The 53,793-nt window shown below is 70.9% G+C and carries 55 protein-coding genes and 1 tRNA gene (1 of these 56 running past the window's edge); 33 read left to right on the top strand and 23 right to left on the bottom strand.

All coding sequences use genetic code 11. The features are described from left to right. Both J4557_RS23225 and J4557_RS23230 read left to right on the top strand, forming a co-directional pair. Positions 1-747, top strand: the 3' portion of a protein-coding gene (locus J4557_RS23225) for an FAD-binding oxidoreductase (protein WP_208268828.1). 594 nt of this gene lie to the left of the window's left edge; only the last 747 of its 1,341 coding nucleotides appear in the window; its start codon lies beyond the left edge, outside the window; the stop codon is at positions 745-747. Between the two features lie 426 nt (positions 748-1,173). Beyond that, the gene (locus J4557_RS23230; protein WP_208268829.1) at positions 1,174-1,362 is read left to right on the top strand and encodes a hypothetical protein; all 189 of its coding nucleotides are present in this window, start codon (positions 1,174-1,176) and stop codon (positions 1,360-1,362) included. 41 nt (positions 1,363-1,403) lie between these two features. Here J4557_RS23230 and J4557_RS23235 read toward each other — a convergent pair whose 3' ends face one another. From J4557_RS23235 to J4557_RS23245, 3 genes are all read right to left on the bottom strand, one after another. Next, a complete protein-coding gene (locus J4557_RS23235) occupies positions 1,404-3,008 on the bottom strand; it encodes a hypothetical protein (protein WP_208268830.1) in 1,605 nt (534 codons plus the stop codon). A gap of 299 nt (positions 3,009-3,307) precedes the next feature. Then, positions 3,308-4,330, bottom strand: a complete 1,023-nt coding sequence (locus tag J4557_RS23240; RefSeq protein WP_208268831.1) for a CU044_5270 family protein — start codon at positions 4,328-4,330, stop codon at positions 3,308-3,310. After that, positions 4,327-4,929: an RNA polymerase sigma factor gene (locus J4557_RS23245; RefSeq protein ID WP_208268832.1), complete on the bottom strand. Its 603-nt coding sequence runs from the start codon at positions 4,927-4,929 to the stop codon at positions 4,327-4,329. The genes J4557_RS23240 and J4557_RS23245 overlap by 4 nt, the downstream gene beginning before the upstream one ends. Before the next feature lie 224 nt (positions 4,930-5,153). Here J4557_RS23245 and J4557_RS23250 point away from each other — a divergent pair, with 224 nt between their 5' ends. The 4 genes from J4557_RS23250 (at position 5,154) to J4557_RS23265 (ending at position 9,128) form a co-directional block, all read left to right on the top strand. Further along, positions 5,154-6,050 (top strand): SDR family oxidoreductase, encoded by an 897-nt coding sequence (locus J4557_RS23250; RefSeq protein ID WP_208268833.1) that lies wholly within the window; start codon positions 5,154-5,156, stop codon positions 6,048-6,050. A gap of 19 nt (positions 6,051-6,069) precedes the next feature. Further along, on the top strand, positions 6,070-6,954 hold the full coding sequence (locus tag J4557_RS23255; RefSeq protein WP_208268834.1) for an alpha/beta fold hydrolase: 885 nt from the start codon (positions 6,070-6,072) through the stop codon (positions 6,952-6,954). A gap of 100 nt (positions 6,955-7,054) precedes the next feature. Beyond that, positions 7,055-7,753 (top strand): SDR family oxidoreductase, encoded by a 699-nt coding sequence (locus J4557_RS23260; protein ID WP_208268835.1) that lies wholly within the window; start codon positions 7,055-7,057, stop codon positions 7,751-7,753. 154 nt (positions 7,754-7,907) lie between these two features. Next, entirely contained in the window at positions 7,908-9,128 is a 1,221-nt protein-coding gene (locus J4557_RS23265; protein WP_208268836.1) for an MFS transporter, read from the top strand. 177 nt (positions 9,129-9,305) lie between these two features. On the opposite strand, the gene J4557_RS23270 is transcribed toward J4557_RS23265, so the two are convergent. Then, on the bottom strand, positions 9,306-9,923 hold the full coding sequence (locus J4557_RS23270) for a winged helix-turn-helix transcriptional regulator (RefSeq protein ID WP_208268837.1): 618 nt from the start codon (positions 9,921-9,923) through the stop codon (positions 9,306-9,308). Positions 9,924-9,982: 59 nt separating this feature from the next. Between J4557_RS23270 and J4557_RS23275 the strand changes: the two genes are divergently transcribed. After that, a complete protein-coding gene (locus J4557_RS23275; RefSeq protein ID WP_208268838.1) occupies positions 9,983-11,527 on the top strand; it encodes a DHA2 family efflux MFS transporter permease subunit in 1,545 nt (514 codons plus the stop codon). Between the two features lie 30 nt (positions 11,528-11,557). On the opposite strand, the gene J4557_RS23280 is transcribed toward J4557_RS23275, so the two are convergent. Beyond that, complete coding sequence (locus J4557_RS23280; protein ID WP_208268839.1) at positions 11,558-12,223, bottom strand: winged helix-turn-helix transcriptional regulator; 666 nt, start codon at positions 12,221-12,223, stop codon at positions 11,558-11,560. Positions 12,224-12,557: 334 nt separating this feature from the next. Next, positions 12,558-12,710, bottom strand: coding sequence for a hypothetical protein (locus J4557_RS23285; RefSeq protein WP_208268840.1), 153 nt, complete (start codon positions 12,708-12,710; stop codon positions 12,558-12,560). Positions 12,711-13,279: 569 nt separating this feature from the next. Between J4557_RS23285 and J4557_RS23290 the strand changes: the two genes are divergently transcribed. After that, positions 13,280-14,067, top strand: a protein-coding gene (locus J4557_RS23290; RefSeq protein ID WP_307800152.1) for an IS5 family transposase whose coding sequence is annotated in 2 segments (ribosomal slippage) — positions 13,280-13,610 and positions 13,610-14,067 — 789 coding nt in all. Because the reading frame shifts where the segments join, the coding sequence is not laid out codon by codon here. Between the two features lie 47 nt (positions 14,068-14,114). On the opposite strand, the gene J4557_RS23295 is transcribed toward J4557_RS23290, so the two are convergent. Both J4557_RS23295 and J4557_RS23300 read right to left on the bottom strand, forming a co-directional pair. Continuing rightward, on the bottom strand, positions 14,115-14,576 hold the full coding sequence (locus J4557_RS23295; RefSeq protein WP_208268841.1) for a hypothetical protein: 462 nt from the start codon (positions 14,574-14,576) through the stop codon (positions 14,115-14,117). A 364-nt stretch (positions 14,577-14,940) separates the two neighbouring features. Further along, complete coding sequence (locus J4557_RS23300) at positions 14,941-15,387, bottom strand: hypothetical protein (RefSeq protein ID WP_208268842.1); 447 nt, start codon at positions 15,385-15,387, stop codon at positions 14,941-14,943. A gap of 199 nt (positions 15,388-15,586) precedes the next feature. On the opposite strand from J4557_RS23300, the gene J4557_RS23305 reads away from it, so the two are divergent. Continuing rightward, positions 15,587-15,811, top strand: coding sequence for a hypothetical protein (locus J4557_RS23305; protein WP_208268843.1), 225 nt, complete (start codon positions 15,587-15,589; stop codon positions 15,809-15,811). Between the two features lie 119 nt (positions 15,812-15,930). On the opposite strand, the gene J4557_RS23310 is transcribed toward J4557_RS23305, so the two are convergent. After that, positions 15,931-16,665, bottom strand: coding sequence for a hypothetical protein (locus tag J4557_RS23310; RefSeq protein WP_208268844.1), 735 nt, complete (start codon positions 16,663-16,665; stop codon positions 15,931-15,933). Positions 16,666-17,243: 578 nt separating this feature from the next. Between J4557_RS23310 and J4557_RS23315 the strand changes: the two genes are divergently transcribed. Continuing rightward, positions 17,244-17,465 (top strand): ATP-dependent DNA ligase, encoded by a 222-nt coding sequence (locus tag J4557_RS23315; RefSeq protein ID WP_208268845.1) that lies wholly within the window; start codon positions 17,244-17,246, stop codon positions 17,463-17,465. A gap of 300 nt (positions 17,466-17,765) precedes the next feature. Here J4557_RS23315 and J4557_RS23320 read toward each other — a convergent pair whose 3' ends face one another. Both J4557_RS23320 and J4557_RS23325 read right to left on the bottom strand, forming a co-directional pair. Continuing rightward, the gene (locus J4557_RS23320) at positions 17,766-19,283 is read right to left on the bottom strand and encodes a sensor histidine kinase (RefSeq protein WP_208268846.1); all 1,518 of its coding nucleotides are present in this window, start codon (positions 19,281-19,283) and stop codon (positions 17,766-17,768) included. Further along, on the bottom strand, positions 19,280-19,999 hold the full coding sequence (locus J4557_RS23325) for a response regulator transcription factor (protein ID WP_372442515.1): 720 nt from the start codon (positions 19,997-19,999) through the stop codon (positions 19,280-19,282). The genes J4557_RS23320 and J4557_RS23325 overlap by 4 nt, the downstream gene beginning before the upstream one ends. Before the next feature lie 400 nt (positions 20,000-20,399). Here J4557_RS23325 and J4557_RS23330 point away from each other — a divergent pair, with 400 nt between their 5' ends. Genes J4557_RS23330 through J4557_RS23345 form a run of 4 tightly spaced genes read left to right on the top strand, consistent with a single transcriptional unit; the run spans position 20,400 to position 24,116 of the window. Beyond that, positions 20,400-20,996, top strand: a complete 597-nt coding sequence (locus tag J4557_RS23330) for a hypothetical protein (RefSeq protein WP_208268847.1) — start codon at positions 20,400-20,402, stop codon at positions 20,994-20,996. Continuing rightward, positions 20,993-22,219: a peptidoglycan-binding protein gene (locus J4557_RS23335; RefSeq protein ID WP_208268848.1), complete on the top strand. Its 1,227-nt coding sequence runs from the start codon at positions 20,993-20,995 to the stop codon at positions 22,217-22,219. The genes J4557_RS23330 and J4557_RS23335 overlap by 4 nt, the downstream gene beginning before the upstream one ends. Further along, positions 22,216-22,908 carry an ABC transporter ATP-binding protein gene (locus J4557_RS23340; protein ID WP_208268849.1) on the top strand — a complete coding sequence of 231 codons (693 nt, stop codon included), beginning with the start codon at positions 22,216-22,218 and terminating at the stop codon, positions 22,906-22,908. Before J4557_RS23335 ends, J4557_RS23340 begins: the two co-directional genes overlap by 4 nt. Further along, on the top strand, positions 22,905-24,116 hold the full coding sequence (locus J4557_RS23345; protein ID WP_208268850.1) for an ABC transporter permease: 1,212 nt from the start codon (positions 22,905-22,907) through the stop codon (positions 24,114-24,116). The genes J4557_RS23340 and J4557_RS23345 overlap by 4 nt, the downstream gene beginning before the upstream one ends. A 170-nt stretch (positions 24,117-24,286) precedes the next feature. Here the strand turns inward: J4557_RS23345 and J4557_RS23350 are convergent. Then, positions 24,287-24,369: transfer RNA gene (locus J4557_RS23350), tRNA-Leu, on the bottom strand. 127 nt (positions 24,370-24,496) lie between these two features. Between J4557_RS23350 and J4557_RS23355 the strand changes: the two genes are divergently transcribed. From J4557_RS23355 to pknB, 7 genes are read left to right on the top strand one after another with little or no spacing between them, the layout of a single operon-like run. Beyond that, entirely contained in the window at positions 24,497-25,252 is a 756-nt protein-coding gene (locus J4557_RS23355; RefSeq protein ID WP_208268851.1) for an FHA domain-containing protein, read from the top strand. Positions 25,253-25,263: 11 nt separating this feature from the next. After that, entirely contained in the window at positions 25,264-25,770 is a 507-nt protein-coding gene (locus J4557_RS23360) for an FHA domain-containing protein FhaB/FipA (protein ID WP_208268852.1), read from the top strand. Beyond that, positions 25,767-27,353 (top strand): Stp1/IreP family PP2C-type Ser/Thr phosphatase, encoded by a 1,587-nt coding sequence (locus J4557_RS51040; protein WP_208268853.1) that lies wholly within the window; start codon positions 25,767-25,769, stop codon positions 27,351-27,353. The genes J4557_RS23360 and J4557_RS51040 overlap by 4 nt, the downstream gene beginning before the upstream one ends. Continuing rightward, positions 27,350-28,936: an FtsW/RodA/SpoVE family cell cycle protein gene (locus tag J4557_RS23370; RefSeq protein ID WP_208268854.1), complete on the top strand. Its 1,587-nt coding sequence runs from the start codon at positions 27,350-27,352 to the stop codon at positions 28,934-28,936. Before J4557_RS51040 ends, J4557_RS23370 begins: the two co-directional genes overlap by 4 nt. A 10-nt stretch (positions 28,937-28,946) precedes the next feature. After that, positions 28,947-30,428 (top strand): penicillin-binding transpeptidase domain-containing protein, encoded by a 1,482-nt coding sequence (locus J4557_RS23375; RefSeq protein WP_208268855.1) that lies wholly within the window; start codon positions 28,947-28,949, stop codon positions 30,426-30,428. Then, positions 30,425-31,861 carry a serine/threonine-protein kinase gene (locus J4557_RS51045; protein WP_208268856.1) on the top strand — a complete coding sequence of 479 codons (1,437 nt, stop codon included), beginning with the start codon at positions 30,425-30,427 and terminating at the stop codon, positions 31,859-31,861. The genes J4557_RS23375 and J4557_RS51045 overlap by 4 nt, the downstream gene beginning before the upstream one ends. Before the next feature lie 22 nt (positions 31,862-31,883). Beyond that, positions 31,884-33,695 carry a Stk1 family PASTA domain-containing Ser/Thr kinase gene (pknB, locus tag J4557_RS23385; RefSeq protein WP_208268857.1) on the top strand — a complete coding sequence of 604 codons (1,812 nt, stop codon included), beginning with the start codon at positions 31,884-31,886 and terminating at the stop codon, positions 33,693-33,695. 435 nt (positions 33,696-34,130) lie between these two features. Here the strand turns inward: pknB and J4557_RS23390 are convergent, their stop codons facing one another. The 3 genes from J4557_RS23390 to J4557_RS23400 are packed head-to-tail and all read right to left on the bottom strand — an operon-like array spanning position 34,131 to position 35,764. Beyond that, on the bottom strand, positions 34,131-34,328 hold the full coding sequence (locus tag J4557_RS23390; protein ID WP_208268858.1) for a hypothetical protein: 198 nt from the start codon (positions 34,326-34,328) through the stop codon (positions 34,131-34,133). Positions 34,329-34,336: 8 nt separating this feature from the next. Next, entirely contained in the window at positions 34,337-34,978 is a 642-nt protein-coding gene (locus tag J4557_RS23395; RefSeq protein WP_307800148.1) for a class E sortase, read from the bottom strand. A 30-nt stretch (positions 34,979-35,008) separates the two neighbouring features. Then, complete coding sequence (locus J4557_RS23400) at positions 35,009-35,764, bottom strand: DUF881 domain-containing protein (RefSeq protein WP_208268859.1); 756 nt, start codon at positions 35,762-35,764, stop codon at positions 35,009-35,011. Positions 35,765-35,873: 109 nt separating this feature from the next. Here J4557_RS23400 and J4557_RS23405 point away from each other — a divergent pair, with 109 nt between their 5' ends. Next, positions 35,874-36,131, top strand: a complete 258-nt coding sequence (locus J4557_RS23405) for a cell division protein CrgA (RefSeq protein WP_151541695.1) — start codon at positions 35,874-35,876, stop codon at positions 36,129-36,131. Between the two features lie 205 nt (positions 36,132-36,336). Here the strand turns inward: J4557_RS23405 and J4557_RS23410 are convergent, their stop codons facing one another. After that, positions 36,337-37,224, bottom strand: a complete 888-nt coding sequence (locus J4557_RS23410; protein ID WP_208268860.1) for a rhomboid family intramembrane serine protease — start codon at positions 37,222-37,224, stop codon at positions 36,337-36,339. Positions 37,225-37,285: 61 nt separating this feature from the next. Next, entirely contained in the window at positions 37,286-37,813 is a 528-nt protein-coding gene (locus J4557_RS23415) for a peptidylprolyl isomerase (RefSeq protein ID WP_208268861.1), read from the bottom strand. A gap of 170 nt (positions 37,814-37,983) precedes the next feature. On the opposite strand from J4557_RS23415, the gene J4557_RS23420 reads away from it, so the two are divergent. The 3 genes from J4557_RS23420 (at position 37,984) to J4557_RS23430 (ending at position 40,070) form a co-directional block, all read left to right on the top strand. Then, entirely contained in the window at positions 37,984-38,451 is a 468-nt protein-coding gene (locus tag J4557_RS23420) for a hypothetical protein (protein ID WP_208268862.1), read from the top strand. Between the two features lie 125 nt (positions 38,452-38,576). After that, the gene (locus J4557_RS23425) at positions 38,577-39,353 is read left to right on the top strand and encodes an acyltransferase (protein ID WP_208268863.1); all 777 of its coding nucleotides are present in this window, start codon (positions 38,577-38,579) and stop codon (positions 39,351-39,353) included. A 117-nt stretch (positions 39,354-39,470) separates the two neighbouring features. Then, positions 39,471-40,070: a DUF3558 domain-containing protein gene (locus tag J4557_RS23430; RefSeq protein WP_208268864.1), complete on the top strand. Its 600-nt coding sequence runs from the start codon at positions 39,471-39,473 to the stop codon at positions 40,068-40,070. 60 nt (positions 40,071-40,130) lie between these two features. On the opposite strand, the gene J4557_RS23435 is transcribed toward J4557_RS23430, so the two are convergent. Continuing rightward, on the bottom strand, positions 40,131-41,672 hold the full coding sequence (locus J4557_RS23435) for a DEAD/DEAH box helicase (RefSeq protein WP_208268895.1): 1,542 nt from the start codon (positions 41,670-41,672) through the stop codon (positions 40,131-40,133). Between the two features lie 223 nt (positions 41,673-41,895). Beyond that, a complete protein-coding gene (locus J4557_RS23440) occupies positions 41,896-42,357 on the bottom strand; it encodes a rhodanese-like domain-containing protein (protein ID WP_208268865.1) in 462 nt (153 codons plus the stop codon). Between the two features lie 115 nt (positions 42,358-42,472). On the opposite strand from J4557_RS23440, the gene J4557_RS23445 reads away from it, so the two are divergent. After that, positions 42,473-43,456, top strand: coding sequence for a helix-turn-helix domain-containing protein (locus J4557_RS23445; protein ID WP_208268866.1), 984 nt, complete (start codon positions 42,473-42,475; stop codon positions 43,454-43,456). A gap of 99 nt (positions 43,457-43,555) precedes the next feature. Here J4557_RS23445 and J4557_RS23450 read toward each other — a convergent pair whose 3' ends face one another. After that, the gene (locus J4557_RS23450; protein ID WP_208268867.1) at positions 43,556-43,819 is read right to left on the bottom strand and encodes a hypothetical protein; all 264 of its coding nucleotides are present in this window, start codon (positions 43,817-43,819) and stop codon (positions 43,556-43,558) included. Between the two features lie 136 nt (positions 43,820-43,955). Between J4557_RS23450 and J4557_RS23455 the strand changes: the two genes are divergently transcribed. Genes J4557_RS23455 through cydC form a run of 4 tightly spaced genes read left to right on the top strand, consistent with a single transcriptional unit; the run spans position 43,956 to position 49,820 of the window. Further along, positions 43,956-45,371, top strand: a complete 1,416-nt coding sequence (locus J4557_RS23455; protein ID WP_208268868.1) for a cytochrome ubiquinol oxidase subunit I — start codon at positions 43,956-43,958, stop codon at positions 45,369-45,371. An 11-nt stretch (positions 45,372-45,382) separates the two neighbouring features. Beyond that, complete coding sequence (gene cydB, locus J4557_RS23460; RefSeq protein ID WP_208268869.1) at positions 45,383-46,402, top strand: cytochrome d ubiquinol oxidase subunit II; 1,020 nt, start codon at positions 45,383-45,385, stop codon at positions 46,400-46,402. Beyond that, the gene (cydD, locus tag J4557_RS23465) at positions 46,399-48,054 is read left to right on the top strand and encodes a thiol reductant ABC exporter subunit CydD (protein ID WP_208268870.1); all 1,656 of its coding nucleotides are present in this window, start codon (positions 46,399-46,401) and stop codon (positions 48,052-48,054) included. Before cydB ends, cydD begins: the two co-directional genes overlap by 4 nt. Further along, the gene (gene cydC, locus J4557_RS23470) at positions 48,051-49,820 is read left to right on the top strand and encodes a thiol reductant ABC exporter subunit CydC (protein WP_208268871.1); all 1,770 of its coding nucleotides are present in this window, start codon (positions 48,051-48,053) and stop codon (positions 49,818-49,820) included. The genes cydD and cydC overlap by 4 nt, the downstream gene beginning before the upstream one ends. On the opposite strand, the gene J4557_RS23475 is transcribed toward cydC, so the two are convergent. Beyond that, a complete protein-coding gene (locus tag J4557_RS23475; RefSeq protein ID WP_307800151.1) occupies positions 49,774-51,018 on the bottom strand; it encodes an MFS transporter in 1,245 nt (414 codons plus the stop codon). The genes cydC and J4557_RS23475 overlap by 47 nt on opposite strands. Before the next feature lie 129 nt (positions 51,019-51,147). Here J4557_RS23475 and J4557_RS23480 point away from each other — a divergent pair, with 129 nt between their 5' ends. After that, positions 51,148-51,405, top strand: coding sequence for a cell division protein SepF (locus tag J4557_RS23480; RefSeq protein ID WP_243776246.1), 258 nt, complete (start codon positions 51,148-51,150; stop codon positions 51,403-51,405). Here J4557_RS23480 and J4557_RS23485 read toward each other — a convergent pair. Beyond that, positions 51,391-51,684, bottom strand: a complete 294-nt coding sequence (locus tag J4557_RS23485; protein ID WP_208268873.1) for a hypothetical protein — start codon at positions 51,682-51,684, stop codon at positions 51,391-51,393. The genes J4557_RS23480 and J4557_RS23485 overlap by 15 nt on opposite strands. Before the next feature lie 193 nt (positions 51,685-51,877). Between J4557_RS23485 and J4557_RS23490 the strand changes: the two genes are divergently transcribed. Both J4557_RS23490 and J4557_RS23495 read left to right on the top strand, forming a co-directional pair. Beyond that, complete coding sequence (locus J4557_RS23490) at positions 51,878-52,378, top strand: anthrone oxygenase family protein (protein WP_208268874.1); 501 nt, start codon at positions 51,878-51,880, stop codon at positions 52,376-52,378. Positions 52,379-52,691: 313 nt separating this feature from the next. After that, positions 52,692-53,255, top strand: coding sequence for a dihydrofolate reductase family protein (locus J4557_RS23495; protein ID WP_208268875.1), 564 nt, complete (start codon positions 52,692-52,694; stop codon positions 53,253-53,255). Between the two features lie 153 nt (positions 53,256-53,408). On the opposite strand, the gene J4557_RS23500 is transcribed toward J4557_RS23495, so the two are convergent. After that, positions 53,409-53,609: a hypothetical protein gene (locus J4557_RS23500; protein ID WP_208268876.1), complete on the bottom strand. Its 201-nt coding sequence runs from the start codon at positions 53,607-53,609 to the stop codon at positions 53,409-53,411. Positions 53,610-53,793 lie beyond the last annotated feature (184 nt).

The following is a 53,793-nucleotide window of genomic DNA, read 5'->3' on the forward strand; positions in this document are numbered from 1 at the left end:
TTCGCGGCACACCCGACGACGGACGTCTTCCACGGAAAGATCACCTTCCCGGCATCGGAGGTCGCCGGCGTGCTCCAGGGCTGGGCGGGCCACCTCCGCACCGCCCCCGAAGAGCTCACCTCCCTCGTGAACTTCGCCAATCCGTTCGCCGGCGGACCGCAGGCGCCCGTCGAGATCCACGTCGCCTTCGACGGCGATGACCCGCGACTCGCCGCGAAGGCGATCGACCCGATCCGCAGGCTCGGCACGGTGACCGACGACGATGTCGCGCTGAAGCCCTACGCGGACGTCCTCGTGGACGGCGCGGCCCCGCCGCCCGGCATCCGCCTCGTCACACGCGCGGCGTTCGTCGACGCCGGATCGGTGCCCGAGGCCCTACGGATCCTCGCCGAGGCCGGTGCAGCGGAAGGGGCGCCTTTCATCGCCGTCCGCAGCGTCGGCGGCGCGGTGTCCCGAGTCCCCGACGATGCCACCGCCTACGCGCATCGCCAAGCGGAGTTGATGGTCATGACCACCACCGCGGGCCCGAAACCGGTCATCGAGGCCGCTCGTACCGCTCTGGAATCGACGTGGGAAAGACTCGCACCCCACGTCAACGGCCTCTACGCGAACTTCCTCACTTCCGCCGCCGACAAGGACGTCGCCGCGATCTATCCGACGCGCACCTATGAGCGGCTCGCGGCGGTCAAGCGCCACTACGACCCCGCGAATCTGTTCGCCCACAACCACAATGTCCGGCCTCAGTGAAGTGATCTCAGCCGATCAGCGGAAGACGGCCCTGTTCGAAATGGGCAAGGGATCGCGAGATCTACTCGCGGACCGGCTGGCCTGACCAGGCCATTTCTGTTTCCTCGCCTTGTCGCGGGCGCGCGTCGCGAAACATGCTCGGCTGACGTTCCAACGGCGACGGTGAGGTCTGTGTGGACCGGATTCGGCGTGATGTCGCCCTGTCGAACGTCCGCACCCGGCTGGCGGCCGTCGAGCGGTCCGGGGACGCCGCGCCGCTGTTCGACGACGAGGCCGTCCGCGACGCGGCCGAGCTGGTGGAGTACACGCGCGAGCATCCCGCCGACGCGCCGCCCGGGCTGGCGGCGGTGTACGCGGCCGACCGGGCGGCGGTCCCGCAGCCGCTCTGGTGCACGCTGCGGGAGGTCGGGGACGTTCGAGGAGGCCGTGCTCGCCTCCCGGGAGGCGGCCGGCCTCACCGACCCCGCCCGCCGGATGGCGCTACACCACACGGTCCTGCTCGTGAGCCTGCTCACCGACCGACACACGGTCCACGGCGCGCGCGGCGACCTGGACGAGGCCCTGCGGATCGGGCGGGCCGAGGGCCCAGGTCCAGCATCATCACGCGCTTTCTGAACCCCTGAGCCGCCCTCGGCGAAGGTGCTTCCCGTGGGCGCTCAGCGCACGTCCACGTAGTCGGTGGGCTTGTTGGAGGCGAGGTAGGTGGAGCTGCCCTTGTAGGCGGCCATCCAGGTGCCGTCCTTGGACGCCTTGAACGTCTTGCCGAACCACCCGCTGCTCGCGGTCTTCACCACGGCCATCTGCGTCCAGGTACTGGAGCCCTTCGCCTGGAAGTACAGGTAAACGGACGCGCCCGGCCCCGGCAGCTTCTTGTCCATGTACCGGAACAGCTGCCCCTTGACCGTGAGGGTCTTCCCCTTCGCCACCGGCTCCGGAGAAGCGTTGAAACCGGCGATGGACGTCCCGTACCGCACGTCGACATCGACCGGCTTGCCGGTGAGCGCCATGTAGGCGGAGTCGCCCGCGTACCGGACCCGCCAGTACCCGTCCCGCTTGGCCGCCCCGGTGGTCAGGCGGAAGAGTCCGTTGGACGCCGTCTTGCCGCTTCCCGCCGCAGCCCACCCGGTCTTTCCGTTCGCGGAGAATTCCGCGACGAGCGGTGCGCTCCCGATCGCCAGCGCGCCTGGAAGGGCTCCCAGCCTGCCGCTGATGGAGAGCGGCTGACCGTAACGACCGGGGTTCGGCGTCAGTTTCATGTCGGTGATGACGGTGGGGCGCCGGACGTCCAGCATGCCCGCCGCGGTCCGGGCGTCCTCGAGGAACGGGTCGCTGCTCGCGACGACCGTGAGCGGCCCCGGTCTGTCGGCCGCGAAGTGGGAGGTGAACGTGCCGTCGGCCGCCGTCGGCCCCAGCGGGATGTTCTCCGCGGTGGCCCCCGCACCGATGACCGCCGTGAGCTGCACACCCGGTGCGGGCACCAGACCCGCCGCGCCATGCCGCAGCAGCCTCCCCTGGACCGCCACGTCGGTACCGGTCGCCACCGGTTGCGCCGTCGTCATCCGCGCCGACAGCTCCGTCGCCTGCTTCGCGACGGTGACCCCGGTCACCTGGCCGGCCGCGCAGTTCGGCCCGTCCGCCCCGTAGGAAGCGGTCACCGGGAATCTGCCTCGCGAAGTGAACGTGAAGGATCCGTCCGGGCCGGCCTGCGTGCCGAGAGCACCACCATCGCCGATGATCTCGGCGTCGGGCACCGGTTCGGGCGCGGCCTCACGCGACTTCTGCACCATGAGGCGACCGTGGACGGTGACGTCCGAGTGGTCCGCGTCGATGACCGACGGTTCGGCGACGAGGTCGGTGATGCTCGTCTCGTAGCAGTCGTTGAACTTGGCCCACGTGCTCGCGGTCGCCCCGTCCGCCGTCGTGACCAGTGCGTTCACGTAGTTGGCGCGGGGATGCCGCGCGATGTCGGTGTGGTACGCGGCCTGCCACGTGCCGTCCTGGTCCGTCCCGGCGACCCGCGTGAAACGGACGGTGTCGTACGCCGCGCCCGAGGTGCTCGGATAGTGCAGGCTCGCCGTGACGTCGGTGACGCCGCCGGCCGACTTCGCCGTGAGGGTGAGCACGACCACTCGGTCAGGGGCGAGGCGATCGAGGGTCGCGGTCAGCTTGACGTCCGTCGCGTCCGCACGGGCGGCGGCCGGGACGAACGCCGCCGATGTCACCAGCACGGCGGCGACCAGGAAGGACGACTTACGGCGCATGGAAGGTACCTCTCCCCTGAACGATCAAGAAATGATCGGCGAGAGGGGGACGCCCGAGATCCTCTACCGGTTGCCCGGTTCGAGAGGTCCCGGCGCACCACCACAGAACTGGCCCAAGGGCAGTGGTGCTCTCCTGCGCGCCTGCCCCTTCGGTCCTAGCAGTCACCCGTAACGACGAAGACCCCGGAGCCTGCCGCTCCGGGGTCTGAATCGTCACTGTGGAGCTAGGACCTTCGTCTGCGCCCTTAAGAGAGGCACTGCCTCTCCGCCGAACGTCTTCCCTGGACCGGCGCCGCCGGTCAACCGCGTTGGCCGGCGTCGTCGACGACCGCGGAGGCGAGGACCGCGTTCTGGGAATCGCCCATGTAGCGGAAGGTGCGCCGGTCGAGGACGATCGTCTGGATGTTCGGCTTGCCGTTCCTTCGCTGCGGGGAGTCGAAGGCCACGCCGATGCCGTGGCGTCCGGCGTAGTCCGTCGCGTCCCGCTTGATGCTCACCCTGGGGATCTTCCCCAGCGCCCGGTACAGGGCGGCGTTCAGCTTGGGCGGGATGAGGTGGTCGTCCCGAAGGATCCCCGCGATCACCCCGAAGGTGGTGACGTCCTGGCCCTTGTCGCCGTTGTCCCGCCGGATGCGGGCGAGCAGGGCGGCCGGGTCCGTGGGCAGCCCGGCGACGTAGTCGTACAGCTTGTTCGGGGTTCTGCTGACGATTCCCGGGCCGCCGATGTAACCGCCGTTGAACCGCGGATCCGTGCCGTCGTGGCGGGGCCGCGCCCCCGGTCCGAGGATGCCCTTCACGTACAGCTTCCCGTTCTGGACGGACCGGGCCATGCGCTTGCCGTCGAACCGCCACCACTCCTCGACCTTCACCTTGCCGTGGTGCATCGCTTCCGGGCCGACCACGTTCCCGTCGGTCAGGGCGAAAGCGCTCACCGTCTGGGCGTAGACCCATTGCGAGGGCCGGGGCCGCGGCGGGGCCGTCTGCTGCTCAACGGTCTGCGCGGCCAACTCCAGCGTCTGCGCCGCCGTGGCCACGGCCGGTCGCTTCGTGCTGCTCCCCGGCCCTCCACCGGTCTGTGTCACGACGATCGCCCCTGCGGCGCCCGCGGCGACCAACCCTGTGGCCGCCACCCGCCACATGAGCCGCCTCCGGAGCGAGCGGCGGCGAACCCTCGTGGCGTCCGTTGTGCTCGTTGCCCCTGCCGTGTCCTCGGTGCCGAACTCGGCGTGCAGCCGCGCCCAGGCGCGGGCCTTCACCTCGGGGTCGTCCGGGACATCCCCCGGCCGCGTCGCCCGGACGAGCGCGATCTCCTCGTCGATCACCGGTTCTCCTCCTCAAGACGTGTGGGGTCGACTTCTCCGAACTCGCGGCGGATCTTCCTGCGGATCCGGTGCAGGCGGGACCTGACCGTGCCCAGGGGCACCCCCAGCGCCTCGCCTGCCTCGGCGTACGTCAGGTCGGCCCAGGCGATGAGCAGCAGCAGGTCGCGCTCGTCCACCGGCAGCCCCGCCAGGATGGACGCGATCCGGGGACCGAGCCGCTCGGCCGTCACCCGGGCGTCGCTGGCGTCGGCGAAGGACGGGCTCGCCCCGTCGGCGCCGGTGCGCGCCAGGAGCTCGTGGCGGCGGCGCTCGGTGCGGCGGTGCTGGCCGATGAGGTTCGTCGCGATGCCGTACAGCCAGGGCCGCGCGTCCTGGCGGGCGAGGTCGTAGCGCCCGCGGTTGCGGAACGCGACGGTGAAGGTCTCGGCGCCGACGTCCTCGGCCGCCTCGGGCCCGAGCCGCCGCGCGATGTAGCGGTAGATCTCGGCCCAGTGCCGGTCGAAGATCTCGGCGAACCGCTCGGGCGAGGCGAGTGACGCCCCGATGCTGCGGCTGTCACTCACCTCCCCGGTGTCCGCGTCGGGGGAAGTCTCGATCATCACCAACCCGTTCTCCTTCGTCACACCGGGTGCGGGTTCCACCTGGTACTTGGTGCGACGAGGCGGTGTTGTTCCCGCCATTTTCCCGACCACGGGGGCTCGGGGGCCGCCCTGCCGCCGTCCCGGACCGCATCGTCGCGGCTCACGCCGTAAGTACGAAAGTTGTACTAAGAGGTTTCGATTGGTAACCTGCCCCTCGTCCTCGAGCAGGAAAGCAGGAGCGAATGATCCTCATCACAGGCGCGAACGGCCGGCCCGGATCGGCGACCGTGCGCGAGTTCGCGCGGAACAAAGAGCCGGTCCGCGCGCTCGTACGGGACCCGGCGAAGGCCGGAGATCTGCGGGAGCTGCCGGGCGTCGAGGTCGTCCAGGGCGACATGCTCTGGCCGGAGACGCTGCAGGACGCGCTGGCCGGGGTGGACCGGGCACTGATGATCTCCGGTGCCGGCCCGCTGATGCTGGAGACCCAGTGCACGTTCATCGACGCCGCGATCAGGGCGGGCGTCGGCCACATCGTGAAGCTGTCCGGCAAGGACTCCATCGACGGATTCGACAATGAGAAGTTCCGGTCCAGCCGGAGTCACGAGCAGATCCAGCGGTACCTGCTCGCCTCGGACGTGAAGTGGACGATTCTCCAGCCGAGCCAGTTCATGCACGTGTACTTCGAGGAGGTGCCCGACATCGTCGCGTCCGGCGAGCTGCGCCTCCCGCTCGGCGACACCACGCTCGCCCCGATCGACATCGACGACATCGCCAAGGTCGCCTACAAGGTGCTCACCACGTCCGGGCACGAAGGCAGGGTCTACCCGATGACCGGCCCAGAGGCCTTCACGATGGCCGAGGCCGCCGGATACATCTCCGACGCCATCGGCAAGCCGGTCAGGTACGTCGACGTGTCCTCCGAGGAGAAGTCGCGCGCCTGGCTGGAGGCGGGATATCCGCCGCCCCGCGCGACCGCGTTCGCGCAGCTCTTCGAGGAGCGCCGCAGGCTGGGGCGCTCATCCGTCGACCTCAGCACCCATCTGCGCCTCGGCATCGAGCCGACCACTTTCGCCCAGTTCGCCCGCCGCTACGCCGACATCTTCCAAGGCGGAGCCCAGTACACCGTCACTCCGGCCTGATCGCGGATTGGTGACCGCAATGAATCCGGAAACAGAACCGGGGCATTCCGTGAACCCGGAAGCGAAGATATTCGTGCTTGTTCACGGTGGCGCGCACGGCGCCTGGGCGTACGAGCGATTGGCGGCGCACCTCCTCCAGGAGGGCCACCATGTGGTGGCGCAGGATTTGCCGGGGCACGGACTGAAAGCGAGATTCCCCCGCTCGTACACCACGCGGCCCCTGAACCCGCAGGAGTTCGCGACCGAGCCTTCTCCCATTGCGCACCTGACGTTGCGCGACTACTGCGACCACGTCACCGCCACCGTCCGGCGGCTCGGCGAGGTCATGCCCGACCGTCAGATCGTCCTGGTCGGGCACAGCATGGCCGGGCTCGTGCTCAACCGGGTGGGCGAGACCCTTCCCGACCTCATCGGCCGACTGGTCTACGTCTCCGCCTGGATGATCGCCGATGGCACGTCGTTCAGCGACTACATGGCCGCGCCCGAACTCTCCACCGGATTGATCCCGTCCGTCCTTCTCGCCGACCCGTCCGTCGTCGGCGCGCTGCGCATGGACTTCCGGTCGGCCGATCCGGCCTACCGCGCGAGTGTCAAGGCGGCCTTCGCCGCCGATGCGGACGACGGCGACTGGGACGCCGTCACCCATCTTCTGACGCCCGACACCCCTGCCGGCCCGCTGGCCGAGCCGGTGACCATCACGCCGGCCCGATGGGGCCGGATTCCCCGGACGTACATCAGTTGCACCGACGACCGGGCCCTTCCGCTCGCGGCCCAAAGGCGCTTCATCGGCGAAGCCGACGAGCACACCCCCGAAAACCCCACCGACGTACGAGAACTGCCCACCGGGCACTCGCCTTTCGTGTCCCAGCCGGCGCGACTCGCCGAGATTCTGCTGAAGCTCTGACCGGTAACGGGCCCGTGCCCGCGAAGACGCGCCGGCCTGCGACCGACCGGGCGACCGGCGACGCATGGCCGTCGCCGACGGATATTTCCAAGGAGGAGCAATGAAGATAGAGGGCAGTACGGCGTTCGTGACGGGCGCCAACCGCGGGTTGGGCCGGCGTTTCGCCGAGCAGCTCGTGGCGCGGGGGGCCACCGTCTACGGCGGTGTCCGCAACGTGGCGTCACTCGATCTCCCGGGCGTGACCCCCGTCCGCATCGACGTGACGGACGAGGCCTCGGTGGCGGCCGCGTCGGAAGCCGTGCCGGAGGTGTCGCTCCTCATCAACAATGCGGGTTCCTACACCGGGGCCTCGGTGTCCGACGGGTCCATGGACGACATCCGCCTGGAAATGGAGACCCACTACTTCGGCACCCTGGCGGTGAGCCGCGCGTTCGCCCCGCACCTGGCCGCCGCCGGAGGCGGTGCCATGCTCAACGTCCTGTCGGTGCTGTCGTGGCTGACCTTCCCCGGTTACAGCGGCTACGCGGCGGCGAAGGCGGCCCAGTGGTCGCTGACCAATGCCCTGAGGCTGGAGCTCGCGGCGCAGGGCACGCAGGTCACCGGATTGCACGTCGGCTACCTGGACACCGACATGGTCGCGTCCGTCGACGCCCCCAAGAGCGATCCGGCGGTGATCGCCGCGCTCGCGCTCGACGCCCTCGAGCAGGGCGTTGTGGAGATCCTCGCCGACCAGGACGCGCAGCGGACCCAGGCCGACCTCGCGGGCGGCGTCGCGAAGCTGTTCCCGGCCATCGCCTGAGCGGCCTGTGCCGGCCGTGCACGGTGCTCCATCGGCATGGCCGGTTCGGGGCCGGCGGGCGTCCGTCCGCCTTCGGGCCTCCGCTGTCGGAGCCCGAAGGAGCCCGAGGAAGGAAGTGCATGACGTCGGGGATCGATGACGAGCGAGCGCGGTGATGTCGGGACACCGCCCGCCTGACGGTGACGCCGCCGGATACCGCGCCGTGTTCGCGGTCCAGGAGTTCCGAGCGGTGTTCGCGGCGCACGTCCTCTCCGTCCTCGGCGGTGTCTTCGCCGAGGTCTCGCTGGCGGTACTCGTCTTCCGACAGACCGGATCGGCGCTGCTGACGGCCCTGATCTTCGCTCTCGGGTTCCTGCCCTACGCCGTCAGCGGGGTGCTGCTCTCCGGTCTCGCCGACCGCTGCCGCCCCCGCGGCCTGCTGGTCGGCTGCGACCTGCTGTCGGCGGCCTGCATGGCCTTGATGGCCGTACCGGCGGCACCGCTCGCCGCGCTCTTCGTCCTCCGGTGCGCCGTCTCGATGATCGCGCCGCTCTTCACCGGCACCCGGGCGGCGAGCCTGGCGGACATCATGCCGCGGGACCTCTACGTCCTCGGCCGTTCGCTCGTGCGGATCGTCTCGCAGAGCTCCCAGATCGTCGGCTACGGGCTCGGCGGCCTCGTCCTGGTGTGGCTACCGCCCCGGGCCGCGCTGGCCGCGGCCGCGGTGGCGTTCCTCGGCTCGGCCCTCCTGCTGCGCCTCGGCACCCGCGAGCGGCCCGCCCGCGTTTCGGGCGGGGGCGCGATCACGGTCCGGACGATGGCCTCGGCGGGGCGGCTGCTGGGCGAACCCCGCATCCGGGCCCTGCTGCTGATGTGGTGGATCCCGCCGATGTTCTTCGTCGTCGCCGAAGGCGTCGCGGCGCCCCTCACGGACGCCGCCGGGGTGGGCACGGCCGGATTCGGCCTGTTCCTCGCCGCGATGCCCGGAGGCACCGTGGTGGGGGAACTGCTGGCCGGCACCCTGCTGGGTGCCGCCGCACGCAACCGCATCACGCTCCCGCTCGCGGCGGTCGCGCTGCTGCCGATGGTCGCGTTCGGACTCCATCCGTCGCTGCCCGTCGGCACGACGCTCATGCTGCTCACCGGGCTGTGCGCCGCCTACACGCTCGGCATGGACCAGTGGTTCGTGGACGCGGTGCCGGAGGACAAGCGCGGCCGGGCCATGTCGCTGCTGGGCGCGGGGCTGATGACGCTTCAGGGCCTCGGGATGGCGGTCGGCGGTGCGCTCGCCGGTGCCGTTCCGCCGGGGGCGGTCATCTGCGGGTCCGGAACCATCGGCACGTTGAGCGTGCTCGGCGTGCTGCTGACGGTCCGAAAGACCGGCGAAAGGAGGTGAGACGACATGGCGAACACATCGCGCAAGCGGAACTGGCTGCCCAGCTGAGGGTAGCCATGGGGCATGACGGGATCCCGCGGAACGGGCGGGCCCGTTGACGGCGACGAGGTGGCGGGGCTCGCCCCGCCACCTCGTTCCGGCGGCGCGGGACGCGGGGACGGCTGGTCCACGCGGGCGTCAGCCGGCCTGCGCGGGGCCGGTGAGGGCGGTGACGTCGCCGGTGAACACGGCGTCGGCCTCGTCGGGGGCCAAGCGTCCCGACAGCAGGCCGAGAATGGTCGGCGGGTCCGCGGCGACGACGAGGTCGGCGTCCTGCGCGGTGCCCACCCGGGCCTGCACGCGGCCCTTGCCGGTGCGCACGACCACGGGCTCGTCGCCGGTCTCCAGCTGGATCGTGCGCTCGGCGCCGTCCGCCGGAGGCTGGTGGACGACCTCGGCGGCCAGCACGAGCCATTTCGACCGGAAGGTGTCGCCCTCCGGCGGGCGGACCATCAGAGGCGCGCCCCAGCGGGCCAGTTCCCGCAGCGCGGGCTCCAGTTCCCGGCCGCGTTCGGTGAGCCGGTAGACGGTGGTGGCGATCGGCGGCGGCTCCTTCCCGGCGGCCACCACTCCCGCGTCGGTGAGCTGGCGCAGCCGGTCGGCCAGCAGGTTGGAGGCGATGCCGGGCAGCCCGTCGCGGAGGTCGGTGTAGCGGCAGGGTCTGATCAGCAGTTCCCGGACGATGAGCAGCGACCACCTGTCTCCGATCACGTCCAGCCCGCGTGCCAGCGCGCAGTACTCGCCATAGGACTTCACGAACGCGATCCTAACATCGACGATTGACTTACTATTCTATTCACTTTAGTTTCTAAAGCATGATCCGCTCGTCTCGCGGTCCCGCGCTCGCGACCCTCTGCCTGGCGTCCCTCCTGATCAACCTGGACACGACGATCGTCAACGTCACCCTGCCCAGCCTCGTCCGGCAGCTGGACGCCTCGACCACCGAGCTGCAATGGGTGGTGGACGCCTACAACCTGGTGTTCGCCGCGTGCGTCCTCGCGGCCGGCAGCCTCGGCGACCGGCTGGGACGCCGCAACGCGCTGCTCGCCGGGCTCGGCGTCTTCGGCCTGGGAAGCCTGGCCGGATCGTTCGGCGACACGACCGGCCAGCTGATCGCCGCCCGCGCAGTGATGGGCCTGGGCGCCGCGATCATCTTCCCGGCCACCCTGTCGGCGATCTCCAACCTGTTCCCCGGACGCCGCGAACGGGCCAAAGCCATCGGCCTGTGGGGCGCCACCACCGGCGCCGGCATCGCCCTCGGGCCCATCGTCGGCGGCCGGTTGCTCGAGTGGTTCTGGTGGGGCAGCGTCTTCGTCGCCATGGTGCCCGTCGCCGCCACCGTCCTGGTCCTGACCGTCCTGTTCGTCCCCGACTCCCGCGACCGGTCCACCCCGCCCCCGGACTGGATCGGACTGGTCCTGTCCACGGCCGGAATGGCCGCCCTGGTCTTCGCCATCATCCAGGCGTCCGAATGGGGATGGCGCTCGGGACGCGTCGCCGCCGGGATCTGCGCAGGGGTCGCCCTGCTCGCGGTGTTCCTGTTCGCCGAGCGCCGCTCCGCCCATCCCATGATCGACATCGCCCTGTTCCGCAACCCGCGCTTCACCGCCGCAAGCGCCGCGGTGACCGTGGCGTTCTTCGCGCTGTCGGGCTTCATCTTCCTGATCACCCAGTACTTCCAGCTCGTCAAGGGCTACGCCCCGCTGGAGACCGGGGTCCGCCTGCTGCCCGTCGCGCTGTCGGTCGCGGCCGGCTCGGTGCTCGGCGCGCGGCTCACCGTCCGGGCGGGCAACAAGGCGGTCGTCACCGCCGGCCTGCTCCTGCTGGCCACCGCGTTCCTGTGGATCTCCACCGCGTCCGCCGGCACCGCCTACCCGCAGCTCGCAATCCAGATGGTCGTCCTCGGGGCCGGCATGGGCCTGACCAGCGCCCCGGCGACGGAAGCGATCATGGGTGCGGTATCGCCGGACAAGGCCGGCGTCGGGTCCGCCGTCAACGACGCGACGCGCCTGCTCGGCGGAACCCTCGGCGTCGCCGTCATCGGCAGCATCGCCGCCTCGCTCTACCTCGACCGCCTGCACGCCACCGCTCCGGCGGGTCTCCCCACCCCGGCCGCCCGCGCCGCGGACGACTCGCTCGGCGGCGCGCTCCAGGTCGCGTCACGGCTCCCGGCCGGGCAGGCCGGCCACCTCCGCTCGGCCGCCGTGGACGCCTTCCTGCACGGTTTCCACTACGGCTGCCTGACCGCGGCAGCGCTCGTCACCGCGGGCGCCGTGCTCGCCGTGCTGTTCCTTCCCGTCCATCCCGCCGTGCCGCGCTCCGCCGAGAGCGAGACCCTTCCCGACCCCGTCGGCATGTGACGGGCGTCCGGCCCCGGCGCGCGCGGCCGGTCACGGAGCGGGCGCGACCTCGGGACGGGTGAGAGCGGCGAGGAGGCGTTCGAAAGCCTCCCGGTCACCGCCGACGGTCACCTGGCCCGCGCTCAGGGCCTCCGCCAGGTTCCGTTTCCTGGTCATGAGGGACGCGAACGTCCTGGCGTCGGTGTCGATCGTGGCGTCGGGACGGGCGTTGTCCCCGCGTTCGATGTCGATGCCGCCGGCGTCGAGGCGGACGACGAAATGGTCCTCGCCGAAGCGGATCGCGAAGGTGCCGGCGAGGTCGTCGCCGGCCGGGGGAGTGAAGTCGTCGCGCAGCGCCAGCATGACCGCGTCGCTGCTGATGTGGGCCTCCAGATCGCGGAACGGGGAGCGGCGCCCCCAGCGGCCGAGCTCGACCAGGACCGGCTCGAGCTCCCGGCCCCAGTCGGTCAGCTCGTACACCCACGACGCGCTCGGTGGAGCGAGCTTTCGCCTGCGGAGCAGCCCGAGCCCTTCCAGCTCGCGAAGGCGGCGCGACAGCCGGTTGGGGCCGGCGTTGGGCAGCCCGGCCCGCAGGTCGGTGAACCGCTTGGGCCCGAACAGCAGCTCGCGGATGATCAGCAGAGCCCAACGCTCACCGATGAGGTCCAAGGCGTGCGCCGTCGCGCAGGCCTCTCCATAGGTGCGAGTGCTCTCCACGCCTGGCATGTTAACCGGTGAGGTTCGGCAGCGGTTCCAACAGGTTCCCCTGCCGTACTCGCGACTGCCTTGGCGGAACCGGCCCGTGCGGCGGCGCGTGCCCGCCGATCATGACCACCTCCGCGCGCGTCGGTCGGCGGTGACCAGCCTGGCGAGGCCCGCGACGATGAGGGCGAGTGCCGCCAGGCAGCCGGCGGTGAGCGGGGGCGCGGTTCACGACCACCCCGAGCGTGATGGCAGCCGACGGGGCCCACACCGGCGAAGACGGCGTAGGCGGTGCCCCGGGATGGTGCGCATGGCGATGGTGAGGGGGTAGACCGCGGCCGCGGCCAGGCTAGCCGTGCGGGGAGATCCGCAGGGCACTGCTTCGGGCGCCGACGACGAACCCGCGGGCCCGCAGGTCCTCGCCGAGCCGGGTGGCGTCGTGGCCGGGGAGCGTCGCGCCGACGATCCCCGAGCGGTGCCCGGGGCCCCGATCGATGATCACTGTGGCGCCCAGCAAACACCGGTTACGCCAAGGCCGACGCCTACGGAGGCATCGAGCACGGCGGCAACCGGCGCATCCGCGGCATCGCCTCAAGCCACGCGGCAGCTGGACACCGACCGGGCACATCACCCCGCGCACAGCCTGACCGCCCAGCGCTCACGACGCCGGCACACCACCGCAAACCAGACCCAAGGGCCGAGGCACTCGCCTGCGCGCCTGCCCCTTCGGTCCCGGCAGTCACGGAAGACCGGCCCCGTAACGACGAAGACCCCGGAGCTTGCCGCTCCGGGGTCTGATTCGTCACCGTGGGGGTGGGACTTTCGTCTGCACCCCTTGAGTGGGCTACTGACGAAACTCTTTGATCAGCGACAACGCGAAGCCCCCGCACCACCGGATTCCACGCTAAGCAAGATCATCTTTCACTCGATAGCCCTGAGTCGTCTCCGACTGCCTCTCGGACTTGTGACTGTCGCTGCTTAGAGGTCATAACAAAATGTGCATGTAGCGCGACATGTAGTGATGGTCGGGTGTGGTGTGGGCGGGTGCGTAAGGGCGAGCAACCCCCATGGATCGTGCCCGACAGCCTGTGGGAGCGGATCGAGCCGCTGCTGCCGAAAGTGGAGCGCCGTAAGCGCCATGCCGGGCGTAAGCGGCTGGACGACCGCAAGGTGTTGTGCGGGATCTTGTTCGTCCTGCACACCGGGATCCGGTGGGAGTACCTGCCCCAAGAGCTGGGGTTCGGGTCGGGCATGACGTGCTGGCGCCGACTGGCCGAATGGCATCAGGCCGGGGTGTGGGAGCGGCTGCACCGGCTCCTACTGGAGGAGCTGCATGCCGCCGGGCAGCTGGACTGGTCCAGGGCGATGATCGACAGCTCCCACGTGCGGGCATTGAAAGGTGACCCAAAACCGGGCCGAGCCCGGTCGACCGCGGCCGGCCAGGCTCCAAACACCACCTGCTGACCGACGGCCACGGCACCCCGCTCGCCCTGTCGTTGACCGGCGGGAACCGCAACGACGTCACTCAGTTGATGTCGCTGCTGGAGGCGGTGCCACCGGTCCGGGGCCGGGTCGGCCGGCCTCGGCGAAGACCCGGGCGGCTGCTGGCCGACCGCGGCTACGACCACGACAAATACCGGCGGCTGGTCTGGGCCAAGGGCATCAAGCCGGTCATCGCCCGCCGCGGCGCCCCGCACGGATCCGGGCTGGGCGTCCAACGCTACGTCGTCGAACGGACCATCGGCCTGCTGCACTGGTTCCGCCGTTTACGCATCCGCTGGGAGATCCGCGACGACATCCACGAAGCCCTCATGACCCTCGCCGCAGCCATCATCTGCTGGCGACGCCTCGTCCGCTGATTCTGTTACGACCTCTTAGGGCAGGGGCACCCGCATTGTTCGGTCGCCTACTCGCTGTTGCGGATCCAGATGTATCGCGAGCAGCCTTTTCCGGTGGCGCACGCGGACAAGCGGATCCCGCTTCCCTTGCCGCCGTAGGCGTTTACGGACTGGTCTTCGTAGAGGTTGCGAATCCAGGGCCCCCTCCACCTCTGAGGAAAGGGGTTAGCAAGGTGGCCTTTTCGGTAGTACTTCCACGATCCGGAGCGGGTCCGCAGATAGTTGCTCCAGTTCAGCGCCGCCACGTCGCCGTCCCGATAGCTCCCGTTGTACAGCGTGAATTTGTCTCCATGCTTCTGGAAACACGCTGTCGCGAAACTGGACGACACGCACTCCGTGCCGGCAGCGGCGGTCGCGCTGTGCGCCTGATGGTTGACCGCCGCCTGCGAGGGCGCTAGCGGGATCATCAGGGCCGCTCCTGCGACTACCGTGCTTGCCGCCGCTACAGCGATCCGGTGACCTGCGTGCATGATTTGCCCACCTTCCCGTGGCGAGTGAGGCGACTCCACTGGAAGTCTGAGCGTAATCAGATGGTGGCGCTAGGTAGTCAGAGGAGGTGAGGCCCAGAGGTAAGGAGGAAGACCCTTCCAGGGCAGGGGCGGAGTGCTCACGGGGGATCTATCGATGAGGTGGCCGAGAGCGAGCCGCCCCCTGCTGGCACTGGCCGACACCGCGCTGGGAGCAGATAGGCGGTCAGATGGCCCGCCTGCTATGACAGCGGCCAGAGCGAATTCCCCGCGTACGGCCAGTCAATTGAGCACTCTCCGTGAGCTCCTGTGGTCCGCGTCGGTCTCGGCGATCTCCGCGGAGGGATCTCTCGTGATCGTGGCGGACTCACGTGCTCCGCTTCCAGCGGACCCAGGCGTCGATTCCCTCGGCCTGGTAGCGCGCACCTGTGCCGGGACACCATTCGGCGACGAACTCCCGCGCGTCAGCCGGCACCTGCCGGTGTGGCGTGAGTAGCAGCTCCAGTTCGTCATACCGCGCGTCGACCCCTCCGCCTCCTGGATGGGGCCCGGCCTTGCCGGTCTCATGGCGGCGACTCCACCTGACGTAGATCATCCATTGCTCTGTCTCCATGGCCACGGCGTCATCGCTCGCGGGCCACACGGAGTACTGAGCTCCTTCGACTTCGTCGACGTAGTTGAGGCACTGGAAGTAGTGCACCTGCCCGTCGATCTCAGCAAGGCCCCTGCGTAGGCCGTCGTACCAGTCGAGTTCGACCAGGACGCGCCCAAAGCCTTCAGCGATCAGCCGTTCTTCGTCCCCGGTCTCAGCCACATCGACAGACTAGCGACCTCCACAAGCTCCAAGATGCTACACAGAGCGATATTGGCGGCCAGATAGATCCCCACTAAGTGGCCGCCAGTGGGGAATCCCAACTGGCCGCTAACACTCCTACACTCCATCTTCGTCGCCCCGAATCCCCCACCGCGCCACTGAAGGCCCACGCGGAATCCGACACCGAGGTGAAGAGACCATGGCCAAGCAGCGAGTCTCCGAACGCCCGCTCGCGTTGCGCGTCTTCCTCTACTTCATCGGCGGCGTCCTCTTCGGCCTGCTCGCGCACGTGATGAAGCCGGACGTTTCCTGGATCGCAGCGGCCCTCCTCGGCCTGGCCTTTGCAGTCCTCTACGGCTTGATCTTCGACACCTGGTACAGGCGAAGGATCTTCCAGCAGGACCTGGAAGACGAGAAGGGATGAACCCGCCCGACGATGCCCGGTCTCATCAGCAGAGGCGTTAGCGGTCTCGGTGTGCCCGGCGTTGTCTGAGCCGACGTTCACGGCGCTATCTGTTCACGGCGCTATCTGTTCACGGCGCCTCAGCACGGTGAGAGCGGCGCCGTGAACAGATGCACGGCGAAGGTCAGCAGCAGCGGACCGCCGACCAATAGGAGGCGGCCCACGATGCCGGCCACGGGCACCAGACGCCTCCGGTAGGGCCCGCTGGGCCAGACCACGCGGTCCGTGCCGGCGACGTGGAACGTGATGAAGCGCTCGTCCGGGCGGTGCCGGATCTGGAGCGCGTCCAACGATGTCAGGGCGGTGACGAATTGGTCGTCCAGGAGCGGTACGTACACCGTGCGCGCCCTCATGTCGACCCTCACGCCCTTGCGGCGGCCGAGTTGGTAGAGCGCGACGACCTGGCCGGCGGTCGAGCGCGACCGCGCCGTCCGCAAGATGGCGAGCCAGTGCCGGCGCCGGTGGACGAGGTAACCGATGATCGCGGCGGCGGGCAGGACGAACAGGAAAACGACCATCCCGGACACGTCGTCCTGCCCGTCCTGATCGCTCTCCCACATCCAGCAGGTGGGCGCGGAGTACTCCAGCACGCGGACCTTCTCGCCGGGACGATAATCGTCGGCCGCGTCGGGGAGCCCGTAACGCTCGGCCCCATCCGCGTCGGTCCAGTGGAGCACCGGCAGGTCACTGCCCGGGTCGGGCGGCTCCACGGCCGCGGTGTACGCCGGCGCGGCGGCCAGCCGGACCGTGTCGACCATGGCGTCCAGGTTCCACCGCAGGTACACCGCCCAACTCAGCAGGAACAGGCAGAGCATCAGGATCGTATGCCGGCGGTACCGGGCGCGGGCCATGGGCGGGCTCAGGCCGACCGCCGTGGGCGGGAGGAGCGATGTCCCCGTGCTCGCTCCCCCGGCCGATGGGGCACCCTTCTGCGGTCCGCGCCGCTTCCACGCTCGCCTCAGCATGTCGAGACCCCCGTTCTCCGCGGTGCGGCAATGATTAGACGCGTCGCGCCGAATCGGGGATTACTCGGACGGTTCACGGGCGCGCGACGGCCACTCGGCGCCGCCTGCTCCGCATCCAAGAAGTTCCGTCGCGGCGGTCTCCGGTTCGGCAACCTGCATCTGATGACCCGCCGCTGCATCGCGCGGGCTGCACGGCGGCCGTCCTTCAGAGACCTTGCTCATATCCGCCGTCGACAGAGCCTGCCAGGTCGAGTGACCACCCAGACCGGCCCGTGGCACAGGCTCGAGGGCGGCTGAGGTCAATCTCAACCCAAGGTTCGGCCGCGCCCTGCGCCTGCATCCGCTCCACGGGTAGGCGTATCAGGCAGGCCTGCACGCGAGGGGGATGCGAGGGGCGAGAGGTGCACATCCGGCGTCCCGTCGTGCCCATGGCGGCGGCGAGTTCCGACGTCATCCCCGACGAGCGGTCCTGCCCGGGCGGCTGCCGATACGAGCCCAAGTGGGACGGGTTCCGCGCGGTCGCGCGCGTTGACGAGCACGCCGGCGTGCATCTTTGGTCACGTCGGCAGCGGCGCCTCAACACCGCTTTCCCCGAGATCGTGATGGCGGTGTTCGACATGCTGCCACGGGGCACTGACGAAACTCCCTGACCAGGAGCGGGGCGGTGTCCCGGCCACCCCGGATTCCACAAGCAAGATCATCTTCCACCTGGACCGGCGGAGGATCCAAGGCGCCAGTCATCGCAGCTCAGAGCTGGGTGGAAGCCGATGCCACCTTGCGCCGACGGTGCCTGGGCCCACGCGGCGGCGTGGCGGCCTTTTCAGTCAGGGGCGCCCATCGGTGCCCGCACTGTCGAGCCAGCCCGCCCGCTCGGCGCAGCGACGGTGGGGGTCCCGGTAGTCCTGGCGAAGGATCCGTCGGATACGGCTCTGGCCTGCGGTGTGAGCAGATCACAGAGCGTTGCTTGATGCGGGAGGATCACCCCGCTCCTTCGAAGGCGCGCCTGCGTCGGCGAGCGGCAAGGTGATGCGGAACGTTGCCCCCGCCCCGGGCGAGGTGTGGACGCTGGCCGTGCCTTTGTGGGCGGCGGCCAGCGAGGCGACGATGGCGAGTCCGAGTCCGGAGCCACCAGTACGGCGGGTTCGTGAGGTGTCAGTGCGGTAGAAGCGTTCGAAGACGCGCTCCGCCTGTTCAGGGGTGAGGCCGGGGCCTTGGTCGGCGACGTCCAGTACCAGGGCGGCTGTGTCGTCGAGGCGGCCCTGGCTGAGTTCGACCGATATCGGGGTGCCCGGTGGGGTGTGGGCTAGGGCGTTGCTGGTCAGATTGGACAGTGCCTGGCGCAGTCGGAGCTCGTCGCCGGTGACGATGTAGTCGGCGCGGTCGTCCGCCGTGAGATGGATGTCACGATCGGGGGCGAGGAGGCGGGCATCGCGTACCGTGTCGACGGCCAGGGCGAGCACATCGACCGGCCGCCGCTCCAGGGGACGCTGCTGGTCGAGCCGGGCGAGCAGCAGGAGGTCCTCCACCAGCGTGCTCATCCGGGTGGCTTCGCTTCCTATGGTGGACAGGATCCGCTCCAGGCCGGCGTGGTCCTGGGGAGGGCCGCGGTGGGCGTATTCCGCCCAGGAGATGATGACCGACAGCGGTGTACGCAGATCGTGTCCGGCGTCGGCGACGAATCTGCGCATCCGTTCCTCCGATTGCCGGGCCGTCGACTCCGACTGGGCACGCGCTTGGAATGCCCCTTCGATCTGGGCGAGCATGCCGTTGAGTGCGCGGCCGAGCCGGCCCAGCTCGGTCCGCGGTGGATGTTCCGGTACCCGCTGGGACAGGTTTCCCGCGGCGATGGCCGCCGCGGTCCTTTCGATCTTGGCGAGCGGCCGCAGGCTCGTCCGAACGATCATGACGCTGGCCACGGCCAGGAGGACTAGGCCGAGCACGCCCACTGCCAGGTCGATGGTGACGAGCTTGGAGATCGTGGCGTCAAGTTCGCCCAGGGCGGTCGCGATCGCGACCCACCCCGATGTGCCCGCCAGTGGCTGCACCAGGACCCGCCATCCGCCCTCGCCTGCGCTCGACGCCACGGTCACCGGATGACCCGCGTGCCGGCCGAGCCAGGCGGCGTCCTCAGGAATCTCGGGACCTCCCCTCGGCTCCGGCCCGGGGTGGGTGCTCTTCACCCGCTTACCGTCGGCGTCATGCCGCTGGATCCGGTAGACGCCGTACTGGCCCACCGCCGGTGCGGTGTAGGTGTTCGGGGCCGGCGCTTCTTCCTGCGGGCCTTCCGGTACCTGGGGGTAGGCCTTGGCCAGCGAGCTGAGCTGGGAGTCGATCCGGTCGAGGAGCTGTCCGTGCAGGACCGTCACTCCGGCCGCGCCGATGGCGGTGAGCGTCACCGTGACGAGGAGCAGGATGGCGGCGGCGAGCCTGACCCACAGGGGCAGCCGCGCGAGAGCGGGCAGATTCACGACGGCGGCCGCAGCACGTAGCCGACCCCGCGAAGGTTGTGGATCAGCGGGGCCTGTGGTCTGCCGAGCTTGCGGCGCAACGCGTAGATGTAGGTCTCCACGATGCCGCTGTCACCACGGAAGTCGTAGTTCCAGACGTGATCGAGGATCTGTGTCTTGGACAGGACCCGGCCGGGGTTCTCCATGAGGTAGCGCAGCAGCTTGAACTCGGTGGGCGACAGGGCGATCCGCTCGCCGGACCGCCACACCTCGTACGTCTCCTGATCGAGTTCGAGATCGGCGAAGGCCAGCCGAGCGGACGGTGTGCCGCCGTGGCCCTGATGGCGGCGCAGCACGACGTTGATACGGGCGATCACCTCGTCGAGGCTGAACGGTTTGGTGATGTAGTCGTCGCCGCCGATGGTCAGACCGCGGACCTTGTCCTCGGTGGCGTCCCGGGCGGTGAGGAAGAGGACGGGCGCGGGCACGCTCGTTCGCAACCGGCGCAGGACCTCGAAACCGTCCAGGTCGGGCAGCATCACGTCGAGGACGACGGCGTCGGGGCGATGGCGGCGGGCCTCCGTCAGTGCCTCCTGCCCGGTTGACGCGGTGACCGTGTCGAACCCCGCATAGCGCAGGCTCCCGGCCAGCACCTCCAGGAGATTCGGCTCGTCCTCGACCACCAGCAGCCGCTTCTTCGGCCCTGACCGGTGTTCGTTGCTCGCCTCGTTCATCATGCCTCTCAGTCGGGCCTTGGAGGGGGCCCTGTCCGAATACTGGCCAGCCAATATCAGCGTCCGCTGAGGGGCCGCTCAGGAAACGATCAGCGTCGGCGGCCGCACATGCGCGATACCTGCCTTGATCATCGCTCAGCGTCAGTTCCACGATCTGTGCAGGACTTCCGTTCTTGTGGGTCGCGGCAGCGGCAGTCCCAGGTCGAGGGCTACATCCTCCAATGAACCCCCCCCGTTCCGCGCGCGTCAGCGGCCGTGGAGTCCGGGTGCCGACCGGCCTGGGGCCAAGGAACCTCTCATTTTCGGCTCAAGTCCCGTTGATCCCGTTCCGGCACGCTCGCTGTCGCAGCGGCTGATCGGCGCGACGGGTGCCGGCGGCGTGGCGAGAGATGGGGTGCCGGGGATGGGACGAACGCTGGATCAGGTGATGGACGCGCGGGACGGCTCGACCAGAGTCGAGTCGTACAAGCGCCGCAGGCCCGGGGTGTTGTCCCTGGTCCCGCTGCTGCTGTCGGGTGTGCTCCTGACGGCCTGCACGGGCGGTTCCCCGAAAGCGGCCGATCCGGGTGACGCGACTCCCACCAGCGCGGACGGCCGTGCCCTCGCGTTCGCCAAGTGCATGCGCGAGAACGGCGTGGAGAACTTCCCCGACCCGAGCGACGGCAACGCCATCGTCAAGAAGGACTCCGGCATCGACCCGCAGTCGGCGGAGTTCAAGAAGGCGGAGGAGGCGTGCAAGGACCTCTCCCCGCAGGGCGAGAAGGGGGCGAAGGACGGCAAGCCGGCCGACCTGGCGAAGGCCCGCGCGTGGGCGAAGTGCGTCCGCGAGCACGGCGTGCCGAACTTTCCCGACCCGAAGATCGTCGGCAACGCCGCGCTGGTCGACATGACGGGCGTCCCTGACTACGAAGGCGGGCCGCTGGACAAGGCACTGGAGACCTGTCAGAAGCAGCGTCCGAGCGGCAACATCACGATGAGGCGGAACGGGCCGGGCCAGTGATCCGCCCCGAGAGCGAACAGGGCCCCGCCGCCGCCCGGACGTCCGGTGGCGCGGATTTCGACGCCCGCGATGCCGAGGGCGTCCCGCCCAAGGCCACCGGGCCGCCGCGGCGTCGCCGGCATCCGGTGCGCGTCTCGCTCATCGTCCTGGCCGCGACCGCGCTGACGGCCGCGGGCATCATCGCCGCGACCGGCGCGCTGGGCGGCGACGGCGGGAACGGCCCCGTGGCCGCCCCCTCGGGCCCGACACGTACCGCGGAGGTGGAGCGGACCACCCTGACCCGCGGCGAGAAGGTGGACGGCACCCTCGGCTACGGCCGTACGAGCCCCGTGCAGGCCGGGAGCGGCGCAGGCGAGCAGCCGGCCCGGGGCGGCGGCTCCGGCGACGGCGGCGGGATGCTCACCTGGCTGCCCCGCGAGGGTGATGTGATCAAGCGTGGCGAGACCGTCTACCGCGTGAACGAGGACAGGGTGCCGCTGCTGTACGGCTCCACCCCGTTCTACCGCGTCCTCAACGTCGGCGCCGAGGGCACGGACGTCGGAGTGCTGGAGAAGAACCTCGCCGCCCTCGGCTACACCGGCTTCACCGTGGACTTGGAGTACACCTCCGGCACCGCCGATGCCGTGCGCGCCTGGCAGAAGGACCTGGGCCGCAAGGAGACGGGAAAGGTCGCGCCAGGCGACTGCGTCGTCGCCTCCGGCGCCAGACGCGTCGCCGAGGTCAAGGCCAACCGCGGCACCACGGCCTCCGGCGAGATTCTCACCTGGACCGGCACCAAGCGGCTCATCACCGTCGATCTGGAAACGAGGTACGAGGACCTGGTCAAGGAGGGCACCAAGGCCACCGTGACGCTCCCCAACGGCACTCAGGCCGAAGCGACCGTCACCCATGTCGGCAACGCCGTCACCGCCAAGCCCACCGGGTCAGGCGGCGACGACACGGCCACGCTGCCGGTCACGCTGTCGGTGAAGGACCAGAAGAAGCTCGGCCGCTACCAGGCCGCTCCAGTGGAGGTGACCCTGGCCGCCGAAAGCCGCCAGGACGTCCTCGCAGTGCCCGTCAACGCCCTGGTCGCCCGTAAGGGCGGCGGCTACGCAGTGCAGGCCGTCACCGCGAGCGGGGTGGAGTATCGCCCGGTGAAGCTCGGCCTGTTCGCGGACGCCATGGTCGAGATATCGGGCGACGGCATCGTCGAGGGCCTGAAGGTGGGGATCCCGCAGTGAAGCCGCCCGTACTCGAACTGTCCGGTGTGTCGAAGACCTACGGAGACGTGGCCGCCCTCGCCGATGCGGGCCTGGTGGTCCGGCGCGGCGAGATGCTGGCGATCGTCGGCCCGTCCGGCGCCGGCAAGTCCACCCTGCTCAACATCATCGGCACCCTGGACCGCCCCACCTCCGGCACGGTCCGCATCGTCGGGCACTCCGTCGCCGACCTGTCCGACCGCCGGCTGTCCGCGCTGCGCGCGGCCACCGTCGGGTTCGTCTTCCAGTCCTTCCACCTGGCGGCCGGTGTCCCGGCTCTGGACGCGGTGGCGGACGGGCTGCTCTACGGCGGCCGGCCGCTGCGCGAGCGCCGTCGACTGGCACGGCACACGCTGCGCCGGGTGGGGCTGGGGCACCGGCTGTACCACGAGCCGCACCAACTCTCCGGCGGCGAGAAACAGCGCGTCGCCATCGCCCGCGCGGTGATCGGTGATCCGCCGCTGCTGCTCGCCGACGAGCCCACCGGCGCGCTGGACTCCCGCTCCGGCGCGGTGGTGATGGAGCTGCTGCACGAACTGCACCGAGCCGGGACGACGGTGGTCGTGATCACGCACGACCGGGACATCGCCGCGTCGCTGCCGCGCGAGGTCCGGATCAAGGACGGCCGGATCGAGCACGACTCGACCGTGCCGGAACGGGCCGACGCATGACGGCGCTGACCCCGCCCCCGCCGAAACCCGCCCGGCTCAACCCGGCGGACGTCATCCGTGTCGGCGGCTCCGGCCTGCGCTCGCGCCCGATGCGCGCGTTTCTGTCCGCCCTCGGCATCGCCCTCGGGGTCGCCGCGCTGCTCGGCGTGGTCGGCATCTCCGCCTCCAGCCAGGAGGAACTGAACCGCAGGCTGGCCTCGCTGGGCACCAACCTGCTCACCGTGACCCCCGGGAAGACCTTCGCCGGCGGCACGGCCCATCTGCCCGACCAGGCGGTGGAGATGGTGGCGGGCATCGACGCCGTCGAATCGGTCTCGGCGATCGGCGAGACCGACGCGAACGTGTACCGCAACGACCTTGTTCCCAAGGCGGAGACCGGCGGCATCTCGGTGTACGCCGCTCGCACCGACCTGCCGGAGACCCTCGGCATCGACGTCGTCGACGGCCGCTGGCTCACCGCCGCCACAGCACGCTACCCGGCGGTCGTGCTCGGCCCGGAGGCCGCCGAGCGTCTCGGTGTGTTCGAGACCGGGCCCGACGTCCAGGTGTGGCTGGGCGGCCGCTGGTTCACCGTGCTCGGCCTGCTGGCCGCCAACGAACTGGCCCCCGAGCTGGATTCCGCGGCACTGATCGGCTGGCCGGCCGCCAAGGAGGAGCTGGGCTTCGACGGGTACGCGACCACGATCTACACCCGAGTCGAGGAGGCATCCGTCACCGACGTCCAGCAACTGCTCGGCGCCACCGCCAACCCGCAGAACCCCAACGAGGTGGAGGTCTCCCGTCCTTCCGACACCCTGGCGGCGAAGCACGCCGCCGACGACGCACTGGCGGGGCTGCTGCTGGGCCTGGGCGCAGTGGCGCTCCTGGTCGGCGGCGTCGGGGTCGCCAACACCATGGTGATCTCGGTGCTGGAGCGGCGGGCCGAGATCGGCCTGCGCCGCTCGCTGGGCGCCACCCGGGGCCAGATCCGCACCCAGTTCCTGTGCGAATCCCTGCTGTTGTCCATCCTCGGCGGTCTCGGCGGGGTCGCACTGGCCATCGCGGTGACGGCGGCCTACGCCGGCTATCAGGGCTGGCCGACGGTGGTGCCGCTGTGGGCGATGACCGGAGGGGCCGGAGCCACACTCGTCATCGGCTGCCTGGCCGGTTTCTACCCGGCGGTCCGCGCGGCCCGGCTCCCCCCGACCGAAGCGCTGGCAGCCACCTGACGGCCGCCGGTACGCCCCCGGAACACGCCGCCTCCCCACCCGAGTGCTCGCCCCTCCGGTCCCAGCAGTCACAGAAGACTGGCGTTCGCAACAACAAAGACCCCGAAGCTTGCTAGCTTCGGGGTCGTTTCGTCACTGTGGGGGTGGGACTTTCGTCTGCACCCCTTGAGTGGGCGAGGAGGGATTTGAACCCTCACATCCTTTCGGACACACGGACCTGAACCGTGCGCGTCTGCCGTTCCGCCACCCGCCCAGGGTGTCGGCCCGTTTCCGGGCGCTTGAAAAGGCTAGCACGGCCTGAGCAGTGGTTAGGTACTCGGATACTTCTCGCGAACCTTCGCACCGATACGATCGTCTACCAGTGGGGAGAGGAGGTGCCCGTGGGCGTCATTCAGCGCTTCGAGCGACGGCTCGAGGGCATGGTCGAAGGGGCCTTCGCCCGTGCCTTCAAGTCGGAGCTGCAGCCGGTCGAGGTGGCCAGTGCTGTGCAGCGCGAGATGGACGATCGGGCCGCGATCGTGGCACAGGGCCGCACGCTGGTCCCGAACGACTTCGTCGTCGAGATCTCTCAGCAGGACGGGCAGCGGCTGCAGGTGTACGCCGACAGCCTGAGCCAGGAGCTGGCGAATCTGGCGCGCGAGTACGCGAAGGAGCAGGGGTACTCCTTCGTGGGTCCGGTGCGCGTCCGGTTCGAGAACGCGGGGGACCTCGCCACGGGCATGTTCCGCATCCGGTCCGGCGTGATCCGGGGGTCGACCGTGGAGGGCGGGGAGATCCGCCAGCCCGTGAGCGACGTGCCGCAGGGCGGGCGGGGCGGCGCCTTCGCCGGCAACCCGCGGCTCCTGGTGACGACGGCGGTGGAGGGCTCCGACACCACGCAGCGCACTTACGACATCAACACTCCGGTCACCCTGCTCGGCCGCGGCACCGACTGCGACCTGCGTCTCGTGGATCCGGGCGTGTCCCGGCACCATGCCGAGATCCGCGTAGAAGGTCCCGAAATCGTGCTCGTGGATCTAGGGTCGACCAACGGCTCGTTCGTGAACGGGCAGCCGATCCGGCGGGTGACGCTGGTGGACGGCTCCCGGGTCACGATGGGCCGCACCACCCTTGTGTTCCGCCGCGATAGGGAGTAACCCCGACTCCGATGTCCGATTTCACCCTCACGCTGATCAAGCTGGCGTTCCTCGCGGTGCTCTGGCTCTTCGTCATCGCGGCCGTCGGTGTGATCAGGGCCGACCTGTTCGGCTCGAAGGCGGCGACGAAGGCGGCCACCCGGGCGGCCCAGCCTCCCCGGCCCCCGAAGGCGGGCCGGCCGCAGATGGCGGCGCCCCCGCCGCCGCGCCGCGCCGCCCAGGGCGGCGCCCCCAGCAAGCTCGTGGTCGTCCAGGGCGAACGGGCCGGCACCGTCATCGATCTCACGGGGGTGCCCATCACCATCGGTCGCGCCAATGACGCCACGCTCGTGGTGACCGACGACTACGCTTCGAGCCGGCATGCCCGACTTTATGCGCAGGACGGTCAGTGGATCGTGGAAGATCTCGGCTCGACCAATGGCACATATCTCGGACGCACGAAGGTGACCCGGCCGATGCCGGTGCCCCCCGGCGTACCGGTCCGTATCGGCAAGACCGTGATCGAGCTGCGCAAATGACACTGGGAATCCGCTACGCCGCGCGCTCCGACGTCGGCATGCTGCGCGAGGGCAACGAGGACTCGGCGTACGCGGGGGCGCACCTGCTCGCGGTCGCCGACGGGATGGGCGGGCACGTCGGCGGCGAGATCGCCAGTGCCGCCGCGATCGACGCGCTGCGCGGGCTCGACAAGGACCTGCCCGCGAACGAGTTGCTCGCCGCGCTCGAGCACACCGTGAAGACGGCCAACGACAACCTGCACCGCATCGTGGAGTCCGACCCGGCGCTGCAGGGCATGGGCACGACGCTGACGGCGATGCTCTGGGCGGGCAACCAGGTCGCGCTGGTGCACATCGGGGACTCGCGCGCGTACCTGCTGCGGGACGGCAGCCTCTTCCAGATCACGCACGACCACACGCTGGTCCAGTCGCTGGTGGACGAGGGCCGGATCAGCCCGGACGAGGCGGCGACGCACCCGCAGCGGTCGCTGCTGCTGCGCGCGCTGGACGGCCGCGGCGAGGTCGACCCCGACCTGTCGCTGCGGGAGGCGAAGGTCGGCGACCGCTACCTGCTGTGCTCGGACGGGCTGTCCGGCGTGGTGACGGCGGAGACGATCTTCCAGGTGCTGACCGACGTGGACGAGCCGGAGCAGGCCGTCCGGCAGCTCATCGACCTGGCGAACCGGGGCGGCGGCCCGGACAACATCACCTGCGTGGTCGCGGACGTGGTGGACCTGGAGCGGCATCCGCCGACGGGCGGTCCGGGGCACGCGGTGGGGGCGGCGGCGAACGCCGCGCCGCCGGAGCCGCCGGGCGGCGGGACGGGCGCGAACGTCACGGTGGCCGACACCCCGGCGGGGCGGGCGGCGCAGCTGCGGGACACGATGCCGCAGCCGCCGGTCGCGGTGGACGAGATGCCGCCGCCGGCGCCGATGCCGATGAGCGATCCGATGCCGGGGCCCCCAGGCGCGATGCCGCAGGGCATGCAGGAGCCGATGGCGGCGCCGCGGCGGCGCGGTGGGAGCGCGCGCCGGTGGACATGGCTGATCGTGGTGGCGGGCGTCGTGGTGGTGGCCGTGGTGGCGGGCGGTTTCGTGCTGGTGCAGAACGTCCGGAACGGCTACTACATCGGTGCGGAGGACGGCAAGGTCGTCCTGTACCGGGGGACGACGCAGAAGGTGCCGGGGATCAGCCTGTCCCGGAAGGCCGACAAGCAGCCGAACCCGCCGATCCTCGTCGCGGACCTGCCGGCGGACCTGCAGGCGCAGGTGAAGGGCACCTACAGCGTCAGCGGCCCGTCCGCGCTCAACGACCTGAAGAACCGCGTGTGCAAGTACGTCCTGACCGAGGAGGCCGGGAAGGTCGTCGTCGTCAAGGGGCAGGGCCAGCGCAACTGCCAGGAGAAGAAGATCACCAACAGCGACATCCCGCTCAGCGAGCTGCCGACCTCGGACGCGTCGGCCGTGACGAAGGGCAGCCTGGCGTTCATCGGGCAGCAGGCGGCCGAGGCGAAGCTGAAGGAGCTCGGCGACCGCCGCGACGAGTGCAAGGCGAGCAACACGTCCATCAAGGACTGCCCGTCCGACGGGGGTAGCCATAGATGAGCTCGCTCGGGGAGCAGATCAGGGCCGTCCTGCCCTACCAGCGGCGCAACGCGGCGTCGTTCGCGCTGCTGGCGTTCGCGATGGTCCTGACGCTGTCGGCGTTCGCGGAGGTCGGGCTGGCCCGTGACGGGCACATCCCCGCGGGGCTGTTCACCATCGGCGGCGGCCTGGTGGTGCTCGCGCTCGCCGCCTACTTCGTGCAGGCGAAGTTCCTGCCGTACGCCGATCCGCTGCTGCTGCCGCTGGCGGTGGCGCTGAACGGGCTCGGGCTGGCGATGATCTACCGGCTCGACCTGGACACCAGCGACACCAAGAAGGCCGCGCAGCTGGCCGGCAAGAAGCTGATCAAGGACGCGGCGGACGCGCCGGGACAGCTGCTGTGGACGTTCGTCGGGATCGCGCTGTTCGTGGCCGCGGTCGCGATCATGCGGGACACCACCAAGACCGACGCGCCGCTGTCGTTCACGCCGAAGACCGCGCAGCGCTACACGTACCTGACCGGCCTGATCGCGATCATCCTCCTGCTGCTGCCGATCGTGCCGGGCATCGGCGCGGAGATCAACGGCGCGCGGGTGTGGATCCACGTCGGGCCGCTGTCGGTGCAGCCGGGCGAGTTCGCCAAGCTGCTGCTGGTCGTGTTCTTCGCCGGGTACCTGGTGAACAAGCGGCAGGCGATGTCGCTGATCGGCAAGAAGATCGGCCCGTTCAGCCTGCCGCGCGCCCGCGACCTCGGCCCGATCGTCGTGATCTGGTTCTTCTGCCTGGGCGTGCTGTTCATGCAGAAGGACCTCGGTACCGCGCTGCTGTTCTTCGGCCTGTTCGTGTCGATGCTGTACATCGCGACGCAGCGGGTGTCGTGGGTGGCGATCGGCGTGGGGCTGCTCACCGTGGGCGTCTTCGTGGCGACGCAGCTGCCGTTCATGGCGCACGTCAACCAGCGCATCGACATCTGGCAGAACCCCAAGCCGTACTTCGACGGCGGCTGCCTGCTGGACAGCGGCAAGGTCGTCCCGGTCAACCCGGACACCACGATCTACAAGAGGGAGAAGGCGGCCGGCAGCGGCTACCCGGGCTACACGGCCTGCGCGAAGCTCGGCGGCCAGTACTCCGACAGCCGGCAGCTGATGATGGGGCTGTTCGCGCTCGGTGAGGGCGGGGTGCTCGGCACCGGGCTCGGGCAGGGCCAGCCGTGGCAGACGCCGCTGTCGTTCAGCGACTTCATCTTCGACTCGATGGGCGAGGAGCTCGGGCTCACCGGGCTCATGGCGCTGCTGCTCGTCTACGCCTTAATCGTGCAGCGCGGCATGAAGACGGCGGTCGCCGCGCGGGACCCGTACCTGAAGCTGTTCGCGGGCGGCGTCTCGTTCGTGCTGGGCCTGCAGGTCTTCGTGATCGTCGGCGGGGTGACCAAGCTGATCCCGCTGACCGGTCTGACCACGCCGTTCCTGTCCCAGGGCGGTTCGTCGCTGATGGCGAACTGGATCCTGATCGCCATCCTGGTCCGGATGAGCCACGACGCCCGCAAGCCCGCCCCACAGGCCATCCAGGACGAGGGCATGACCCAGATCGTGAGCACGAGGTGATCTCCGCTCCATGAACATGGACAAGCCGATCCGGTGGGTGGCCGTCTTCGGGATGTTGCTGTTCTTCGGGCTGATGGCGCAGGTGAACTACGTCCAGGGCAGCGAGGCGGAGAGCCTGCGCACCGACCCGCACAACGCGCGGCAGTACCAGGACGTGTTCAACTCGCCGCGCGGGCAGATCTCCGCGGGCGGCGAGGTGCTGGTGACGTCCACGCCGACGGGCAAGGACAACCCGAAGTACGGCCGGACCTACAAGGACGGGCCGATCTTCGCGCCCGTCACCGGGTACTTCAACGGCAACGCCACGCAGGTCGAGCGGGCCTACAACTCGCTGCTGGGCGGCAAGGACAAGCGGATTGCCAACCAGCACTGGTTCGACACGTTCATCGGCAAGAAGCCGGAGGGCGCGAACGTCGAGCTGACGATCAACCCGCAGGCGCAGCGGACCGCGTACGCGCAGCTGAAGGCGCAGACGGCGCCCGGCCGCCGCGGCGGCGCCGTGGTGATCGACGCCAAGACCGGCGCGGTCCAGGTGGCGGCGTCGTGGCCGTCCTACGACCCGAACGAGGTGGCGCCGCAGACCGGCGACAAGGGCGTCAAGCGGCTGGAGCAGCTGGAGAAGGGCAGCGGCGTGGTCCGGCCGCTGAACGACAACGCGCTGAGCCAGACGTTCCCGCCGGGGTCGACGTTCAAGACGGTGACGGCGACGGTCGCGATGAACAAGCTCGGGATGAACGACCAGACGACGCTGGACACCTCCCCGCTGACCCTGCCGGAGTCCGGCACGAACCTGCCGAACGACAGCGACAGCGGGTCCTGCGGCGGCCAGGCACCGATGAAGGGCGCGTACGCCGAGTCCTGCAACACCTCCTTCGGGCGGCTGGCGCTGCAGCTCGGCATCGAGCGGCTGAGCGAGGGCGCCGGCGAGTACGGGTTCGGCAAGCCGGTGAAGATCGAGCCGATGATGCCCGCCGCGGAGAGCGACGTGCCGGTGAACTACACCGATGCCGACGGCAAGCAGCAGCACACCGGCCGGGACGCGACGGCGCGGTCCGGTATCGGCCAGGAGAACGTGCGGGCGACGCCGCTGCAGATGGCGATGGTCGCGGCGGCGATCGTGAACCACGGCAAGCTGATGAACCCCTACGTCGTGAACACCGTCCGGGCGAAGGACCAGAGCGAGCTGTACGGCGCCTCGCCGAAGGAGTACAGCCAGCCGCTGTCCGGCGACCAGGCGTCCCAGTTCGAGGACATGATGCGCGCCGTGGTCCAGGCGGGCACCGCGAAGAACCTCCAGGGCATGAACATCGCCGGTAAGACCGGTACGGCGGAGCAGGGCCCCGGCATCCCGAACGCGCGCTGGTTCGTCGGGTTCGCCCCGGCCGACAACCCGCGGTACGGGTTCGCGGTGATGACCGAGGGCACCGGCTTCGGCGCGACCGGCGCGGGCCCGATCGCCGCGGCGATCATGCGCCAGGTGTTGAAGAAGTGAGCGCGGGCCTCGTCCTGAACCACCGGTACCGGCTGCTGGAGCGGCTGGCCACCGGCGGGATGGGCGAGGTCTGGCGGGCCCGGGACGAGTCGCTGGGCCGCCCGGTGGCGGTGAAGCTGCTGCGGCTGGAGCTCGGCGCGGACGTGTCGGCGCGCGGCCGGTTCGAGTCGGAGGCGCGGTTCGCGGCGGGCCTGGCGCACGGCGGGATCGCGCAGGTCTTCGACTTCGGCGAGCAGAACGGCCGGACGTTCCTGGTCATGGAGCTGGTCCCGGGCGAGCCCCTGGACGAGATCCTCGTGCGCGACGGCGGGCTGCCGGTGGAGGCGGTGCTGGACCTGCTGGTCCAGGCGGGCCGGGCGCTGGCGGTGGCGCACGAGGCGGGGATCGTGCACCGGGACGTCAAGCCGGCGAACCTGATGGTGTCGCCGGACGGCACCCTGAAGATCACCGATTTCGGCATCGCGCGGCGGCTCGCGGCGGCGTCGCAGACCCAGACCGGGATGGTCATGGGGACGGCGCACTACATCTCGCCGGAGCAGGCGTCGGCGAGCGGGATCACGACCGCCGCGGACCTGTACTCGCTGGGCGTGGTGGCCTACGAGTGCCTGGCCGGGGTGCCGCCGTTCGACGGGCAGACGCCGGTGGAGGTCGCGCTCAAGCACGTCAGGGACGCGCCCCCGGCGCTGCCCACGCGGGTGCCGGAGCCGGCGCGCGCGCTGATCATGGAGATGCTGGCGAAGGACCCGGCGGACCGTCCGGACGGGGCGGCCGCGGTCGCGGACCGGGCCCTGGCGATCCGCCGCTCGCTGAGCACGGGCCGCCGGGCGCGGGACGGCCGGGCCGGGGCGGAGCGCCCGACGGTCGTCGATCCGCTGGCGGCGCCGCTGCGCACCGGCCCCGCTCCGGACCGGGCATCACGGACAACCGCTATGTCGGGATTTGACGCTGACGGTGCGGAGGATAACCTCACCACCGGGACAGTGACCGGGCAACGGCGCACGGTACTGGCGGTGGCCTCGGTCGCCGCCGTGCTGCTGGTGGTGGGAGCCATCGTCGTCGGCTCGCTGTGGAAGGGCGCGTCGGGTGCGGCCCGCGACCGGCGGGACGCGCCGCGGGCCCCCGTCATGAGCCCGGTCGGCGGTGACAGCGTCGACGATCCGGCCGCCACCCCCGGCGGACCGTCCGCGGACCGGACACCGACCCCCAGACCGGCTGTCACCCGGCCGCACCGGGCGCATAGGATCCGTCCGTCAACGCCACGGAGCCGCACCGCGTCTCCTTCGCACAAGCCGACCACGAAACCGTCCCGGGCGACTCCCACCGCCCCTGAGCCAACACCGACACCGACGGCGAGCACCACGACTCCGTCAACTCCGAGCCCGGATCCCTCGCCCACGCAGAGCGGGGAGCTAAGTTCGGACAACAAGGTGTAGACGTACGAGGGAAAGTGCACATATGAGTCAACCTCGGCTGCTCGGCGGCCGCTACGAGCTCGACACGGTGATCGGGCGCGGCGGCATGGCCGAGGTCTACCGTGCTCGTGACCTGCGATTGGATCGCGTGGTCGCGATCAAGACCCTGCGCTCCGACCTGGCGCGCGACCCCACGTTCCAGGCCCGGTTCCGGCGGGAGGCCCAGTCCGCCGCGTCGTTGAACCACCCCTCCGTCATCGCGGTGTACGACACCGGCGAGGACATGATCGGCGACACCCCGATCCCGTACATCGTGATGGAGTACGTCGACGGCAGCACGCTGCGCGACCTGCTGCGGGAGAACCGCGCGCTGCTCCCCGAGAAGGCACTGGAAATCACCGACGGCATCCTGCGCGCGCTGGACTACAGCCACCGCGGCGGGATCGTGCACCGCGACATCAAACCGGCCAACGTGATGCTCACCCGGCAGCACGAGGTCAAGGTCATGGACTTCGGCATCGCCCGTGCCATGGCCGACTCGGCGTCCACGATGACGCAGACCGCGCAGGTGATCGGCACCGCGCAGTACCTGTCGCCGGAGCAGGCGCAGGCCAAGCGCGTCGACGCCCGCAGCGACATCTACTCGACCGGCTGCGTGCTGTACGAGCTGCTCACCGGCCGTCCGCCGTTCACGGGCGACTCGCCGGTGGCGATCGCCTACCAGCACGTCCGGGAGGAGCCGGTCCCGCCGTCGCAGGTCGATCCGAACATCCCGCAGTGGGCGGACGCGATGGTCCTGAAGGCGATGGCGAAGGACCCCGACCACCGCTACCAGAACGCGACGGAGTTCCGGCAGGAGATCCAGCGCGTCCTGCAGGGCCAGCCGGTGGCGTCGACGGCGGCGTCCACCATGCTCATGGGCGCGCAGCCGCAGGGCACGCAGGTCATGGGCGGTTACCCCGGCGGCGCGCACACGCAGGTGCAGCGGCCGGTGGACGACGGGTACAACCTGCCGCCCGTCCACTACGACCAGGACGGCGAGCCCCGCGGCGGCGGCAAGAAGGCGGCGCTGTGGATCGCGCTCGCCGTGGTCTTCATCGGCGGCGCCGCGCTCATCGGCTGGATGATGAGCGGTGGCGGCGGTGACGGCGGCAGCGACAAGATCGCCATCCCGACCTCGATCGTCGGCCAGGACGCGAAGACCGCGTCGGCGCAGCTCACCAAGCTCGGCTTCAAGGTCGGCGCGCCGCAGACCGACTACAGCGACGACGTCGACAAGGGTTCCGTCATCACCTCGACGCCGAAGCCGGGCTCCAGCCTGGACAAGGGCGCGTCGGTCGTCCTGCTGGTCTCCAGGGGGCCGAAGCCGGTGCCGAAGGTCGAGGTGCCGGACGTGACCGGCAAGCCGTACTCGGTGGCCAAGAACATGCTGGAGGAGAAGGGCTTCAAGGTCGAGAAATCGGTGCAGACGAGCGACAACGTCCCGCGGCTCAGCGTGATCAGCACCGACCCGACGGCCGGCTCGCAGGTGAAGCCGCACTCGACGGTGACCGTGGTCATCTCGAACGGCCCGAGCAACCTCAAGGTCCCGGCGCTGTTCAACAGCAGCAAGCGGGCCGCCTGCGCCAAGCTGGAGAGCCTCGGCCTGAAGTGCAAGGTGCAGGAGGGCACGCCGCCCCCGGACAAGCAGGTCGCGACGGGCTTCGTCTACGACCAGTCGCCCGGCCAGGACGCGACGGTGGCGCCCGGTGACACGGTGACCATCTTCGTGGCGCAGCAGCCCACGCAGCAGCCGACCCCGCCGGAGACCCCGACCACCGGAGGCCCCCAGTTCCCGAACTTCGGCGGCGGGTGACCGCCTCGCTCACAGCTTGAAGGGCCCGTCCCCACCGGGGACGGGCCCTTCAACGTCCTTGGGGGACGCAACGGGATCAGCAGGGCGGGACCACCGCAGAGCAGAAGGTGATCGTCCGTAGGCCGAGCTCGCCGGGAACCGGAACGTTGCGATCGCGTGCGAAGCCAGATTCGAGCGAAGCGAGAATCTGATCGCGCAGCGAGCCCCCAGGGCGAGTCGGAGCGATGCAGCGATCGCCGCAGGGCCCGCCGAAGGAAAGCGCCCCAGCGCCTGACGCCAAGGGCTCTGCAAACAGAAAGGAGGGCTTCCGCCACTCGGGGGCAATGGCGGAAGCCCTCGATAGGTCTTCGTGTGGGGCGTCCCAGACGTTACGGGTTTCAACCGAATTTTTCTCGCGAATCCGGCGCCGGCCCGCCCGCGCCACGAACGCGCAGGTCAGCCGGGTTTGGCCGGGCTGGTGGAGGTCGGGGTGGGGGTGCCGTCCACGACGCCGTGGTCGAGCTGGACCTTGGGTTCGAGCCAGGGGAACACGCCCCACCAGAGCACGGCGGCGAGGACGGCGGCGAGGGCCAGGGCGATGCCGGTCTTGGCGGGCCAGGCGCCGGGGAGGTGGCGCCAGATCCAGGCGTACACGGGGTCTCCTACCTTCCGGCGGCGGTGGACGGGGCGCCGGGCCCGACGCGCGGCGCGGCGGACGCCAGCTCACCGAAGATGATCATTCGCTTGGCGGCCGAGTACTTCGGGTGGCAGGTGGTGAGGGTGATCATCCGGTCGGTGGGCCGGCGGCCGGGGTGGAACGGGACCGGGGCGGTGACGTCGACCTCGGTCGGCTTGACGATCCTGCGGTCGGTGACCTTGTAGACGTACTGGTCGTCGCGGGTGTCGATGAGGATCTCGTCGCCGCGGTCGAGCTCGCCGAGCTTGTTGAAGGGGGCGGAGTAGGTCGTCCGGTGGCCGGAGACGACGAAGTTGCCGACCTGGCCGGGCAGCGCGGTGCCGGGGTAGTGGCCGGGCCCCTTGCGCAGGTCGGAGACGCCGACGCCCTCGATGATCACGTAGTGGTACCTCTTGCCGAACTTCGGGATGCGGATCATGGCCAGGCCGTTGCCGAGCCGGACCTTCTCGGTGGTGACCTTGGGCGCCTGCCACGACTTCAGGAGCCGCTTGCCGAGCTGGTCCTGCTGGGCGCTGGTGTACTGGCCCGTGCCCCACAGCTCGTAGGTGACGAACAGCATCACGATGACACCGGCGGTGATGCACAGCTCGCCGAGGCCACGGATCACCAACCGCACCGCGCGTCCCCCTCCCGAGGCTCAGTGGGCGCCTCGCGGCGCCTCCGTCGGCACCGTAGCGTGCTTCATGGTCACGTTGCCGGTGTAGGCGGGAAGGACGGCGCGGGAGAGCGTGCGGACGGAGTAGCCGAGCCCGTAGGCGCGGACGTACTTGCGGTAGATCGCGATGTCGCGGGACGCGGCGAGGGCGGCGCGCAGGCGGGCGGGGTCGCCGGCGGCGGTGATCCGGAAGGGCGGCGAGTACACGACGCCCTGGAGGATGAGGGTGTTGCCGACGCACCGGACGGCACTGGTGGCGATCACCCGCTGGTCCATGATCTGCATCGCGCGGGCGCCGCCGGCCCAGAGCGCGTTCACGACGGCCTGGACGTCGCTCTGGTGGACGACGAGGTCGTCGGGGCGGACGCCGGACGGGAGGCCGCCGGACGGCTGCGGCGCGTCGTCCAGGGACACCCGGACGGCGGGGCCGGTGTAGGCGGTGAAGCCGGCGGCCGGGGCGAGCCGGTCGGCGTCGCCCTGGGCCTGCTTCACGCGGGCGTCGGCGCGTCCGGCGGCGCGGGAGAGGGCGTCGACGTCGCCGCGCAGGCGCCGGTAGTCGGCGCGTTCGCGGCGGTTGGCGCGCTGCTCGTCACCGATGAGGTCGGTGACGCGGGTGCGGCCCTCGTCGCGCAGGCTGGTGCCGCGGGCCGTGCTCGCGCTCGCCGCGAACAGGGTTCCCGCGAGGAACGTGAGAGCTGGGATGATGCTTCCCCACGCCGAACGCCGTACCCTCATCATCCAGAACTGCTCATCAGACAGTGCTCACCAGCGACTACGCTAACCGACAAACCACCCATGCGCGGTCCGGCGCTCCGGCCGCCGGACGCCCGAGGAGATCGATCCCACCGTGGCCAAGTCCAAAGTGCGCAAGAAGGCCGTTTACACGCCCCCGCAGAAGTCGAAGGCACCGGAGGTCAGCCCGCGCTGGCTGGTCCCGACGATGGTCGCGCTGTGGCTGATCGGCCTGGCCTGGATCGCGGTCTTCTACGTGACGGCCAGCACCGGCACGAACGTGCCGTTCATGTCCGACCTGCACAACTGGAACCTGGGGATCGGCTTCGTGGCGATCATCCTGGGCGTGGTGCTGTCGACCCGCTGGCGCTGATCCGGGCTGGATACCCGCTTTCGCGGCGCACGAATCCACGAAAGTTATCCACAGGCTGGGGATCTCTGGCCCCGGCTTTCCCCAGGTTTTCCACAGGCCGGGTACCGAAGGGTCTTCGGGGACCCGCCGCCGTCCACGGAAGAGCCGCCCGCACCCCCGAGGGGCACGGGCGGCTTCCGCGCGCCCGGAGACCGTCCCGCGGCCCTCAGGTCAGCGCCAGCGTCTTGACCGTCACCAGGGCCGCCAGCGCCACGAACGTGACCACCGGCATCCCGATGTGGAGTAGCCGCCGCTGCGCCGCCGGCGCGTACGCGTACGCCAGCGCGATCAGCGCGCCCACGACGAGCCCGCCGACGTGCCCCTCCCAGGAGATCCCCTTCACCGAGAAGGTGATCGCCAGGTTGATCACCAGCAGGAACAGGATCGGGCCGGCGGGCGCGCCCAGCCGGCGGCCGATCACGAAGTACGCCCCGAACAGGCCGAAGATGGCCCCGGACGCCCCCACCGCCGCGCCGCTCGGGTCGACCAGGTACAGCAGCACCGAGCCGCCCAGCCCCGACAGCAGGTACAGCGCCAGGTAGCGCCACCGGCCGAGGACCTGCTCCAGCGCCGGCCCCACCGCGTACAGCGCCCACATGTTGAACAGGATGTGGGTGAAGCCGAACGACCCCCCGCGCTCGTGCAGGAACATCGTCGTGACCAGCCGGTACCACTGCCCCCCGGCGACCCCGATGACCTCCCCGTCCGGCTGCACCCACCGGCCCAGCATCATGAAGTCCGTGACGACGCGCATCGACGCCAGCTCGGCGAGGTACACCGCGATGCACAGGCCGATCAGCGTGTACGTGACGACCGGGACCGCCGAATCCGGGCCCCGCGCGCCCAGCACCGTTCGCGGTGCGGTGCTGCGCCCGCTGCCGCGGTTCCCGCCGGCGACGCATTCGACGCACTGGTGCCCGACCGCCGCGTCCCGCATGCAGTCGGGGCAGATGTAGCGGTCGCACCGCGTGCAGCGGACATGGCTCTCCCGCCCCGGATGCCGGTAGCAGGTCGGCACCGAGGTCTCGGGCGCGGGACTTTGTTCTGTGCTCATCCGGTCTCCGTCGGGCCGTCGCGGGGTGTCACCCGGCGCTGGGTCTCACCCAGGGAAACGACTAACGCCGCTCGATCGTCACCGATTCGATGACGACGTCGTCCTTGGGACGGTCCATCCTGCCGGTCGGGACGGTGCTGATCCGGTCGACCACGTCGGTGCCCTCGACGACCTTGCCGAAGATGGTGTGGCGGCCGGTCAGGTGCTGCACCTGCCCGATGTTGTCGGTCGTGATGAAGAACTGCGAGCCGTTGGTGCCGGGCCCGGCGTTCGCCATCGCCAGCAGGTACGGCTTGTTGAACCTCAGGTCCGGGTGGAACTCGTCCTTGAACTTGTAGCCCGGGCCGCCGGTGCCGGTGCCCAGCGGGTCCCCGCCCTGGATCATGAAGCCCGGGATGACGCGGTGGAAGACCGTGCCGTTGTACAGCGGCGCCTCGGACTTCGCCCCGGTGCTCGGGTCCGTCCAGACGCGCTTGCCCTCCGCCAGCTCGGTGAAGTTCGCCACCGTCTCCGGTGCCTGCTCCGGGTACAGCTGGATCACGATCTTGCCGAGCGACGTGGTGAGCGTCGCGAAGGTCTCGTTGGCCACGCTGGCCGCCTCCTCGTGAAGTGGATTTTCCGTGCGTTCCCTCGGGTCCCGGCCAGGCCCGGATCCGTCACGGTGCGTGACCAATCGATCGCGCGGGACGGGTTTACCTTCCGGCACTCGGGAAGGCTGCCTGACAGGACCTCGCAAACAGGGAGGTTAGCGTGTCCCTAATGATTAGTATCCGCCGGAAGCCGCAGGACGAGATGCTCACGCGGCTCAGCCGCGTCCAGGAAGCGGCCCGCCAGGGCGCCGGACGCGCCCAGGAGGGCGCCTCCGCCGTGGCGGAGCGGATGATGCCGGCCGCCCAGGACCAGTTGATGGTCGTGCGCGGCTGGAGCGCGCCGCGGCTGCGGATGGCGGCCCGGTACGTGGAGACCGGGCTCGCCCCGCGGGTGAGCGCGTTCCTCGGCGACGTCGCCGAGCGGGTGGAGCCGCCGAAGGCCAGGCCCCGGCGCGGCGCCATGATGGCGATGATGGGCATGGTGGCGGCCGCCGGGATGGCCGGCATCGTGCTGACCAAGCGCGACGCCATGCGCGACATGGCCGGGGGTTCCGGGGAGCACGGGGAGGCCGTCTCGGCCGACTCGATGACGGTCGCCGGTTCCGACGTGGACGGCCAGGTGCCCTCGCCGCACTGACCGTCCGCCCGTCCGCGCGAGCGCGGGGCCCGTGCCGCACCGCCGGCCGGGCCCCGCGTCATGCGTGCCCGCGTCATGGGGTCCGCGCGTTCCGCCGTTAGCTACCAACCGGTACGGTGAACGCCATGTCGCCGAATCCGCGCTCCATGGCGCAGCGTCTGGCCGGCCGGGCCAGGGACCGGGCCCGCCGCGGGCTGCACACGGCGGTGCACGCCGGCTGGCAGTGGGTCCAGCGGCACGGCGAGATCACCCCGCACACGCCGGGCCGGCGCCGCTTCGCCTACCTCGGCGAGGGCGCGTGCATCGGCTTCCCGGTGGGCGCGATCTACGGCGAGCCGTGGATCTCGATCGGCGACCACACGCTCGTCGGCACGCACGTGACGATCTCGGCGGGCTTCGTGCCCGGGCTCGACCTCGGCCCGGACGTCATCGTGAAGATCGGGTCGAGCTGCTCGCTCGGCCGCGGCACCCACATCGTGGGGCACCAGTCGATCGAGATCGGGAACGACGTCTTCACGGGCCCGAACGTCTACATCACCGACCAGAACCACACCTACGGCGACGTCGCGGTGCCGATCGGCCGGCAGTGGCCGGAGAACAACCCGGTGGTGATCGGCGACGGCTGCTGGATCGGCACCGGCGCGATCATCCTCCCGGGGACCCGGCTCGGCCGGAACGTCGCCGTCGCGGGCGGCGCGGTCGTCCGCGGCGAGTTCCCCGACCATGCGGTCATCGGCGGCGTTCCGGCCAAGGTGCTGCGCAGCTACGACGCGGAGAACGGCTGGCAGCCGCCGCTGCGCAACAGCCCGCTGATGTCGCTGGACGAGCTGGCCGCCCTCTCCGTGGACGGCCTGGAGGGCCTCCAGCTCCTGCAGGACAAGCTCCGCGAGGAAGCCGGCTGATCGGAGCCGGCGGCCCCGGGGAGCATGGTTGGTCTGTTCCGGCGCGGCGAATACGGCTCGGGAAATGAGTCCCTTTCAGCGCCGGATGCCCGACCGAAATTCATTACTCTGTCCGCTATGTCTCTTAAGGTGCTAATCGCGCCGCTGCTTGTGGCCGCCGCCTCGCTGACCGCCTGCGGGCAGGGAACCCCTGCCACCCCGGACGCGGCGAAGAGCCCGGCCTCCGCCTCACCGACCGCGGGCGCCGGTGCGGGCGCGTCCCGCCGTCCCGGCGCGATCCGCTCGCTCCGCCCGGTCGCGAAGATCACTTCCGCGTGCGCGCTGCTGACCGCCGCCGAACTGAAGACGCTGCTCGGCGGCGCCTCCAGCCGGACGGCGATCACGGCCACCCCGAAGATCTCCGACGGGGACCACGAGTGCATCTACGGCACCAAGACGGCCAAGCCCTTCGCGCTGATCGTCACCACCAGCAGCACCCGCACGTTCACCCCGCAGAAGTCCATCAACGCCATAGCCAACGCGGCCAACGTCAAGACGCGGAGGGTGCCCGGCATCGGATCCGCCGCGGTGTTCTACATCACCGACGGCGGCATCGGCCTGATCGCGGCCGGCAAGAAGTCCTACGGGCAGACCCGAACCGTGATCTTCAGCGCCCCCAAGGTCGTGCCCGGCCGCAAGTTCGCCGAAGTGGCCCGCCTGGTCATCAGCCGGATCTGAGGCGCCATGCAGGCCGAAGCCCCGTCCGGTGTTCCGGACGGGGCTTCCGCGCGTTTCGGATCAGTTGTAGCGGGCGGCGCGGCGGTCTCCGCCGTCGCGGCGCTTGCCGCCCCCGCCGCTGTAGGAGCGGCGGCTGCCGTGCGAGCCGCCCCCGGACCGGGGACCGCCGCCGCGGCGCTCACCGCCCGCGTACGGACCGCGGTGCTCGCCGTAGCCGCCGCCTTCACGGCGCGGCTCGTACGAGCCCTCGCCGCGGCCCTCGGAGCGCTGCCCGCCGTCCTGCCGGTCGAACGAGCGCCCGCCACGACCGCCGCCGCCGAAGCCGCGGCCGCCCCGGCGCCCGCCCCGGCCGCCCTCGCGGCGCGGCCGCTCGGGGATGAGCGGCTCCTCGATCGGGACGCCGGACGGGACGCGCGCCCCGGTCAGCTTCATGAGCTCGGAGTCGCCGCTGGTCACCCGGACGCGCGGCGCGTTGATGCCGGCGCGGCGGGTCATCGCGGACGTGGACCGGACCTGGTGCGGCAGGACGAGCGTGACGACGGTGCCGCGCTCGCCGGCGCGGGCGGTGCGGCCCGCGCGGTGCATGTAGTCCTTGTGGTCGGCGGGCGGGTCGACGTGCATGACGAGCGACACGTCGTCGACGTGGATGCCGCGGGCGGCGACGTCCGTGGCGACCAGCACGCTGATCGAGCCCTCGCGGAACTCGGCGAGCGTGCGGGTGCGCAGGCCCTGGCTCTTGCCGCCGTGCAGGCCCGCCGCGCGGACGCCCACCTGCGTGAGCTGCTTGGCGAGCCGGTCGACGCCGTGCTTGGTGCGGGCGAACAGGATCGTCCGGCCCTCGCGGTTGGCGATCTCGGCGGTGATCGCGCCCTTCTCCTTGGGCGCCACCAGCAGCAGGTGGTGCTCCATCGTGTCGACGGACTCGTCCACCGGGCCGATCGCGTGCGTCACCGGGTCGTTCAGGTACCGCTTGACGAGGACGTCCACGTCCTTGTCGAGGGTCGCGGAGAACAGCAGCCGCTGCCCGCCGGGCTTGGCGCCGTCCAGGATGTCGGTGACGTCGGGCAGGAAGCCCATGTCGGCCATGTGGTCGGCCTCGTCCAGCACCGCGATCTCGATGTCGGACAGGTCGCAGGCGCCCTGCCGCATCAGGTCCTTGAGGCGGCCGGGCGTGGCGACGAGGACCTCGACGCCGCGGCGCAGCGCGTCGATCTGCTTGAACATCGACGTCTGGCCGATGACGGTCTTGAACTTCAGCCCGAGGCCGCGGCCGAGCGGCTCCAGGTTGGTCTGCACCTGCTGGGCCAGCTCGCGGGTCGGGACGAGGATGAGCGCGAGCGGGCGCTTCGGCGCGGCGCGGCGGCCCGCCAGGCGGGCGAGCAGCGGCAGGCCGAAGGCGAGGGTCTTGCCGGAGCCCGTCTTACCGCGGCCGAGGACGTCGCGTCCCGCCATGACGTCGGGAATCGCGGCGGCCTGGATCGGGAACGGGGCCTCGATGCCCTGGCGGGCCAGGGCGGACACCAGCGCGGCCGGGAGGCCGAGCTCGGCGAAGGTGGGAACCCGCTCGACGTCCGCGGTCGCGCCCTCGGGCGCGGCCGGCATGTCGGCGGACGGGTTCTGTGCAGCAGCAGCTGTGGTCACGCATTACCTTCCGAGAGGGGGGCACGTCTCGGGAGGCACCACGGTGTGATCGCCGGAACGCGATCGGTGGGCTACAAGGACGAGCCTGGCGCCATCGGGGCGCCGAAGAATGATTTGTAGAGTCTAACGTCGGCCGGGTGCCTCCTTATGCCCCGTCCCGGGCGGAACATTCGCCCCGCCGGTCTCAGCATGCGCAGGAGATGCCCGTGACGGGCGCCGTGAGGGCGTCGGGAGACCGGCGGGTGACGGCGCCGGAGGCGGTCGCGACGGGGTATCCCTCGCGCGCCCAGTACTCGAACCCGCCGATCATCTCCTTGACCGGGCGGCCGAGCCTCGCGAACTCCAGGGCGGCCTTCTGCGCGCCGTTGCAGCCCGGTCCCCAGCAGTAGACGACCACGGTCGCGCCCTCAGGGACCAACGCCGCGGCGCGCGCGGCGATTTCCGCGGTCGGCAGGTGGACGGCGCCGTCCACGTGCCCCTGGGCCCAGCTCTCGGTGCTGCGGGTGTCGACGACGACGATCCCGGGCGTCCCGGCGGCGAGGTCGGCGGCCACGTCGGAGGCGTCGGTCTCGAAGGCGAGGCGGGCGGCGAAGTGCCGGCGCGCCTCGTCGGGGCGGGCGGCGGGCACGGCGTTGACGGCGCTCATCGGCGGCTCCTTCTGCTCGTTCGTTCTGGTCGTCCTGCTCTGGTGCCTCGATCCTCGCGCCCGGGGCCCGGTGTCCGGGAGTGGCATGAATGCCGGGTACCGATAACATCGCGCCATGCACCTCGCCGCTCCGGCCCGCCGGCACACCGTCTCGGTGCTGGCGTTCGACGGCATGGCGCCGTTCGAGCTCGGCTCCGTCGTCGAGGTCTTCGGCCTGCCCCGTCCCGAACTCGACGTCCCCTGGTACGACCTGCGGGTCTGCTCTCTGGAGCGCGGCCCGATGCGCGCCGTCGGCGGGTTCACGATGGCCGCCGAGCACGGCCTGGACGCGTTCGCGTCCGCCGACACGGTGATGGTCGTCGCCGTCCCGGACGTCCGCGGCGACCCCGCGCCCGAGGTCGTCGCGGCGCTGCGGGCGGCGCACGCGCGCGGCGCCCGCGTCGTGTCGATCTGCTCCGGCGCGTTCGCGCTGGCCGCCGCCGGCCTTCTGGACGGGCGCGAGGCCACGACGCACTGGCGGTACGCGGACCTGCTGCGGCGCCGCTACCCGGACGTCCGCGTGACCCCGGACGTGCTGTACGTGGACGGCGACGACGTCCTCACCGGCGCGGGCAGCGCCGCGGGGCTCGACATGTGCCTGCACCTGGTCCGCAAGGACCACGGCGCCCGCGTCGCCAACGCGGTCGCGCGCCGCCTGGTCGTCCCGCCGCACCGGGAGGGCGGGCAGGCGCAGTTCGTCGAGGCCGCCGTCACGCCGCCCGCCGAGGACGATCCGGTCGCGCGGAGCATGCGGTGGGCGCTCGACCACCTCGCCGAGCCGATCACCGTCGCGCGGATGGCGCGGGAGGCGCACCTCGCGCCCCGCACCTTCATCCGGCACTTCAACCGGCAGACCGGGACGAGCCCGCTGCGCTGGGTCGTCACGCAGCGGATCATGGCCGCGCTGCCGCTGCTGGAGGACGGCACGGTGCCGATCGAGGAGATCGGCGCGGCGGTCGGCTTCGAGAGCCCGGTGACCTTCCGGCACCATTTCGGGCGCGCCATGCGCACCTCGCCGTCCGCCTACCGCCGCACCTTCCGCGCCACCGCCCCGTCCTGAGGGGGCGCGGCGGGGCCTAAGCGCGGCGGCGTATGAGGATCGCCGCCTTCCGGTTCGCCGCGGGCGACGCCGGGTGGCGGCTCGTCGCCGCCGCCGGAGCTAGCGGCGGACGACCGGCGCCTGCCGGTCGATCTCGCGCCCGAGCACGAGGACCATCTCGTCGAACGCGTCGGCGCCGTACCGGGCGTGGACGGCGGGGTAGACGTTCTTGCGGGCCGCCTCCTTGAGCATCCAGCTCAGCTCCGCGTACGGCACCGGCCGTCCCGCGGCCAGCGCGTCGTGCGCCTGCCGGCTGACCCGGAGCAGCTCCGGGTGCGGGGCGGACTCGGAAAGGATCATGCGCGTGGCGTCCCTCAGCTCCATGCGCGCGAGTCTAGGCGCGCGCGTGCGCGGCGCGTGTGAGGGATGTTACGACGACTCGTAGTACTACAGGCCGTAGTATTCCTTACAGGTCGTAGTACTACAGCTCGTAGTAGATGAGCCGGAGAGGCGTCCGCCCATGGACTCGGTCGACATCGCACGGTGGCAGTTCGGGATCACCACCGTCTACCACTTCCTGTTCGTCCCGCTCACCATCGGACTGTCCGCGCTGGTCGCGGGCCTGGAGACGGCGTGGCTGCGGACCGGCAGGACGCACTACCTGCGGGCCACGAAGTTCTGGGGGAAGCTCTTCCTGATCAACTTCGCGATGGGGATCGTCACCGGCATCGTGCAGGAGTTCCAGTTCGGGATGAACTGGAGCGACTACTCCCGCTTCGTCGGCGACATCTTCGGCGCCCCGCTCGCCATCGAGGGCCTCCTCGCCTTCTTCGTCGAGTCCACCTTCCTCGGCCTGTGGATCTTCGGCTGGGACCGGCTCGACCGCCGGCTCCACAACGCCTGCATCTGGCTCGTCCACATCGGCACCCTGCTGTCGGCGTACTTCATCCTCGCCGCCAACTCGTGGATGCAGCACCCCGTCGGCTACCGGATCGACCACCAGACCGGGCGGGCCGTCCTCACCGACTTCTGGGCCGTCCTCACCAACTCCACGCAGCTCGTCTCGTTCCCGCACACGATCACGGCCGCGTTCGTCACCGGCGGCCTGTTCATGGCGGGCGTCAGCGCCTGGCACCTCGCCCGCCGCAAGAACATCGAGGTCTTCCGCCCGTCGCTGAAGGTCGCCCTCGCCGTCACCGCCGTCGCCTCGATCGGCGTCGCGATCACCGGGGACCTCCAGGGCAAGGTCATGACCGAGCAGCAGCCGATGAAGATGGCCGCCGCCGAGGCCCTCTACAAGACCGAGCAGCCCGCCTCCTTCTCCATCTTCACCGTCGGCACGCCGGACGGCCACAAGGAGGTCTTCGGGATCAAGGTGCCGCGCGTCCTGTCGTTCCTCGCCACCGGCAGCTTCGACGGCGAGGTCAAGGGCATCGACGACGTCCAGGCCGCCGAGGAGGCCCGCTTCGGTCCCGGCGACTACCGGCCCGCCGTGCCCGTCGCCTACTGGAACTTCCGCGTCATGGCCGGCGTCGGGATCCTCACCGCGCTCGTCTCGGTCGCCGGGCTGTGGCTGCTGCGGCGCGGGCGGCTGCCGTCCAACCGCTGGGTGTACCGCGCGGGCGTCCTGTCGCTGACGCTCCCGTTCATCGGCAACTCCGCCGGATGGATCTTCACCGAGACCGGACGGCAGCCCTGGTCGGTGTTCGGCGTGCTCAAGACCTCCGCGAGCGTCTCGCCCGGGGTGTCCCCGACGTCGATGCTCATCTCCGTCGTCTCGCTGACCGCGCTGTACGGCGTCCTCCTGATCATCGAGGTCGGGCTGATGCTCAAGTACGCCAAGGCCGGGCCGCCCACGGAGGACGAGGTGCTGCCCCCGCCGCCGTCAGGCGACGACTCCGACGACGCCGAGCGCTCGCTCGCGTTCGCCTACTGAGGGAGCCGGCCATGGAACTCACCACCGTCTGGTTCGTCATCATCGCCTTCCTGTGGACGAGCTACTTCTTCCTCGAAGGCTTCGACTTCGGCGTCGGGATACTGCTGCCCGTCCTCGGCCGCGACGACGTCGAGCGCCGCGTCGTCATCAACACCATCGGGCCCGTCTGGGACGGCAACGAGGTGTGGTTCATCGTCGCCGGCGCCGCCACGTTCGCCGCGTTCCCCGAGTGGTACGCCACCCTGTTCAGCGGCTTCTACCTGCCGCTGCTCGCCATCCTGCTCTCGCTGATCGTCCGCGGCGTCGCGTTCGAGTACCGCGGCAAGCGGGACGACGCGCGCTGGCGGGCCCGCTGGGACCGGGCGATCTTCTGGGGGAGCCTGCTGCCCGCGTTCCTGTGGGGCGTCGCGTTCTCCAACATCGTCCGCGGCGTGCCGCTGGACGCCTCGCACGAGTTCACTGGGACGCTGCTCGACCTGCTCAACCCGTACGCGCTGCTCGGCGGCCTCACCACGACGGTCCTGTTCGTCCTGCACGGGGCGGTGTTCCTCGCGCTGAAGACGTCCGGCGAGATCCGGTTCCGGGCGCGCCGCGTCGCGGAGATCGCGGTCGTCGCCGCGATCGCCGCCGGCGGGACCTTCCTGCTGATCACCCAGCTCCAGCACGGCAAGCCGGTGACCTGGCTGACCGCCGGGGGCGCCGCCGCCGGGCTGCTGCTCGCCGCCGTCGCGAACCGGCGCGGGCGCGAGGGCTGGGCGTTCATCGGCACCGGCGCCGCCATCGTGCTCGCCGTCGCCACCCTGTTCACCGCGCTGTTCCCGGACGTGATGCCGTCCACGCTCGCGTCCGGCACCCTGACCACGGACAACGCCGCGTCCAGCGACTACACGCTGAAGATCATGACGTGGGTCGCCGCCGCGTTCACCCCGATCGTGCTGATCTACCAGGGCTGGACGTACTGGGTGTTCCGCAGGCGGATCGGCACCGCCCACATCCCGGCCGCGCCGAAGAAGCCGGAGCCGGTGCGGTGAAGCCCCTCGACCCGCGGCTGCTGCGCTACGCCCGGACCACCCGGATCTTCCTGCTGTCGTCCGTGGCGCTCGGCACCGCCACCGCCGCACTGATCATCGCGCAGGCGACGCTCCTCGCCGGCATGCTCACCCGGGCGTTCCTCGGCGGCGCCACGCTCAGCGGGCTGCGCACCCCGATGCTGCTCCTGCTGGCCGTCGTCGCCGGGCGCGCCCTGGTGGCCTGGCTGCAGGAGGTCGCCGCGCACCGCTCGTCCGCCGCCGTGAAGTCGCAACTGCGCGGCCGGCTCCTCGCCCACGCGATGGCGCTCGGGCCGCGCTGGCTGTCCGGCGAGCGCAGCGGCGAGCTCGCCGCCCTCGCCACCCGCGGCATCGACGCGCTCGACGACTACTTCTCCCGCTACCTGCCGCAGCTCGTCCTCGCGGTGATCGTCCCGGCCGCCGTCGGGCTGCGGATCCTGCTCGGCGACTGGCCGTCCGCCGTCACGATCGCCGCGACGCTGCCGCTCATCCCGGTCTTCGCGATCCTCGTCGGGCTCACCACGCAGCGGAAGATGGACCGGCAGTGGCGGACGCTGTCGGTCCTCGCCGCCCACTTCCTCGACGTCGTCGCCGGCCTGCCCACGCTGAAGATCTTCGGCCGGGCGCGCGCGCAGGCCGACCGGATCCGCGAGGTCACCGACCGGCACCGGCGCGCGACCATGGCGACGCTGCGGGTCGCGTTCCTGTCCGCCCTCGTGCTCGAACTGCTGTCGACGCTGTCGGTCGCGCTCGTCGCCGTGTCGATCGGGCTGCGGCTCGTCGACGGCGGGCTCGGGCTGGAGACGGCCCTGCTCGTCCTGGTCCTGGCGCCCGAGGCGTACCTGCCGCTGCGGCAGGTCGGCGCGCAGTACCACGCGAGCGTCGAGGGCCTCACCGCCGCGTCCCGGATCTTCGAGGTCCTCGAGACCCCGGTGCCCGCCGCCGGCACCCGGTCGGACGTCCCGGACCTGTCCCGCGCGACGCTCCGGCTGGACGGGGTCACGGTCGCCTATCCCGGACGCGACGTCCCCGCCCTCGACGGCTTCTCGCTGACCGTCCACCCCGGCGAGACCGTCGCGCTCGTCGGGCCGAGCGGCGCCGGGAAGTCGACCGTGCTGTCAGTGCTGCTCGGATTCGTCCGGCCGGACGCCGGACGCGTCCTCGCCGACTGGGACGACGTCGCCGGCTTCGCCCCGGACGCCTGGCGCGACCGGATCGCCTGGGTCCCCCAGCGCCCCTACCTGTTCGCCGGGACGGTCGCCGACAACATCCGGCTCGGCCGCCCGGACGCCTCCGGCGCGGACGTGCGGGCCGCCGCCGAGGCCGCGAACGCGCTGGAGTTCATCGAAGCCCTGCCCGGCGGGTTCGACACGGAGCTCGGCGACCGGGGCGCCGGCCTGTCGGCGGGCCAGCGCCAGCGCATCGCCCTCGCCCGCGCGTTCCTGCGCGACGCGCCGCTCCTCCTGCTGGACGAGCCCACCTCCAACCTCGACGCCGAAAGCGAGGCCGCGGTGATCGACGCCGTCGAGCGCCTCAGGGCCGGCCGGACCGTGCTGCTCGTCGCGCACCGCCCGGCCCTGGCCACCCTTGCCGACCGGGTGGTCACCGTCGAGCCCGCGGCGGTGGCGGCATGATCCTCCGGCTCATCCGGCTCGCCCGCCCCGCGCGGGGACGGCTGCTGCTCGCCGTCCTGTTCGGCGTGCTCGCCCTCGGCAGCGGCGTCGGCCTCATGGCGACCTCCGCATGGCTCATCTCCCGCGCGGCCCAGCACCCGCCCGTCCTGATGCTGATGGTCGCGATCGTCGCCGTCCGCGCATTCGGGCTCGGCCGCGGCGTGTTCCGCTACGCCGAACGCCTCGTCGGCCATGACGCGACCTTCCGCATCCTGGCCGACCTGCGCGCGCGCGTGTACGAACGGCTGGAGCGGCTCGCCCCCGGCGGGCTCCCCGCCTTCCGCGGCGGCGACCTGCTGAACCGCCTCGTCGCCGACGTCGACGCCGTCCAGGACCTCTTCCTCCGCGTCCTGCTGCCGTGCACGGTCGCCGCCGTCGTCGGCGGCGCGTCCGTCGGGCTCGCGTGGGCCCTGCTCCCGTCGGCGGGCGTCATCCTGCTGCTCGCGCTGCTGCTCGCCGGCGTCGCCGCGCCCTGGCTGTCGTCCGCGACGGCGCGCCGCGCCGAGCGCCGCACCACCGACCTGCGCGGCGACCTCGCGTCCCACGTCGTCGACACCCTCCAGGGCGCCCCCGAGCTCATCGCCTACGGCGCCGCGCCCGCGCGGCTCGCCGAGGCCGCCCGCCTGGACCGCGACTTCACCCGCGTCACCGCCCGTTCCGCCGCGTCCACCGGCCTCGGCGCGGCCGTCTCCGCCCTCGCCGGCGGGCTGGCCGTGTGGGGCTCGCTCGCCGTGGGCGTTCCCGCCGTCCGGTCCGGCGCGCTCGACGGGATCCTGCTCGCCGTGATCGTCCTGCTCCCGCTGGCCGCGTTCGAGGTCGTCGCGGGCCTGCCGCTGGCCGCCCAGCACCTCGAACGGGTCCGCCGCTCCGCCGCCCGGATCTTCGCGGTGCTCGACGCCCCGCCCCCTGTGGAGGAGCCGTCCGACCCGTCGCCGCTGCCCGCCGCGCCGTACACCCTCCAGGTCGAGGACCTCCGGGCCCGGTGGACGCCCACCGCCCCCTACGCCCTCGACGGGATCTCCCTGAGCCTCGCGCCGGGCCGCCGCTGCGCGATCGTCGGGCCGTCCGGCTCCGGCAAGACGACCCTGACCTCCGTCCTGCTCCGCTTCCTGGAACCCGCGTCCGGCTCGGTGACCCTCAACGGCACCGACCTGCGCGCGCTGACCGGCGACGACGTCCGGACGGTCATCGGCCTGTGCGCGCAGGACGCGCACCTGTTCGACTCGACGATCGGCGAGAACGTCCGGCTCGCCCGCCCCGCCGCCACCGACGCCGAGATCCGCGACGCCCTGCGCCGCGCGCGCCTCCTCGACTGGGTCGAGTCGCTGCCCAGCGGCCTCGACACCCGCGTCGGCGAGCACGGCGCCCAGGTGTCCGGCGGCCAGCGCCAGCGCATCGCCCTGGCCCGCGCCCTCCTCGCCGGCTTCCCCGTCCTGCTCCTCGACGAGCCCGCCGAGCACCTCGACACCGCGACCGCCGACGAGCTCACCGCCGACCTCCTCACCGCCACCGAAGGCCGCACGACCATGCTCGTCACCCACCGCCTCACCGGCCTGGACGCCGTCGACGAGATCATCGTCCTCGACGGGGGCCGGGTCGCCGACCGCGGCACCCATGCCGAGCTGATCTCCCGTCCCGGCCTTTACCGCACCCTCTGGCAGCGCGAGACCGAGCCTCCGGTCACCCCGGGACGCGGACCCCGGCCTCGGGCGACGCGTCTCCCGTGACACCGGACGGCTCCCGGCGCCACGGCAGGAATGCGCACGCCCCGATGAGCAGCACCCCCGCCACCGCGATCGCGGCCCGCACGCCCACGATCCCGCCCAGAACACCCCACAGCGCCGTGAGGACGGCGATGGCGGTGCGCGAGCTGACCGTCCACGCGGTGACCATCCGGGCGACCTTCCCGGCCTCGACCAGCTCCAGCCTCCGCGTGGCGTAGATCGGGTTGAACACCCCCATGCAGGTGATGATCCCCAGCTCCATCGCCATCACCAGCAGCAGCGCCCCGATCCCCGTCCCGACGAACGCGAGCCCGACCAGCCACACCGCCCGGCCGACCCCGAACACCAGCATGATCGTGCGCCGCCCGTACCGCTTGACGAGCGGCCGCGAGACCCGCGCCCCGGCGATCCCGCCGAGGCACGGCACCCCGAACGCCAGCCCGTACTCCAGCGGCGAGAACCCCAGGTCGTGCAGCATCAGATAGGTCAGCAGCGGAGCCGTCGCCATGATGAGCGCCCCGGTGAGCACGCTGTTGGCGAACAGCAGCCGCAGCTCCCGCTCCGCCGCGATCACCCGCCACCCCTCGCCGATCTCCGCCCACCGCGACGCGCCGCCCGCCCGCACCGGCGGCTCCGCCTCCGGCGCCGCGATCCTCCTGATCCCCAGCGCCGACAGCACGTAGCTGACCGCGTCCAGCAGCACCGTCACCACCGGCCCCAGCACCCCGATCAGCGCCCCGCCCGCCGGCGGCCCCACCGCCGTCGCCATCCACTGCACCGTCTCGAACCGGCCGTTCGCCTCCATCAGCAGACGCTGCGGCACCAACTCCTTGAGATGCGCGCCGCTCGCCCCCCGGAACACGATGTCCGCCAGCGCGACGACCACCGCCACCACCAGCAGATGCGCGTACGTCAACGACCCGAAGGCGTACGCGGCCGGCACCGTCACCAGCACCGCGAACCGCACCAGGTCCGCCCGGACCATCAACCGCCGCTTGTACTGGAACTCGATCCACGGCCCCAGCGGCACCGCGAGCAGCGCCGCCGCCGTCCCGCTCGTCGCGGCGATCATGGACACCTGCGCGGGCCCCACGTGCAGCGCCAGCACCGCGATCAGCGGGAACGCGTCCAGCGCCAGCAACGTCCCCAGCGTGCTGACCGCGTACGCACGCCACAACCACGCGAAATCCCGTCCGAGCACGGCGCCCCCCTTGTCCGCCGCCGATCCAACACCCGCCGCCGCCGCTCCCACAAACAACCGCCCGACCCGCCCCACAACCCCCGGTTGTGCGCTTGACGCCACACCGAGCACCGGGAGACTGGCAGGGTGATGGTGAAGACACTGCGCCCCCGCGACTACAACGAGGCGCTCCACGTAGGGCACTTCTTCCGCAACAAGCGCGTCCCCGTCGTCATGGACCTGACGGCCCTGACCGACGACGTGGCGAAGCAGTTCGTCGACTTCGCCGCCGGCCTCGTCTTCGGCCGCGGCGGCGACATGGACCGCATCGCCCCGAAGATCTTCCTTCTCGTCCCCGCGGGCCAGCCCCGCCCCACCGTCGTCCCCGACCCCTCACCGACCGCCTGAAGCCCCCAGCAACGGCTCGATGACCTGGTAAAGGCACTCGGCGACATCGGGACGGTCCCGAAACTCGTCCTCCAGAAGGGCGCGCCAGCACCCGGCCTCTCTGAAATAGACGTCGTCCCGCTCCAACCGCAGGCGGGTCTCCAGCAACCGGGCCTCGTACCTCGCCCCGAGGCACCGGCCGACCTCTCCGCACAACCACCAGCAGAGATCGCTGCCCGCCGCCGACACCAGCACACGCGCCGCGTCGAACGCGACCCGCTGCGGACTGACGCCTCCCACTCCCCGAAACTACGCCCGCCCACACCGGCCGTCGATGGCGCGACCCGCCTCCGCCGCTGCGGGCCAACGTCGCCTCCGCGGTTCCCGCTGTGTGGACGCTCGCATATGGGGTCGAGCTTCTCAACGATGTCGAACCGGAACGCGCCCCGGTTGACTCGAGAGCACCACGGAAACCCCACGATCGGACGACCTGATGAAGTTCTCTTTCGCCGCCGCCTCGGCCACCCTTTCGATCATCATGGCCGCCGGAATGGCCGGCACGTTCTTCGGCTTCTCCACCGGCGTCATGCCGGGCCTGAACGGCGCGAGGCCGGCCTCGGCGATCGACGCCATGCAGACCATCAACCAGCGCATCCAGAACCCGCTGTTCGTCGGCATGTTCATGCTGCTGCCCGTGCTCGCGGCCGTCGCCGGGGTCCTGCTGATGACGATGAACCAGAAGGCCGCCGGCATCCTGTTCCTGGCCGCGGCCGCCGTGTACGTGCTCGGCGCGCTGTTCCCCAGCTTCGCCGTCAACATCCCCATGAACAACGACCTGGACGGCGTGCACATCCCCAAGCACGCCGCCGAAGCGGCCGAGATCTGGAAGGACTACTCCGGCCGCTGGACCGCCTGGAACACCGTCCGCGCCGTGTCCAGCTGGATCAGCCTCCTCGCAATGGCCGCCGGCACCTACCTCTGGGGCAAGAACTGACCACCCCACCGCCCCGCCGGCCCGTGCTCCCGAGCACGGGCCGCACCCACTTCTGCCGGCGATGCCACTCGCCCACCGAGCCCCGTCCCCGCCATCCTGACCGCCGAGGCCTATCGTCAAAGTGCTACGACCTCGACCCGGCAACCCTCATCGTCGACATCACCGAAACGAAGGACGGCCTCGGTGGCGTCGGGTGTACGTACGGGGTCCCTTTCGTACACCGCTTGGCGAGCCCACGGTGTGGCGTGACCGATGATTTTCCCGCGCCGTGCTGGTCTGTACGCCGAGTACCGGCTCACAGGAGGCTGACGCCATGCGGAAACTGACCTTCGGCATGAACCTGACCCTGGACGGCTACATCGCCGCGCCCGGCGACGACATCGGCTGGGGCGTACCGAGCGACGAACTGTTCCAGTGGTGGTCCGACCGGGTGGGGGCGACCGGCCTGGCGCTGTACGGGCGCAAACTGTGGGAGACGATGAGCTCCCACTGGCCGACCGCCGACCAGCAGCCCGGCGCCACACCTGCGGAGATCGAGTTCGCGCACCGCTGGCGGGACATGCCGAAGGTGGTGTTCTCCTCCACGATCAGCACGGTCGACTGGAATGCCCGCCTGGTCACCGGCGACGCGGTCACCGAGATCACCCGGCTCAAGGCCGAGGACGGTGGCCCCATGGACATCGGCGGCGCCACACTCGCCGCAGCGGCGATGCGTGCCGGGCTGATCGACGAGTACGTGCTGGTCACCGCACCGGTCTTGGTGGGCAGCGGCACGCCGTTCTTCACGGCGCTGGACAACTGGGTGAACCTGACCCTGGTGGAGACCCGGAGGTTCCCCGACGGCGTACTCCTGACCAGGTACGAGACCAGGCGCTGAGTACCCACCCTGCGATCGGCCCGCGCTTCAAACCACCCAAGGACCTCGTGGCGCCGTGTTCCGAAGGGATCGTGATACCCGTCCCGGATCAAGGCTGTTGTGTACCGGCCAAGACAACCGCATCGGGCGGCGCAGCCCCTGGCCCGAGCCCGCTCAACCAAGTCTCGCGCGGATCTCGCTGGCCTGTTCCCGAGCAGCCTCCGCCTCTGCGGCCGCTTGCTCCCGGTCCGACTCGAACAAGAGCCGCTGCGCCAGCTCATCGAGTACATCCGCCATCTCGTCCCGCCATTCGGCGAACGCGAGCGACTGAACCTCCGCTGGTCGACGAGCACGCACCTCGCGCAGCCGCTTCAAGGAACACTTAAGAGCGTGTCTCACGTGGATCCGACCGCCGGTGTGCGGCATGATTTGGGGGCATGTCGTCGGATCTTGCGCTGCGGCTGGTGCCGGACGAGTTGTGGGCGATTGTTGAGCCGTTGATTCCGGGGTTCACGCCGCGTCGGCAGGGTGGCGGCACGGCGCCGGTGGATGATCGGGC

The sequence above is a fragment of the Actinomadura nitritigenes genome (assembly GCF_017573545.1).
In the GTDB taxonomy this organism is placed as follows: Bacteria; Actinomycetota; Actinomycetes; order Streptosporangiales; family Streptosporangiaceae; genus Spirillospora; species Spirillospora nitritigenes.

What these genes read in the sequence shown, in the direction of transcription:
- J4557_RS23495 (WP_208268875.1), top strand. Translation starts at nt 52,692, where the DNA reads ATGCGGAAACTGACCTTCGGCATGAACCTGACCCTGGACGGCTACATC.
- J4557_RS23490 (WP_208268874.1), top strand. Translation starts at nt 51,878, where the DNA reads ATGAAGTTCTCTTTCGCCGCCGCCTCGGCCACCCTTTCGATCATCATG.
- J4557_RS23255 (WP_208268834.1), top strand. Translation starts at nt 6,070, where the DNA reads ATGAATCCGGAAACAGAACCGGGGCATTCCGTGAACCCGGAAGCGAAG.
- J4557_RS23275 (WP_208268838.1), top strand. Translation starts at nt 9,983, where the DNA reads ATGATCCGCTCGTCTCGCGGTCCCGCGCTCGCGACCCTCTGCCTGGCG.
- cydB (WP_208268869.1), top strand. Translation starts at nt 45,383, where the DNA reads ATGGAACTCACCACCGTCTGGTTCGTCATCATCGCCTTCCTGTGGACG.
- J4557_RS23260 (WP_208268835.1), top strand. Translation starts at nt 7,055, where the DNA reads ATGAAGATAGAGGGCAGTACGGCGTTCGTGACGGGCGCCAACCGCGGG.
- J4557_RS23315 (WP_208268845.1), top strand. Translation starts at nt 17,244, where the DNA reads ATGGCGGCGGCGAGTTCCGACGTCATCCCCGACGAGCGGTCCTGCCCG.
- J4557_RS23310 (WP_208268844.1), bottom strand. Translation starts at nt 16,665, where the DNA reads ATGCTCTGCCTGTTCCTGCTGAGTTGGGCGGTGTACCTGCGGTGGAAC.
- J4557_RS23420 (WP_208268862.1), top strand. Translation starts at nt 37,984, where the DNA reads ATGATTAGTATCCGCCGGAAGCCGCAGGACGAGATGCTCACGCGGCTC.
- J4557_RS23455 (WP_208268868.1), top strand. Translation starts at nt 43,956, where the DNA reads ATGGACTCGGTCGACATCGCACGGTGGCAGTTCGGGATCACCACCGTC.
- J4557_RS23235 (WP_208268830.1), bottom strand. Translation starts at nt 3,008, where the DNA reads ATGCGCCGTAAGTCGTCCTTCCTGGTCGCCGCCGTGCTGGTGACATCG.
- J4557_RS23400 (WP_208268859.1), bottom strand. Translation starts at nt 35,764, where the DNA reads ATGATGAGGGTACGGCGTTCGGCGTGGGGAAGCATCATCCCAGCTCTC.
- J4557_RS23370 (WP_208268854.1), top strand. Translation starts at nt 27,350, where the DNA reads ATGAGCTCGCTCGGGGAGCAGATCAGGGCCGTCCTGCCCTACCAGCGG.
- J4557_RS23325 (WP_372442515.1), bottom strand. Translation starts at nt 19,999, where the DNA reads ATGATGAACGAGGCGAGCAACGAACACCGGTCAGGGCCGAAGAAGCGG.
- J4557_RS23435 (WP_208268895.1), bottom strand. Translation starts at nt 41,672, where the DNA reads ATGCCGGCCGCGCCCGAGGGCGCGACCGCGGACGTCGAGCGGGTTCCC.
- J4557_RS23480 (WP_243776246.1), top strand. Translation starts at nt 51,148, where the DNA reads ATGGTGAAGACACTGCGCCCCCGCGACTACAACGAGGCGCTCCACGTA.
- J4557_RS23360 (WP_208268852.1), top strand. Translation starts at nt 25,264, where the DNA reads ATGTCCGATTTCACCCTCACGCTGATCAAGCTGGCGTTCCTCGCGGTG.
- cydC (WP_208268871.1), top strand. Translation starts at nt 48,051, where the DNA reads ATGATCCTCCGGCTCATCCGGCTCGCCCGCCCCGCGCGGGGACGGCTG.
- J4557_RS23410 (WP_208268860.1), bottom strand. Translation starts at nt 37,224, where the DNA reads ATGAGCACAGAACAAAGTCCCGCGCCCGAGACCTCGGTGCCGACCTGC.
- pknB (WP_208268857.1), top strand. Translation starts at nt 31,884, where the DNA reads ATGAGTCAACCTCGGCTGCTCGGCGGCCGCTACGAGCTCGACACGGTG.
- J4557_RS23440 (WP_208268865.1), bottom strand. Translation starts at nt 42,357, where the DNA reads ATGAGCGCCGTCAACGCCGTGCCCGCCGCCCGCCCCGACGAGGCGCGC.
- J4557_RS23245 (WP_208268832.1), bottom strand. Translation starts at nt 4,929, where the DNA reads ATGATCGAGACTTCCCCCGACGCGGACACCGGGGAGGTGAGTGACAGC.
- J4557_RS23265 (WP_208268836.1), top strand. Translation starts at nt 7,908, where the DNA reads ATGTCGGGACACCGCCCGCCTGACGGTGACGCCGCCGGATACCGCGCC.
- J4557_RS23330 (WP_208268847.1), top strand. Translation starts at nt 20,400, where the DNA reads ATGGGACGAACGCTGGATCAGGTGATGGACGCGCGGGACGGCTCGACC.
- J4557_RS23295 (WP_208268841.1), bottom strand. Translation starts at nt 14,576, where the DNA reads ATGCACGCAGGTCACCGGATCGCTGTAGCGGCGGCAAGCACGGTAGTC.
- J4557_RS23430 (WP_208268864.1), top strand. Translation starts at nt 39,471, where the DNA reads ATGTCTCTTAAGGTGCTAATCGCGCCGCTGCTTGTGGCCGCCGCCTCG.
- J4557_RS23375 (WP_208268855.1), top strand. Translation starts at nt 28,947, where the DNA reads ATGAACATGGACAAGCCGATCCGGTGGGTGGCCGTCTTCGGGATGTTG.
- J4557_RS23425 (WP_208268863.1), top strand. Translation starts at nt 38,577, where the DNA reads ATGTCGCCGAATCCGCGCTCCATGGCGCAGCGTCTGGCCGGCCGGGCC.
- J4557_RS51040 (WP_208268853.1), top strand. Translation starts at nt 25,767, where the DNA reads ATGACACTGGGAATCCGCTACGCCGCGCGCTCCGACGTCGGCATGCTG.
- J4557_RS23445 (WP_208268866.1), top strand. Translation starts at nt 42,473, where the DNA reads ATGCACCTCGCCGCTCCGGCCCGCCGGCACACCGTCTCGGTGCTGGCG.
- J4557_RS23450 (WP_208268867.1), bottom strand. Translation starts at nt 43,819, where the DNA reads ATGGAGCTGAGGGACGCCACGCGCATGATCCTTTCCGAGTCCGCCCCG.
- J4557_RS23250 (WP_208268833.1), top strand. Translation starts at nt 5,154, where the DNA reads ATGATCCTCATCACAGGCGCGAACGGCCGGCCCGGATCGGCGACCGTG.
- J4557_RS23345 (WP_208268850.1), top strand. Translation starts at nt 22,905, where the DNA reads ATGACGGCGCTGACCCCGCCCCCGCCGAAACCCGCCCGGCTCAACCCG.
- J4557_RS23305 (WP_208268843.1), top strand. Translation starts at nt 15,587, where the DNA reads ATGGCCAAGCAGCGAGTCTCCGAACGCCCGCTCGCGTTGCGCGTCTTC.